Consider the following 57,210-nt stretch of genomic DNA (forward strand, 5'->3'; position numbering starts at 1 on the left):
ATAGCGGCCGGGAACCACCTGATCCCATCCCGAACTCAGAAGTGAAACCTGCCTGCGCCGATGGTACTTTGTCTTAAGGCACGGGAGAGTAGGGCACCGCCGGGCCTTCAAAACACAGCATAATCCTTATTCCCTGTTCAAGACAAACATCAACGCCGCTCCCTCAAAGAGTGGCGTTCGTCTTTGGTAAACACCAGATACCCAAGACAGACCTTCCTTGACGCGGGGTGGAGCAGCCCGGTAGCTCGTCAGGCTCATAACCTGAAGGCCGCAGGTTCAAATCCTGCCCCCGCAACCAACATTAAAAAAGCTCGCCATTCGGCGGGCTTTTTGCTTTTTTGAGGTCGGGGGATTGTGGGTTGGGGGAAATTGTATATCTATGCATCGGTAAATAAGCATAATAAGCTGATTGCAGAAGTCCCCCGAAATTGCAAAACAAAGATCGTGTAATGAGTAGTCTTACAGATATAGATAAACGTTACTTGGAAAAAATTCTCGGGATGAGTGGAGGGTACGTTCTGGATTTTAGCGATGCTACTTACGGTGAGTTCTTTTCGCGCTACAATGTTGAGATTCACAGTTCTCGCTACCAGAAGTATGGGACGTCCAAAGCGAAAAAAATGCGAGCATTTTGGGAGTTGGAGGCCGATCAGATTGTTGCTCCTGTTCTTGCGGAGCTTCTGGCTTCTTATGAGGCAGATTGCGAGCTAAATAATCGGGAAGTTGAGAAGCCGATCCTAGATAAATCGAAGGAAATCGTAAATCGAATTGGAGGAAAAATTCGCGATGCTTCTGGGAACGAAACAGAGGATACTTTTTTAGGTCGTGAATTCAAGATACCAAACCTACATAAATTACCAATCGAACCTCAAGTAATTGTCATTGTAGAGCAAAGGCTTGATGAGGCGCGTGTAGCCTTAAAAGCCGGGGCTAGCCTTTGCGTGATTTTCATGTGCGGGAGCGTACTTGAGGCTGTTTTGTTAGGAACAGCGCAGACTAAGCCCGAGAAGTTTAATCGAGCGATAGCGAGTCCCAAAAATACGGATGGTAGGGTAAAGCCCTTGCACGAGTGGACTCTGGCGCAATTTATCGATGTTGCTTTTGAAGTTGGCCTATTGAAGCTGGATGTCAAAAAGTTTAGTCACGGATTAAGAGACTTCCGGAATTATATACACCCATATCAGCAAATGGTTTCGGGATTTTCCCCTGATGAGCATACAGCCAAGGTTTGTTTCCAAGTTCTTAAGGCTGCACTGGCAAGTCTTGCGGGAGAAAGGTAAGCAAATACATATTGAGTCTTTTTTTCCTGAAATTTAATCAAGTACTCCCTCTAAATCACCGACTGCACCCGATGTCCCGGTGCGAAAACAAGGCGGGCATAGGTGATGCCGTGGTCGTTTTCCCAAGTCGTGCGTTCGATCAGGAAAAGCGGTGCATGGGGAGCCGCACCCAGCATTTCGGCCTCGCTGTTTGAGGCGGCAATGGCCGAAAAGGCCATTTCGCCATGCGTGTAGGGCGCATGCAAAACCAGCCATTCATTGGCACTGATGATCGAAAGGTCAGCATCGGCAATCGAGGGGGCCGCAGCAATTGCCACCCAGCGATTTTCAAACATATAGGGTTTGCCATCGGCCAGATGCAGCGATGTGACATGCAGCATATCGGCATCGGGCAGCACACCAAGGCGACCGCAAATATCATGGGGCGGGGCGGCGCGTTCGGCGGAGATCAGGCTGTAGCCATAACGCTGGCCGCGGCCTTCGATTTCAAGGCGGATGACCGGGATATCGAGTTTGGCCTTGCGCACCGGATGCAGGGTGACGCGGGTTCCGGCCTTGCGGCGGCGGTCCAGAAAGCCTGCTGTTGCCAGTTCGCGCAGGGCGCGATTGACGGTGGCACGCGCACAGCCCAGTTCGCTGGCAAGTTCGACTTCCTTGGGAATCTGCTGCCCCGGTTTCCATTCACGGGTATGAATCCGGCGCAAAACCTCGTCATGCACGCTTTGCCAGTTGGTCAGTTCCGTCGTACTCACACCATATCCCTTAATTGTGCCATCACCTGCCGATACCGGTTCGTGATGCTGTCATGGGCGATATGGCGGCCCTCGCGAACCATATGGCGGCCCGCAGACCAGACATCGCGCACCATGCGGTCATCCCCGGCAAAGACAAAAGCATCAAGGATCGTATCGCCTGTCCGCCCGATCAGGTCAACCGATGTCGCATCAAGCGCCATCAGATCGGCCAGTGCCCCGACCTCGATCCGTCCGGCATTGCGTCCGGCGGCCTGTGCGCCGCCAAGGGCGACGTCGTCATAAAGACGGCGGGCGGTTGATTTTTGCGCGGTCGCAAGGGCGGCGCGGGAGCGATCGCGCAGGCGCTGGCTGTATTCCAGCGTGCGCAGTTCCTCGGACAGCGAAATGCGGATATTGGAATCCGACCCGATGCCGATCCGCCCATGATGGGCAAGATATCGCACACCGTCAAAAATACCATCGCCCAGACTGGATTCGGTGATCGGGCACAGCCCGGCAACCGCCCCGGTTCGGGCAAGGGCGATTGTTTCGTGTTCCTGCATCTGGGTGCAATGGATCAGACACCAGTTTGGTGCCACATCGGCATGATGGAGCAACCATTCGACCGGGCGTTGGCCCCAGGATGCCAGGACTTCCTCGACCTCGGCCACCTGTTCGGCAAGGTGCATATGCACCGGCCCGCCTTTGGCAAGTGATGTGGTGGTCATCAGATCGTCGCGGCCAACGGCGCGCAGGGAATGGGGGGCGACGCCAAGTCGGGCATCGGCGGGCAGGGTGGTTAGCGATTGGGCGGCATTTTCATACAGACGGGCAAAGCGGTCCGGATCATTGCCAAAGCGGATTTGCCCCGGTCCCAGTGGGCGTTTGTCACAACCACCATATTGATAATGCACCGGCAGCAGGGTCAGACCAATGCCGGTTTGCGCGGCGGCGGCAATGATACGGTCGGTCATTTCACCCAGCCGGTCATAGGGCACGCCGCCCGGTTGATGATGCAGATAATGAAATTCGGTGTTGGTGGCGTATCCGGCTTCCAGCATTTCCATCTGCACAAAGGCGGTAATCACCTCGATGTGATCGGGGGTCAGTTGATCGAGAAAGCGGAACATCAATTGCCGCCATGTCCAGAAACTGTCGTGTGGATCGGGGCCGCGCCGTTCCGTCAGACCGGCCATTGATCGCTGAAAGGCGTGGCTGTGCAGATTGGCAACGGCAGGCAGAAGAATGCCTGTGCGGGTTCCCGACTCCGGCTGATTGGCGGAAATGCTGGTGATAATGCCGGTCTGGTCAATCTCCACCCGGACATTGTCTTGCCATCCGGAAGGGGTAAGTGCCTGATTTGCCCATAGAACTGTCATCGGCTGCATCCATCTTGACAGGGTTATTATGTGCGTACATATTATACTTAATAACAGACTTATCAAGGGGGCGTTGGTGCACCATGTTGCTGCGAAATGCCAAAATTGTCACCATTGATCCGACCGGTGTCTATGGCCTGATCGGGCGCGGTGCGCTTGTCCTGTCTGGCGACAGCATCGCCTGGGTTGGGGACGATGATGCAATTCCCTTGCAATTTCAGGAATTTGAAACCCGCGATCTGGCCGGGCGTCTGATCACCCCGGCGCTGATCGATTGCCATACCCATGTGGTGCATGGCGGCAACCGGGCGGCGGAATTTGAAATGCGGTTGCTGGGGGCGAGCTACGAAGACATTGCGCGTCAGGGGGGTGGCATTGTTTCAACCGTGACCGCAACACGGGCAGCGGGGGTTGAGGATTTGCTGAAAGCCAGCCTGTCGCGCATTGATGCCCTGCTGGCCGAGGGTGTGGCGGTGATCGAGGTCAAATCCGGCTATGGCCTGGACCGCGAAACGGAACTGAACATGCTGCGCGCGGCACGGTTGATTGAGCAGCACCGACCGGTCCGGATCAAAACCAGTTTTTTGGGGGCGCATGCGGTGCCTGCCGAATATGCCGGGCGGGCGGATGATTATATTGACGAAATTTGCATTCCAACCCTGAAAGTCGCCCATGCCGAGGGGCTGGTCGATGCGGTTGACGGATTTTGCGAAGGCATCGCCTTTGACACCGCACAAATCGGCCGGGTGTTTGCCGCCGCACAGGCGCTGGGCATTCCGGTCAAACTGCATGCCGAACAATTATCCAATATCGGTGGTACGCAATTGGCCGCTCGTTATGGTGCGTTATCGGTGGATCATGTGGAATATGCCAGCCTGGATGATGCAAGCGCCCTTGCGGCGTCCGGCACGGTGGCGGTGTTGTTGCCCGGTGCATTTTATGCCCTGCATGAAACGCAACATCCGCCTGTTGCGGCCTTTCGCCAATATGGTGTGCCAATGGCGGTTGCCACCGATTGCAATCCCGGCACCTCGCCAATGACATCCTTGTTGCTGGCGATGAATATGGCCTGCACCCTGTTTCGCCTGACCCCCGAAGAAGCATTGGCCGGGGTGACGATCCATGCGGCGCGTGCACTTGGCCTTAAGGATGCCGGGCGGATTGCCGCGGGCATGCGGGCCGATCTGGCGATCTGGGATGTCGATCATCCGGCGGAACTTTCCTATCGCATCGGGTTTAACCCGCTGTTTGAACGTGTTTTTGCGGGTAAATTCTTGCCGCGTTAAGGTTTTTGGGTGTGTCGGGCAAAGGATAGAGAATGACCAGAATGGTAACACCGGCAGCGGCGACACTGGCCGATCTTGAACAAATCTGGCGCAAGGGACTTTCGGTGACGCTGGACCGGTCGGCGCGGGCCGGGGTCGAGGCGGCACATGCCATGGTGCGCAAGGCGGCCGATGGTGAGGCGGCGGTGTATGGGGTCAATACCGGCTTTGGCAAGCTGGCCTCGGTCAAGATTGCCGCGAGGGATACCGAAACCCTGCAACGCAACCTGATCCTCAGCCATTGTTGCGGTGTGGGCGAGGCATTGGATATTCCGACGACGCGCCTGATGATGGTGTTGAAATTATTGTCACTGGGGCGCGGTGCGTCCGGTGTGCGCTGGAACATTATCGAACAGATTGAAAAGATGTTGGCCCACGGTGTGACGCCGGTGGTGCCGTCGCAAGGGTCTGTCGGGGCATCGGGCGATCTGGCGCCGCTTGCGCATATGGCCGCCGTGATGATTGGCGCGGGCGAGGCGGTGTGGAACGGACAGGTGATGCAAGGTGGTGAAGCCCTTGCCAGGGCCGGTTTGTCGTCGGTGGTGCTGGGCCCGAAAGAAGGGCTGGCACTGATTAACGGTACGCAATTTTCAACTGCCTGTGCGTTGACCGCGTTGTTCGGCGCATGGCGCAATGCGGCCAATTCCGTGATCAGTGCAGCACTTTCGACCGATGCGATTATGGGGTCAACCGCGCCGTTGGTTGATGAAATTCATACTTTGCGCGGTCATCCCGGCCAGATCAATGTGGCACGCGCCATGCGTGATTTGATGGCGGGATCGGAAATCCGCGAAAGCCACCGCGAGGGGGACAGCCGCGTTCAGGATCCCTATTGCATCCGATGTCAGCCGCAAGTCACCGGGGCGGCAATGGATTTGCTGCGCTTTGCCGGGCAGACATTGGAGATCGAGGCCAATGCGGTGACGGATAATCCGCTGGTGCTGAAAGAAGACGGACGGATTGTGTCGGGCGGGAATTTCCATGCCGAACCCGTGGCCTTTGCCGCCGATCAGATTGCGCTGGCGATTGCCGAAATCGGCGCGATTGCACAGCGCCGGGTGGCCTTGATGGTGGATCCCACCCTGTCGCATGATCTGCCGCCGTTTCTGACCCCGGAGCCGGGCCTGAATTCCGGCCTGATGATTGCCGAGGTGACGACGGCAGCCCTGATGAGCGAGAACAAACATCTTGCCAATCCGTGTTCGACAGACAGCACCCCGACCAGCGCCAATCAGGAAGACCATGTGTCGATGGCGGCCCACGGTGCACGGCGTCTGGCAAAAATGAATGCCAATCTGGCCTGTATTCTGGGTGTTGAAATGATTTGCGCCGCCCAGGGTATTGAATTTCGCGCCCCGCTTAAAACCAGCCCACGCCTGTGCGAGGTGATGCGTGCGTTGCGCCACGATATTCCTGCCATCAAGCAGGACCGCTATATGGCACCCGATCTGGTGCGGGCGGCGGAACGGGTGGTGGATGGTACCTTTGTTGCGGCAGCCCGGCTTGCCGGGTTTGTGACGGGGGATGGGGCGCAAGGCCAATAATCTGAAGGCATAATAAGAAAAGACCGGCGGGTCAGACCGCCGCAGAAGGGTGGAAGCAGATGTGCCTTTGCGCATGTCCAAAAAATAAAAGTGCCGACCGAATTCTAAACAGGAAATCATGGGGCTTATCATGTCAATGAAACGTATTAAACTGGCCGGTGTTGCGGCAATTCTGGCTTTGGGCGCATCAACCAGTGGTGCCAGCGCATCCTATTGCGGTGACGGCAATGTTGTTAAATTTGCGGGGATCAGCTGGGAAAGCGGTGCCTTCATTACCGAAGTGATGATGAAAATCCTTGAAAAAGGATATGACTGTCAGGTGGATGCCATTCCGGGCAATTCGATTACGCTGGAACAGGCGACCGCCAATAATGATATCCAGATTTTTGCCGAAGAATGGATTGGCCGCAGCGATATCTGGAACAAGGCGGTTGAACTGGATCAGGTTGTTGCCGTCGGTCAGACCTTTGTCGGTGCCAGTGAAGGCTGGTTTGTTCCAGATTATGTGATCAATGGCGATCCGGCGCGACAGATTGCGCCGATGGCACCGGACCTGAAGAGCGTTTCGCAACTGTCCGATCCGGAAATCGTCAAGTTGTTTACCGATCCGGAAGAGCCGTCAAAGGGCCGTTTTCTGAATTGCCCGTCAGGCTGGACCTGCGAAGGGATCAGCACGGCAAAGCTAGAAGCTTACAAGCTGGATGAGAATTATGTGAATTTCCGCCCCGGTACCGGGACGGCGTTGGATTCCGCCATTACCTCGGCCTATTTGCAGGGGGAGCCGATCCTGTTTTATTACTGGTCGCCGACTGCGATCATGGGAAAATTCAAACTCGCCCAGCTTGAAGAGCCGGCCTATTCCGATGCCTGCTGGAGCGAGTTGAGCAAATCCGATGGCAAGCGTGAGGAAGGTTGTGCTTTTCCGGGTGTTGATGTTGCCTATGGTGTGAACAGTACCTTTGCCAAGGATGCGCCGGAAATTATCGCCATTCTGGAAAAGGCAACCTTCCCGCTGGAAGACGTCAATGGCAGCCTCGCTTTCATGGTGGATAACAGCGTGGATGCGCCGGTGGCGGCCGAAGAATTTCTGAAAACCAAGGCGGATGTCTGGGGCCAGTGGGTTTCGGATGAAGCGCGGGCGAAGATCGAAGAAAGCCTGAAATAGGATGATGTTATCGCCGGTTCTCCTGTTGTTTTCGGATGGGAGAACCGCGGTGGCGCATGCAGCCAGAATGTCCTGCAGACCTTTATTTTAAGGAAAACCTTCGATGTTCCCTGACAGTTTTCATCTTTCGATCCGGGGGCCGGTGAATGAGGTCATTCAGGATCTGGTTATCAATTATGGATGGATATTCAAGGCGATATCCCATTCCATCCTGCAATCTGTTTTGTTTATCGAATGGGTGTTGCGCGGATTGCCATGGTGGGTCGTGATTGTGATCTTCATGGCGATTGCCTGGCACAGTTCGCGGCGGATTTTATTGACCGCTGCCGTTGGTATTCTGTTGTTTGCTGTCGGGGTTCTGGGGCTTTGGGACCTGACAATGCAGACTTTGGCCCTGATGCTGATGGCGACGATTGTGTCGGTTCTGATCGGGGTGCCGGTTGGTATTCTTGCGGCCAAAAACCGGTTTGTCCGGGGAGGCGTTCTGCCGGTTCTTGATATCATGCAGACCATGCCCAGTTTCGTCTATCTGATCCCGGCATTGATGTTGTTTGGCCTTGGCAAGGTTCCGGCGATTTTGGCGACGATCATTTACGCGGTGCCGCCCCTGATTCGCCTGACCGATCTTGGCATCCGGCAGGTCGACAAGGAAGTGGTCGAAGCCGCCACGGCATTTGGTGGCAGCCCGGCACAGATATTGTTTGGTGTTGAATTGCCGTTGGCGACCCCGACCATTATGGCCGGTTTGAACCAGACGATCATGATGGCACTGTCGATGGTGGTGGTGGCCTCAATGATTGGCGCGCGCGGCCTTGGCGAACAGGTTTTGAACGGTATCCAGACACTGGATGTCGGCAAGGGACTGGAAGCGGGGATCGGCATTGTCATCCTGGCTGTTCTGCTTGATCGTATTACGCAAGGTTACGGCAAACCCAAAACAGGGGGAGCCGGTCATGGGTAAAATTGAAATTCGCAATGTTTACAAAATCTTTGGGCATCAGGAACAAGTGGCGCTGGAGATGGCGCGCAACGGTCTGGACAAGGATGAAATCCTCAAACAGTCGGGATGCAGTGTTGGTCTGAACAATGTCAGCCTGACGATTGGGGCGGGCAAGATTTTTGTGATTATGGGGCTTTCGGGATCAGGCAAGTCAACGCTTGTCCGCCACCTTAATCGCCTGATTGAACCTAGCAGTGGCGAAGTTCTGTTTGACGGCGACAATATTCTGGGGCTTTCGCCCAAAGCGTTACGGTCCTTCCGGACCCACCGTGTCAGTATGGTGTTTCAAAGTTTTGCCCTGATGCCACACCGAACCGTGATGCAGAATGTTGTTTATGGGCAACGGGTGCGTGGCACCGAAAAACAGGGAGCAAAACGTCTGGGGCAGCACTGGATCGAGGCGGTCAATCTGTCGGGATATGAAAACAAATATCCCCACGAATTGTCAGGCGGGATGCGCCAGCGTGTCGGTCTGGCCCGGGCGCTGGCGGCGGATACAGATGTGATCCTGATGGATGAGGCATTCAGTGCGCTGGACCCGCTGATCCGTGCTGAAATGCAGGATCAGTTGCTGCAACTTCAAAAGGAACTGTCCAAGACCATCGTCTTTATCACCCACGATCTTGAAGAAGCCCTTCGGATCGGGTCGGAAATTGCCATCCTGAAAGACGGACAGCTTGTTCAGGTGGGGGCACCCGCCGATATTCTGAACAATCCGGCAAATGATTATGTCGCCCGTTTTGTCCAGCGGCGTCAGATCGGAGTTCAGGCAGAATGACGCAGCCTGTTCTTTTGTCATCTCCCCTGACTTGGGAGCAAGTTGCGGCCATTGCAGATGGTGCGCGGCTTGAACTGGCACCAATGGCACGTGAACGGATCATCAAGGGACGGGTCATTGTCGATGCGTTGGTGATGCGTGGCATTAAGGGATACGGCATCAATACCGGTGTCGGTGCATTATGCGATGTGATTATTGATCGGGACCAGCAACAGGCCCTGTCGCATAATATCCTGATGAGCCATGCCTGCGGAGTTGGCGACCCGTTGGGGCGGATCGAAACCCGCGCCATTATGACGGCCCAGATCAATAATTTTGCACTGGGTGCATCGGGTGTGCGGATTGATGTGGTTGATGCCATGATTGCCCTTTTGAATGCGGATTGCATTCCGGTGGTGCCGTCACGTGGTTCGGTCGGTTATCTGACCCATGCTGCGTCAATCGGTCTGGTTCTGATCGGACATGGTCATGCGATGCATGATGGTGTGCGGATCACAGGTGTCGAGGCTTGCAAGAAAGTCGGGATTGAGCCGTTGCGGCTGGAAGCCAAGGAGGGGCTCAGTCTTGTGAACGGGACGCCCTGTGCAACCGGGCTTGCCTGTGTTGCCCTGACGCGGATGCAGGTGCTTTCGGGGTGGGCTGATACGGTCGCGGCACTCAGTGCGGAAAATCTGGGGTGTCAGATCACAGCGTTTTCGGAAACCGCACTGGGGTTGCGAAAATCCGATGGATTGCAGCGGGTTGGCAAAAGCCTCCGGTTTTATTTGAGTAATAGCCCGATGTTAGCGGCATCTTTTGGAAAACGGACACAAGACCCGCTGAGCATAAGGGCCGTGCCGCATGTGCATGGTGCGGTACGCGACATGTTTGACAATGTTGTCCAGACGGTTGATCGCGAATTGGCGAGTGTGACGGATAATCCGGTTGTTTTGGGCGATGCGGATGCACCGGAAGTCCATTCCGAGGCCCATGCGGTCGGAGCGGCGTTGGCCTTGGCGCTGGATGGTCTTGCTGTGGCGGCTGCTGAACTGGCGGCGATTTCTGAACGCCGGATTGACCGGCTGGTCAATCCGATGGTCAGTGGGCTTCCGGCATTTCTCGTGCGCGAAAGCGGGGTGTGCTCCGGTTACATGATTGCGCAATATACAGCCGTTGCGCTGGTTGCTGAAAACCGCCGTCTTGCCGCACCGGCAAGTCTGGATGGTGGAATTACGTCTGCCTTGCAGGAAGACATTCTGACCCATGCCACATCCTCTGCATGGAAATTTCTGGCTGTTCTCGACAATCTGGAACTTGTTCTGGCGATTGAACTTCTGGCGGCGACACAGGCTTATGACCTTCGGGCTGAGGGACTGGTGTCCGGGTTTCATACCGGCAAGGTTTATGAAGCTGTCCGGGCGGTGGTTCCATCCTATTGCGATGACCGTCCGATGCATGAAGATTTCGACGCGATCCGAACCTTTATGAAGGCCACCCCCATCAATCAGGAGATCGATTGATATGAATCCTGTGGAAATTCACCGCGGCGATGGCCCCATCGTTCTGGGATTACCCCATACGGGGATTCATGTTCCCGACGACATTGCCGCAAAACTGAATGATCGCGGGCGGGAATTGTCCGATACTGACTGGCATATTCATACCCTTTATGACGGGTTGCTTGACGGTGTTACGACCGTGCGTGCGACATTCCATCGTTATGTGATTGATGCGAATCGCGATCCGGCGGGAGAAAGCCTTTATCCCGGTCAGAATACCACGACACTGGTGCCGCTGACCGATTTTGACGGGCATAATATCTGGAATGAGGTCCCCGATGCGGCAGAAATCGAACGGCGCAAAGCGGCATTTCACACCCCTTATCACGCCGCCTTGACGGCGGAACTGGAACGGGTGCGCGCCCGGCACGGGGTGGCGATCCTGTATGATTGCCATTCAATCCGGTCCTATATTCCGTTCCTGTTTGACGGCATCCTGCCCGATTTCAATATTGGCACCAATCAGGGCGCGACGTGCCACCCGGCGATTGAAGAGGCGACGCACAGGATATGTGCGCAAGCCAATGGTTATACCAGCATCGTCAATGGCCGGTTCAAGGGCGGATGGACTACCCGCCATTATGGTCGCCCCGGAATCCATCAGCACGCCATCCAGATGGAACTGGCGCAATCGACCTATCTGACCGCCGAGCAGGCCCCGTGGCAGTATGATTCTGCGAGGGCGGAAAAACTGCGCGGTCATTTGAAAAATATCCTGACAACACTGGCCGATCTGGCCCCGACGTTAAGAGGCACATCATGAGCACCAATCCGCGACATAACCAGCGCGACATTTATCCGGCAACCGGCACCGAAATCACGGCCAAAAGCTGGCTGACCGAAGCGCCGATGCGCATGCTGATGAATAATTTGCATCCCGATGTTGCCGAAAACCCGCATGAACTGGTGGTTTATGGCGGCATTGGCCGGGCGGCACGCACATGGCAGGATTTCGACCTGATTGTCGAGAGCCTGAAAAAACTGGAAGCGGATGAAACCCTTCTGGTGCAGTCGGGCAAGCCGGTCGGGGTATTTCGGACCCACAAGGATGCGCCGCGTGTTTTGATTGCCAATTCCAATCTGGTGCCGCACTGGGCCAATTGGGACCATTTCAACGAACTCGATAAAAAAGGTCTGGCGATGTATGGCCAGATGACGGCAGGGTCGTGGATCTATATCGGGTCGCAGGGCATTGTGCAGGGCACCTATGAAACCTTTGTCGAGGCCGGGCGTCAGCATTATGACGGCAACCTGACCGGGCGATGGATTCTGACCGCCGGTCTTGGCGGCATGGGTGGGGCGCAACCCTTGGCTGCCGTGATGGCCGGGGCGTGTTGTCTGGCGGTGGAATGCGATGAAACGCGGGCCGATTTCCGCCTGCGCACCCGTTATGTTGATGCCAAGACCCATTCGCTGGACGAGGCATTGGCGATGATTGAGGGTTGGACAAAGGCCGGGGAAGCCAAATCGGTGGCGCTGATTGGCAATGCCGCCGATATTTATCCCGAACTGGTCAAACGCGGCGTGCGCCCCGATATCGTCACCGATCAGACATCGGCCCATGATCCGCTGCATGGCTATTTGCCGCAGGGCTGGAACATGGCGCAGTGGAAGGAAAAACAGGAAAGCGACCCCAAGGCGGTTGAAAAAGCGGCGCGTGCCAGTATGAAAATCCATGTCGCGGCGATGGTCGATTTCTGGAATGCCGGGGTGCCGACCCTTGATTATGGCAACAATATCCGGCAGGTCGCCAAGGATGAAGGCCTTAAGGATGCCTTTGCCTTTCCGGGTTTTGTACCGGCCTATATCCGGCCCCTGTTTTGCCGGGGTGTCGGGCCGTTTCGCTGGGCGGCATTGTCGGGCGACCCCGAAGATATTTACAAGACCGATCAAAAGGTCAAGGAACTGATCCCCGATGACAAACATCTGCATAACTGGCTGGATATGGCACGGGATCGCATTGCGTTTCAGGGCCTGCCTGCCCGGATTTGCTGGGTCGGTCTGGGGCAGCGTCACCGGCTGGGCCTTGCCTTTAATGAAATGGTCCGCACCGGCGAATTGAAAGCCCCGGTGGTGATTGGCCGCGACCATCTTGACAGCGGATCGGTCGCCAGCCCCAACCGCGAAACCGAAGCCATGAAAGACGGGTCGGATGCGGTCAGCGACTGGCCGCTTTTGAATGCGTTGCTGAATTGTGCGTCGGGCGCAACATGGGTTTCATTGCATCATGGCGGCGGTGTTGGTATGGGATTCTCTCAACATTCCGGAATGGTAATATGTTGTGACGGCACAGAAGATGCCGCACGCAGGGTCGAACGTGTCCTTTGGAACGATCCGGCAACCGGTGTGATGCGTCACGCCGATGCCGGGTATGACATCGCTTTGGATTGTGCACGGGAATACGGGCTGAACCTGCCCGGCATTCTTGACAGGTAAATCAGGTTCACCATCAGGAGGGTTAAACATGAAGAGACGTGAATTTCTGACAGCGGGTGTGGCAGGTGCCGGTGCGGTTGCCGCCGCCACCTTTGCCACCCCGGCCATTGCCCAGGACAAACGGCAGTGGAACATGGTCACCGCATGGCCGAAAAACCTGCCCGGACCGGGGGTGGCAGCCCAGATGCTGGCCGACCGGATCACCACCCTGTCGGGGGGGCGGATTGAAGTCAAACTGCATGCCGCAGGCGAACTGGTGCCGGGCAATGGCGTATTTGATGCGGTATCCGAAGGCACGGTAGAACTTTACCATGCCGTTCCGGCCTATTGGGGATCGAAATCCAAGGGGATTTTGCTGTTTGGGTCGCAGCCCTTTGGCCTGCGGGCGGATGAACAGTTTGGCTGGCTGGCGCATGGCGGCGGTCAGGAACTGTATGACGAAATTTATGGTCAGTTTGGTTTGAAGCCCTTCCTGTGTGGCAATTCCGGCCCGCAATGGCAGGGATGGTTCCGCAATGAAATCCATTCGGTGGATGACCTCAAGGGGCTTAAATTCCGCACCACCGGTCTGGCATCGGAAATGTGTTCCAAACTGGGCATGGCGGTTCAGGCGATGGGGGGCCGGGATATGTTCCAGGCGCTTCAGACCGGGGCGCTTGATGCCGGTGAATTTATCGGCCCGTGGAGCGACAGCGCACTGGGTTTCCAGCAGGTTGCCAAAAACTATTACTGGCCGGGTGTTGGCGAACCGTCCTCGGCCGAGGAATGCGTGGTCAATGCCAAGGCATTTAACGACCTGCCCGCAGACCTTCAGGCGGTTGTCAGATATGCCTGTGACAGCCTTTATAACCCGGTGCTGACCGAATATAACACCAAGCATGCGCTGGCCCTGAAAGAACTGGTTGCCGATCATGGTGTACAGGTGCGTATGTTGCCCGAAGACATCATCGTTGCCATGGGCAAGGCGGCCGAAGAAGTGGTGGGCGAATTGCGCGAAGATGGCGATCCTTTGGTGCGCAAGATCACCGAAAGTTTCGTTGAATATCGTGACAGCATCGGTGCCTATATGACCTATGCCGATAACGGGCAGATGAATGCCCGCGCCAAGGTGCACGGTTACTGATAACAGACAACAACCGGCGTATCAGAAGGTGCGCCGGTTGTTTTCGTTTTGGGGGATGTCATGCAACGCCTTGCCGATCTGCTGGATCTGGTCAATCACTGGACCGGAATGACCGTGCGCTGGTTCGCGCTTTTGATGGTTCTGATCCAATTTTCCATTGTGCTGCTGCGCTATGTTTTCGGCATGAGTTCCATCGCCCTGAATGAAAGCGTGCTGTATCTGCATTCCGGGCTTTTCATGCTGGGTGCGGGCTATACGCTTTTGGTCGACAAGCATGTGCGCGTTGATATTTTCCATGCAAAGGCAACGACGCAAAACAAGGCGCGCATCGATATTTTCGGGCATGTGTTTTTGTTACTGCCGTCGATGTTTGTCTTGCTGTACTGGTCGTGGCCGTCGGTGATCAATGCGATCATGTTGCGGGAAGGGGCGATTTCGGTGGGCGGTATTCCCGCCGTCTGGCTGTTGAAATCGCTGATTCCGGCCTTTTGTATTCTATTGATGATTCAGTCGTTGTCTTGCCTGTTACGCCAGATCCTTGTTCTGAGAGGTCGCGCAATCTGATGGAATATCTCGACCTTTTGATGTTTGTGGTGCTGATTGCCTGTATTTTGCTGGGCTTTCCGGTGTCGTTTTCGATTTCCGGGGTGGCTGTGGGTTTTGCCACGCTGGGCTGGATCAGTGGCGAAATGAATATCGCCCTTTTGGGGGCTTTCGGCCAACGGGTGTTTGGCCTTCTGACCAATGATGTGCTGATTGCCATTCCGCTGTTTGTCCTGATGGGGGTGGTTCTGGAACGATCCCGTATTGCCGAGGATTTACTCCATACCATGGGGCGGCTGTTTGGGCAGTTGCGCGGCGGATTGGGAATCTCGGTGGTGCTGGTTGGCGCGTTGCTGGCAGCATCGACCGGGATTGTCGGGGCAACGGTGATTGCCATGGGTATGATCGCCCTGCCGACCATGTTGCGCACCGGATATGATCCGAAACTGGCATCAGGGGTGGTGTGTACCGCCGGGACGCTGGGCCAGATCATTCCGCCATCAACCCTTTTGATCATTTTGTCCGATGTGATGTCATCGGCCTATCAGCAGGCGCAATATGAACAGGGCAAATTCAGCATCAGCACCATTTCCGTCGGCCAGATTTTTGCCGGTGCCCTGGTGCCGGGCCTGACGCTGGTCGGGATTTATATTGTTTATATTTTGCTGCGCGGGTTTTTGCGGCCCGGTGACATGCCGCCTGCCAAAAATGACGATGGCCGACCGGATGCAGGTGAAGTAATCCGGGCAGTGGTGCCGCCGGTCTTGCTGATTGTTGCGGTTCTCGGGGCCATTCTGGGCGGTGTTGCGACCCCGACCGAGGCAGCATCGGTCGGTGCGATTGGCGCGACTCTGATGGCGGGTATCCGGCAGGGCGGCAACCGCAAACTGATTTTGGGTGGCACTTTGATGTTGCTGGTTCTGGCGGTTCTGGCCGGTATGGCGCCGGTGCGGTTTCAGCGCAGCGACCTGACATCGGGGGATCTGATGCTGGGCGCGTTTTATGTCGGGCTGGCGATTTTGGGCGTGGCCGCCATTCTGGCAGCGCTGCGGCAGGCATGGCGGGGCGATATCCTGAAATCGGCGATGACATCGACGATGACGGTGACCGCCATGATTTTTGCCACCATTCTGACGGCCAGCATGTTCTCGCTGGTGTTTGTCGGACTGGGTGGCGAGGAACGTATGGCTTCGATCCTGGAAGCCATGCCGGGCGGTCCGACCGGGGCGCTGGTGTTTTGCATGGCGCTGATTTTTATTCTGGGTTTCTTTCTGGATTTTGTCGAAATCACCGTGATTTTGCTGCCGCTGATTGCACCGGTGCTGATCATGATGGGGCATGATCCGGTATGGCTGGCGATCCTGATTGCGATCAATCTGCAAACATCGTTCTTGACGCCGCCTTTTGGCTTTTCGCTGTTTTACCTGCGCGGGGCGGCGCCGCCGGAAATTACCACCGGGCAAATTTATGCCGGGGTAATGCCGTTTATCGCCTTGCAAATCCTGTGCATTGTCGTGATCTGGTTCTGGCCGGCCTTGGCGACATGGTTGCCCGGTGTAGTATTCTGACATTGCAAATCGCTTGTTGGGCGGGATCGGGATGGCTATGGTGCAGGGCAATATCCATCCTGTCCGGGGTCTCCCGCCATCAAGGGGTTATCAGATATGAAGCTGTCACTTGCGGATGCCGAACGCATCGTGATTGATGCGTTGTTGCGCAACAATGTCAGTGCGGAAAATGCCCGATCGGTGGCGACTGCCCTTGTCGCGGCCGAGGCCGCCGGGCAGGGTGGACATGGATTGCGCCGGGTTCTTGCCTATGCGCAGCAGGCACGGGCGGGCAAGGTTAACGGCGATGCGGTGCCGGTTGCATCCCGACCGTTTCCGGCGGCATTGCGAATTGATGCGGGCGATGGTTATGCCTATCCCGCACTTGATCTGGCGGTAGCACTTTTGCCCGATATCGCCCGGACACAAGGCATTGCCCTTGCCGCCATTCATCATTCGCACCATGCCGGGGTGATGGGCCTGACGGTGGAACGGTTTGCCGAGCAGGGACTGGTGGCCCTGATGGCGGCGAATGCCCCGGCGGCGATGGCGGCATGGGGTGGCAAACAGCCGCTTTATGGCACCAATCCGATTGCCTTTGCCGCCCCGGTGGCGGGGGATGCGCCGATTGTGATTGATCTTGCCTTGTCCAAGGTGGCCCGCGGCAAGATCATGGCCGCCCGGCAGAAGAATGTGCCGATTCCCGATGACTGGGCCTTTGATTGCGATGGCGTACCCACCACCGATGCACAGGCGGCATTAAACGGGACCATGGTCCCGGCGGGCGGGCCGAAAGGGGCGGCATTGGCCCTGATGGTGGAAATTATGGCCGCAGGCCTGACTGGTGGCAATTTGTCGACCGGGGCATCGTCGCTGTTTGATGATCAGGGGCCGCCGCCGGGGCTGGGCCATATGATCATCGCGATTAATCCGCAGGTCAGCGGGGCGGATCATATGGCTGATCGTCTGGCCGGTCTTGCGGCCCTGCTGTTATCCGAAGATGGTGTGCGCCTGCCCGGACGGCGTGGCCAAACCGCCCGATCCGATGCCGGGATTAACGGCATCGAGGTTGAGGAAGATGTCCTGGCGGCGATCCGGGCACTGGATTGAAATCCGAAGGCATCAAGCCGGTTTTCGGCACCAGAACTGATACATTCCGCGAAAAGTGTCGGGATGCTCTTTTTCGTAGTCATCCCACAGTAGCAGTTTCTGATTGCTGGGATGATGGTGGATCGAATTTCTGAAAATTTGCAAGTCGCCGGTAAACTGTATTTCAAAGTCGAGAAATTCCAGATTGAGTTTTGTAAGAGCATCACAAACAGCAGGCAGGGTGAAACGGTGTTCCTGCACATGAAATACCAGATCACGGAAGGCGCTCAGGCTGAAAAAATCATGACGTCGGATCAGTTGGTGCAATGCCGGGTTGCCGCGTGACGCAGCATTGATAATGAACTGTCGGCAGTTGCGCATGTCATCCGGAGTCGGATCGAATTTTTCTTCTGTAACGACTTCGCGGCCCGCAACAACGTCGTGTCGGGCATGTTCGCTATACAGGCCGATTTTCATCAATCCGCCGGGACGCAACAATTTTGTCAGAACCTGCCATCCTGCCACCGGGTCCTGCAAATGATGCAAAACACCAACACTTTCGATCACATCATATTGCGCATCCAGATTATCAAGTTCCAGAAGGTCGGCCTGTGCGAAATCAATATTGGACAGACCAAGTTTTGCACATTGCCGTTTCGCATAAGCGAGGCTGCTGAGGCTCAGATCAATGGCGGTTACCCTTGCATTTTCAAACCGTGTTGCCGGCTGGATCGCATGTTGTCCGGTGCCGCAGCCAGCAACAAGAATCTCCGGTGATTTGGGCGAAATATAGTCCCCCAAGGGAAAATTCAGAGGCGGTGATTGCAATATACCGGCGATCGTCTTGGGCGTCTGTGTCAAGACCGTCTGCGTCCATCGCGGATAGGGGTTTTCCTCATATTGGGAACGCACTGACCGCGATATATCATGATCAATTCCGGTCAGCTGCGGCATGGATTGCTTCAGGACATTTTCTTCATGCGGTTCGATCAGTTGACGTGTCAGAACGACTTGCAGTTCCGGGTGAAAATCAGACAACAGAAAATCGTCGGGGATGAAAAATTCAAACAGCGGATCATAACAACCGATCAGTGCTATTTCCCAATCCTGAGGGGTGACATTGCGGTCAAGTTTGTTGCGGATTTGTTGCTGCAATTCATTAACCGCATTTCTTTCCCCGTCGGTCACCGCATAGGCATATTCATTGGTGAAGCATTGCAATGCCAGGGCAGAAACAAAGCCAACATCAACGTCTTTACCCTGATCCCGACACAGGAGAAGATTGCGACGAATAGCCGTCAGCATCCGTTCGGTCAGAATATTGGCAATCGGGATGCGTTTCATCAGTTCCAGCAAAAGTGGCATTGCGGCCAGTTGGGCAATTTCGCCAAAAACTGACAGGTCAGCGGGCGTTTCCGGTGTGTTCGATTGGGCGTGCCGGGTAATCAGGTCACGGAAACTGGCGCGATGAAACAGTGCGCCAGAAACCGGCATGATCAGATCATAGGGGGGGATCGTACTTGTGGTCAGAAGATGCAATATCCTGTCTTCGACATCTCCGCCGATATTGGTGACAAGGCCCTCAATGCAGGCCCGGAATGCCTGCCAGTGGCGGTTTTCGCCGGGGGCGATGCAAATGGCGATGCTATGAAATTCCAGTGCCGCGCGATATTGCTCCTGCATCTGGAATGCAACGCCTGTATCGGTTTGCAAATCGGCGTTTCGGGCCTGTTTTGACAGGGCGTGTTCGAATAAACGTAATGCCTCCGGAGGATTTCCCATATGCAAAAGAGCATTTCCTGCCGCTTTCAGGCATTCAAAATGATCGGGGTCATGTGACAGCGCGGTTTGGAAAAAGCCCAGTGCCTTGGGGAATTGCTGCCGGGCCGCATAAATACTGCCCAGATTGCGGTGGGCTTCGACATTGTCTGGTTTGAGTCGGATGGCAGTTCGCAGATGATTCTCGGCGTCGTCAAAGCGGTTCAATTCGCAAAGAACGGCCCCCATGCTGTTGTGTAAAGACGGATTGTCCGGGGAAATTTCCAGCGATTTTGCGATGAATACGACGGCTTCGGCAAGGGATCCTTCCTGTCGGGAACACAGACCCAGATAATGCAGGGCTTCGGCATGGTTTGGCTGCCGTTGCAAGATCGCATGATACAGTTCTTTTGCCTGCGCAAGTTGACCCGTGTTTTGAAAATTCACAGCAGCGGTGAAAAGTTGCCCGTTACTTTGACCATTGTAACCGGATTCGGTTTTTGTACCGTTGTGCTTACTCATGAATTTTATCCTGTGGCGATTCCTGATCTGGCGCAGGTTTGACGGTAACGGTCATATGTTAATATTCCCGTCCCGGCCGGGCTTTATAGACCGGGAATTGCAGTTTGAATAACAATGCCGCTGCCCGCAGGGCAAAGGCGCACAGAAAGGCGGCCAAGGCGACCGGGGCCTTTGGCAAATCAAGGATGGCGGTACCGACCGTATAGATCGTTGCCCCGACCAGGGCAGCGGTAATATAGATTTCCGGGCGCAGGATCAGCGGTAACTGGTTACAGACCACATCGCGGACCATGCCGCCAAAGGTGGCCGTAATCGTACCCAGAATGATGGCGACCAGCGGCGATACGCCAAGATTGAGGCCAATCGCCGCCCCGGTGACGCCAAACATGGCAAGCCCGATGGCATCCAGCCAGATCAGGGCAACATAGCGCCGTTCCAGCAAATGGGCGGTGAAATAGGTGATAACCGCACTGACCGCACAGGTAATCACCCAGGACGGGTCCCTGATCCAGAACACCGGTGTGGCCCCGGTAATCACATCGCGCACGGTCCCACCGCCAATGCCGGTAAAGGTGGCGATCAGGACAAAGCCGACAATATCCATCTGACGGCGCGATGCCTCCAGCGCCCCGGTTACGGCAAACACCGCAACGCCCGTCAGTTCAAGCCAGTAGATCATGCTGGTCATGGTCAGTGTCATGGCGGTTCCCGTTTCCCCGATGGTTTTGTGGTGTTTTATGGCATATTCCTGCGAGCAGCATACGATTTTCAGGGCAACTCGCCAGTGCCAATTTTTATCAGGCATTGTCATATGCCAAGGGTTGTCGCGCTTGACTTCGCACTGATCTGCCTGCATAGGCAGATCATGACAATTTCATCAGAAGCCGAACTGGAATTATTGCGCCGCATTGGCCGGATTTGTGCGCGGGCCCGCGATGTTATGGGAGCGGCATTGGTGCCGGGCATGACGACGGCGGAGCTGGACGATATCGGTCGTAAGATTCTGGAAGATGCCGGGGCGGTATCCGCACCGCAAAGCCAGTATAATTTCCCCGGTGCGACCTGTATCAGCGTCAATAATGCCATTGCGCACGGTGTTCCCGGCGATCAGATTTTGCGTGAAGGAGATCTGGTCAATATTGATGTGTCGGCCGAACTGGATGGTTATTTTTCCGATACCGGGGCCAGTTTTACCGTCGGTCCGGCAAGGCCGGATATCGAAACCCTGTGCCGGGATGGCAAAAAGGCAATGTGGCAGGGGATCCGGGCGGTACGCGACCGGGCACCGTTGCGCGGGATCGGCCGCAATATTGAACTGTTTGCGCGCAAGGGCGGATACAGCCTGATCCGCAATCTGGCCAGTCATGGTGTTGGCAAATCATTGCATGAAGAACCCCACACCATTCCGACATGGGATGAACCGCGCGAACAGCGGTTATTGCGCAAGGGTCAGGTCATCACCATCGAACCGTTTTTGTCACGCGGTTCGCAATGGGCGCTGGAAGGTGAGGATGGCTGGACGCTGTATGCCGACACCGGTGCGCCAACAGTGCAATATGAACATACTCTGGTGGTGACGGCCAAGGGTGTCGAAATCCTGACGCTGCCGGGTTAAAAAACGAAGGCCACCCGGGTCAGATGGCCTTCGTTTGGTGTGTTTCACGCCCCGTATTTTGCCTTGGCTTCGCGGCGCCGCGCATGCAGGACCGGTTCGGTATAGCCATTGGGCTGTGCCCGGCCCATAAAGACCAGATCGCAGGCGGCCTGAAAGGCGATGCTGCCTTCAAAATTCGGGGCCATATTGCGATAGGACGGGTCCCCGGCATTTTGACCATCGACGATGGCGGCCATCCGTTTGAGGGTTTCCATCACCTGTGCCTCGTCGCACAGGCCATGATGCAGCCAGTTGGCGATGTGCTGGCTGGAAATCCGCAAGGTGGCGCGGTCTTCCATCAGGCCGACATTGTTGATGTCGGGCACCTTGGAACATCCCACCCCCTGATCGATCCAGCGTACGACATAACCCAAAATACCCTGGGCGTTGTTATCAAGTTCCTGCTGGATTTCGCTGGGCATCGGTTTCTGGGTGCCCAGACGCGGGATTGACAGAATGTCATCCAGGCTGGCGCGTTCGCGTTTGCCGACTTCATCCTGAACAGCGCGGACATCGATCATGTGGTAATGCATGGCATGCAGGGTGGCGGCGGTGGGGGATGGCACCCAGGCGCAATTGGCCCCGGCCTTGGGATGGCCGATTTTCGCGGTCATCATCTCGGCCATGCGGTCCGGCTTGGCCCACATGCCCTTGCCGATCTGGGCAAGGCCTTTCATGCCGCATTCAAGACCGACATCGACATTCCAGTTTTCATAGGCGGCGATCCAGTATTGGTCCTTCATCGCGTCCTTGCGGACCATCGGACCGGCTTCCATGCTGGTATGAATTTCATCGCCGGTCCGGTCCAGAAAGCCGGTATTGATGAAGACAACCCGGTCCTGTGCCGCACGGATACATTCCTTTAGATTGATCGTGGTGCGGCGTTCCTCGTCCATGATGCCAACCTTGAGCGTGTTGGCCGGAAGGTTGATCGCCTGTTCGACAAAGCCAAACAGATCATTGGTCAGGGCGACTTCTTCGGGGCCGTGCATCTTGGGTTTGACGATATAGACGCTGCCGCTGCGGGAATTGGATACCCGGCTGTTGCCATCCAGATCATGTTTGGCGATCAGGCTGGTCATCATCGCATCGAGAAAACCTTCGGGCACTTCATCGCCATTGGCATCAAGGATGGCATCGGTGGTCATCAGATGGCCGACATTGCGCACCAACATCAGGCTGCGGCCCGGCAGGGTGACTTCCTGCCCGTCATAGCCCTTGTAGGTGCGGTCGTCATTCAGACGACGGGTGATGGTCTTGCCACCTTTTTCCAGTTGTTCTTCCAGTGTCCCCTTCATCAGGCCCAGCCAGTTGCGATACACCGCCACCTTGTCTTCGGCATCGACGGCGGCAACCGAATCCTCACAATCCTGGATGGTGGTCAGGGCCGATTCCATAATGACGTCACAGACACCGGCGGCATGATATTTGCCAATCGGGTGGCTGCGGTCGATTTTGATTTCCAGATGAAGCCCATGATTGCGTAGCAAAATTGCCGCCAGTTCATCGCCGGTTTCATTAAAACCGATAAATTGCGACGGATGTGCCAATGCGGTTTCGGTGCCGTCCTGAAGGGTGGCATTGAGCATCCACCAGCCCGCCCCGTTATCGCGGACTTCGTACCGCGCAACATCGGCATGCAAACCATTGGCAAGCGGGGCGGCCTGATCGAGAAAATCCGCAGCATAGGCAACAACCGCCGCCCCGCGTTTCGGATTAAAGGCCCCGCCTTTTTCCAGACGGTCTTCTTCGCCGATAACATCGGTGCCATAAAGCGCGTCATACAGACTGCCCCAACGGGCATTGGCGGCATTGAGCGCATAACGCGCATTCATCACCGGCACGACAAGCTGCGGTCCGGCAACACGGGCGATTTCCGGGTCAACATTGGTGGTGGCGATATAGAAATCCTCGCCTTCCGGCAGCAAATACCCGATTTCGGTCAGGAATTCCTTATAGGCGGCCGGATCGCGGGCCTGATCCTTGCGTGCTAGATGCCATGCGTCAATTTGGGCCTGCAATTCGTCGCGTTTCGCCAGAAGGGCGCGGTTGCGCGGGCCCAGTTCAGTGACGAGTTTCTCAAACGATGACCAGAAATCATCGGCATCAATCCCGGTGCCGGGCAGAATGTCCCGGACCACCAGATCGTGCAGAATGGTTGCGATCTTGAGGCCGCCTTTGCTGATACGTTGGGTCATGTTTCCTCTCGGTGGTCATCAGGGTTGGCGGATGCAAATGTACAAACGCCATTATGCGTGGCCCACAGCATATGGGGTTGCCGGGGCAATGGTCCACCATGCCTTTCACAAACGCGGGATGTTTTCCGCATAGTGGAAAGCCGGGCGATGAAGACGACGCAGGCACGATCAGGCGGCGTTGGCTGTACCGCCGGGATTTTGGGTTGGCGGTGGTGGTGACGGGGCACTGTCATCGGGCGGTGTCGGCGTCCCATCATTGGGCGCATCCGTGGTCGGGGCCATTTCATAGGCCATCGGCGTTGTGCGCGGCACGGCAACAAATTGTCCCTGTTCCTCGATGCTGATGCGACGGCCAAAACCGGCGCGATACATGGCGAAAGTCCCGGTGGCAAGGGCGACAATCGCAAACATGCCCGGCAGACCCCATGCGCCAAAATGACCCAGTGCCAGCGAACCGACAACCGGCCCCACCGCCGCACCGGCCCCATAGACAATCAACAGGGCGGCACTGGCGGGGACGAAATCCTCGGCAGACAGATAATCATTCACATAGGCGACCGACAGGGCATAGACCGGCATCACAAAAATGCCGACCAAAGCGCCCCAGGCGATCACATTGTCATGCACGATCTGTGGCATCACCATCGGGATCAGGCAGGTTACGGCAAGCCCACCCAGAACGGCAATCATCACATATTGCCGGGGTACCCTGTCGGACAGGCGGCCAATCGGCCACTGGCACAACATGCCGCCGAAAATAATGAAAAACATGAATGTTGCGATATCGGCGGTTGGCAAATCCAGCATGGCGGCAAAAACCGGCCCCAGCGCATAGACCGAGCCGGTCAGAATGCCGCTGCAAACAGCGCCAACAAAGCCCAGCGGTGAAATTTTATAAAGACGCCGGAATTTCATGCGTACCGTCTTGACCGCAGCAGGAGGCGGCTGACGGCTGAGCGCGATGGGCACCAGCGACAGCGACAGCAGGACGGATGCAAGGGTAAACAGTTCAAACCCGGTGACCGGCGACAGATTGAGCAATAATTGCCCGATGGCAAGGCCGCCGAGAGACGCCGTCATATAGACCGCCATCATGCCGCCGCGTGAATTGTTATCGACCTGTTCGTTCAGCCAGCTTTCGACCACCAGATAAAGCCCTGACAGGCAAAGCCCGGTGAAGGCGCGGAAAATGGCCCATGTCAGGGGATCGATAAAAACAGCATGCAGCAGGGAAATCGCCGATCCGATAGAGGCCAAGGCAGCAAAGGTGCGAATATGGCCAACCCGGTTGACCAGATTACCGCCCCAGACAATACCGCCAATAAACCCGATATAATAGGAGGCCATGATCAGCCCGGTATGGAACGGGGCAAAGTCTTCGGCAGAAGCGCGCAATGCCAGCAGGGAAGATTGCAGGGACGCCCCTGAATTCAGCGTGAAGGTAGCAAACAATGTTGCCGAAAGCGCAATCAGAATTGCGACTGGCGAGCGCGGCATAAACAACCTCTGGACTTGAAACGGGTCTGTGAAATCAACCAGGTATCTACCCTGCGGTGCGCAGCCCGTGCTGTCAACGATTCAGGGCATCCACAGGGACTGTCGCACCTGTCGGCGCGGCAGTCCCGATATACGGCAGTCCGGTTTTGCAGAAGGGTTGTTTAGGCCCGTCCGCTACGCGGTCCGGCAAAGAACCAGATGATCAGACCGACCACCGGCAGAACCAGAATCAGGACTGTCCAGATAACCTTTGACCCGGTGCTGGCACCGCTGCCCATTACATTGACGATGGCCCAGATATCGGCGATCAGGATCAGCAGGCCAATAATTCCACCATATTCAAGCATAACCCAACCTCTGTTTTATGTTTATGTTGTTGTGACGCGCGATAGTAGCAGGAATTGCGGCGCCTGAATGCACAACGTTGAAAACAGGGATAAGTTCCCGCCGGGATACGATGGGCCGATCAGGCGACCTGCCCGGCACACCAGCCCGATGACCACGCCCATTGAAAATTGAACCCACCCAGATGGCCGGTGACATCCACGACCTCGCCAATGAAATACAGGCCGGGCACCTTTCGGCTTTCCATGGTTTGCGATGACAGCTCCCGCGTATCCACCCCGCCCAGTGTAACCTCGGCGGTGCGGTATCCTTCAGACCCTTGCGGGGTGACCTGCCATTGATTGACGTCTTGTGCCAGAAGGCGCAGGGCCTTGTCGGCGGTATCGCCAACCGGGCGGTCCAGACCATGCCCTGTGGTGATTTGTACGGCCAGCCGGTTGGGCAGAATGCGTGACAGGACCGTATGCACCGCCTGTTTGGGGGTTTCGGTTTTGGCGGATTTCAACAGATCAAACGCATCCTGTTCAGGATTGAGATTGACCGTGATGGCATCGCCTTCGCGCCAATAGGATGAAATTTGCAGGATCGACGGGCCGCTCAGGCCACGGTGGGTAAACAGCAGGCCTTCGCGAAACTGTTTCTTGTTGCATTGCACAATCGCATCGACCGAGATGCCGGAAAGCTGGCCCAGATCCTCCCGCGTGGCCGGATCGAATGTCAGCGGGACCAAAGCCGCACGGGTCGGCACGATATCAAGGGCGAACTGCCGGGCGATTTGATAGCCAAATCCGGTGGCACCGATTTTGGGGATCGACAACCCGCCACAGGCCACGACCAGCGACTGGCACGCCATTTGTCCGCCATTGCGCGCGGCAATTTGAAAGCCGCCGGTATCAAGGGCGGTGATATCGGTGATGCTGGTGCCCAGGCGGATTTGCACATTGGCGGCCTGACATTCATCCAGCAGCATATCAATGATCTGAAATGAGGATTCATCGCAGAACAACTGACCCAACGTCTTTTCGTGCCAGCCGATATTGTGGCGATTGACCATGTCGAGAAAGTCATACTGCGTATAGCGTTTCAGGGCGGATACACAAAACCGGCGGTTTTCCGACAGGAAATTTTCCGGGCTGGCATGCAGATTGGTGAAATTGCACCGCCCGCCGCCGGAAATGCGGATTTTTTCGGCCGGTTTTTCGGCATGATCAATCACGATGACCGAACGGCCCCGTTTGCCCGCCTCAATGGCGCACATCAAACCGGCGGCACCGGCCCCGATGATGATAACGTCAAAATGTTTCACGCGGGCCCGACCCTGTTTTCACTGCCAAAAGATGCCGCGCTTATAGGATTAATCCGGCGTGGTGTCAGCCCCTGTCATGCAAAGTATAGACTGTGCCGGTCAGTGGCAGGAAATGCGCATCCAGCCATTTGCCGGGTCATCAATGTCATTTTGCGAGACCACGCGGTTTCGCCCGGTGGCCTTGGCGTGATACAGCGCCTGATCGGTGCGAGCAATCAGACGGCCCAGCGGTTCGCCATATTTGAAATTGCCGACCCCGATGGATACGGTGATCTGGCCCAGATCCTGATGGCTGATTTTACTGACGATTTTCTTGGAACTGATGGCATGGCGGATTTGTTCGGCCAGTTGCCGGGCGCAACCAATGCCGGTTTGCGGCAGGATGACGGCGAATTCCTCGCCACCATAACGGGCGGCAGTATCGCGGCCCTTGACGCTTTGTTTCAGGGTTTGCGCCAGAAGACGAATCACCTGATCGCCGGTCTGATGGCCGTGGGCATCGTTGAACTTTTTGAAATCGTCGATATCAATCAGCAATAACGACATCGGGCTGCCGGTTTCCATCGCCTCCATCGCGCAGGCGCGCAATTTCTGATCAAACATTTTGCGATTGGCTATGCCGGTCAGGGCATCGGTCATTGCCTCGCGCCGCATCGCTTCCAGATCTTCGCGCAGACGCGAAATTTCGCTGGATGATGTATCAAGGCGGTTTTCCAGAACCTTGTTGTGATTTTCCATTTCATGGGTGGCGTTCAACACGGTTTCCAGTGCGGTACGCATGCTTGCCAGATCGTCATTGCTCAGCCCGCTGGAAAAATCACCCAGCATCGATCCATAGGCGCGGGTATCGTCCCCGGCCTTCTGGATATGCCCCAGCAGAACCGTCAATTGGCGGCGCAGGTTTTCGGAAATGGTGTTAATGGTCTGCGTTTCGCGGGCATGGCCAAAAAACCGTTCATGCAGGCGCTGACATTGCAGTTCGCCAAATTCCTGATGATTGCTGCGCAGGATATCAACAGTCTGGCTTAAATCCGGGTTTTTGCCCGACAGGTAATGATAGAAAATGGTGTAATTTTCGGGATGCGCGATCACGCCAAGCTCCGCCATCAGCGCCAGCGTATTATGCGCCAGCGCATCGGCCTGCCGAACTGTTTCGCCATATTCCGTCATGAATGCCGGTTTCCTGCCTTTGCGACGGGCGGGTTGAAAAGAATAATGAAGTGTGTCCCGGGGCATGTCGGTTGTCGCCACACGTATTAAGGTCCGAATGTTATATCGCCGGTTTGGTGGCCGGTTCCTTGATATGGATCACCCCTGTGGCGCGATATTTCCGGCCCCGGAATTGCCGGTTGATATGCATTGGCGGGGCGGGCGTGATGTTAATTATTGACGATACGTATCGTCTCGTTTATGGTTTGCGGCAGTGAGAGCAGCGGGAAAAGCCATGAAACGTTCTTCGATCAAACATCGCGCAATTTTGGATGCGGCTATCGAGGTTGCGGATCGGGATGGTTATGCCAGTACGACGATCGAGGCGATTGCCGCCGTTGCCGGGGTTGGCAAACAAACGATTTATCGCTGGTGGCCGTCAAAATCAGCGCTGTTTATCGAGGTTTATGAAGATCTGGTGGATCGGCGCCTTCTGACGGCGAGGACGGGGAATCTGTCATCTGAACTGACAGAATTGTTGCAAAACCTGTTTCGGATCTACCGGCAGACACCGGCTGGACGGGTTCTTGTCGGGCTGGTGGCCGAGGCAAGTGCAAATGCCGATATCCGCAATGTCCTGAGCGCGGGGATCGTCGCCGGGCGGGCGGAAATTGTCACCGATCTGGTTCGGAAACATGCCCCGCCGATTGTGGGAGAATTGCCAGGCATTGATCCTGAAATCGTCAATGAAGTTCTGGTTGCGCTGGTCTGGAAGCGTCTGGCGATTGCGCCGGATCGTCTGGATGATGAAGCCGCCGCAGAAATCGCGGGGATTGCGCTTGCCGCTGCAAGACGGGAGGGTGTGTTGTGAACACCGATATCATTCTGGGCGGTTATTATCCCGGCGCCCTTGCCGGTGTCATTACCCTGCATATGGATTATTACGCCCCGAAATGGGGATTGGGTGTGGCATTTGAAACGGGTCTGGCCAGTGGGATGGGGGCCTTTATGGAGCGGTATGATGCCGGGCGGGATTTGTTTGTCATGGCGACGGACCGATCCGGAACCGCCGTTGGGTCGATTACGGTTGACGGGGTACAGGCCGGAGATGAAGGGGCAAGATTGCGCTGGTTTATTGTGGCCGATGCGATGCGCGGACAGGGACTTGGCACCATCCTGATGCAAAAAGCGGTCATGTTTCTGGACGATCGAAAATATCGTCGCTGTTATCTGACAACCTTTGCCGGGCTGGATGCGGCGCGTGCCTTATATGAAAAATCCGGTTTTGTCCTGAAAAAGCAACTGGCCGACGATCCGTGGTCAGGACATGTCGGCCAGCAATATTTTGAACGTCAGGTCTGAGGTCCAGACTTTACGCCGCCAGTTCATTCCACAGCGGATGAATCGGCGTTGCGTCTTCTTCGATTTTGGAAAAACGGGCGTCGCAATCAAAAAAGAAATTGTCTGCCAGATCGTCATTGACCTGCGAGACTTCGCCGACAATCACCGGGCCCTTGCCGGTTTCGCCATAAAAACGATGCACAAGGGTCCGTGGCAGGGTGACACTTTGCCCCGGTTGCAACACGACCTTGCCCCCGGCAGGCAGGATATTGAGCTTGCCATCGGTGCGGACATGGACATCGGTTTTGGTGTCAAGGCTGCCATCGGCGGCAAGGTTGTAAAGTTCGATCACCAGATTGCCGCCGCCGCGTACAATGATGTCTTCCATTTTGACCTTGTGATAATGCAGCGGGCATTCCTGATCCTCGCCGACAATCATGATTTTTTCGGCATAGGGGACTTCGCCCGGCTGACGCAAAATGCCATTGCGCAGGCAAAACAGGATCAGGCCCCGGCGCGCAAAATCACCCTCGCCATAATCGGTCACGTCCCAGCCCATCTGGTGGCTGCGGCACCATTTCGCCAGATCGGGGTTGGCTTCCCAGTCGGCAGGGGAAAAATGACCCCAGTCGGGCAGACGGAACGAGATCGAATTGAAAAGTTCCTTGGCCTGGGTAATGCAGGCATTGATTTCGGAACGGCGCATGGACGAACTCCGGACTTGGATGGTTTAGAGGATGACGCGCTTGAACATCTTGCGGCGCTTTTACCATGGTGTGGGGATGTTTGCGATCAAAATTGAATGCATTCAATCGTGATTTTGATGTCATCGCAATTTCACCATTTTTCAGGGTCAGTTAAGGGATGTTCGATGCTATCATCGCAAACCGTCATTCCCTTGATCAGGAAACAGTTATGAGTACCAAAATCAGTTTTGCTGCCGCCGTCGTTGTTGCCATCGGGTTGGCCGGATCAGGTTGGCTGATCGGCAAGGGTATTACCGATATGCGGTCGCTGGACCGGTTTGTGACCGTCAAGGGGTTGGCCGAACAGAATGTGCAGGCGGATCGCGCCGTCTGGCCGATCACCTATGTTGCCACGGATGATGTGTTGCAAACAGCGCAGGCCAAGATCAATGGCGATACGGAAAAGCTGCGCGCCTTTCTGGAAGGGCATGGCATCACGGCAGATATGACCGCCTTGCAGGATATTCAGGTGATGGATCAATTGGCACAGGCTTATCGGTCCGGCCCGGTTGAAAGCCGTTATATCATCAGCCAGACCCTTTTGGTCCGTACCGACAATATCGGGGCGGTGGTGGCGGCATCGCAGGATATTGGCCAGTTGTTGCAGCAGGATGTTGTGCTGGGCGGGCAGGGATATAATCCCGGCCCCAGTTATCTGTTTACCAAATTGAACGACATCAAGCCGGATATGATTGCGGCGGCCACCGCCAATGCCCGCGAAAGTGCGGCGCAATTTGCCAAGGATTCGGGAGGCACGATTGGCGGTATCCGTCGTGCCAATCAGGGACTGTTTCAAATCATGCCCGGCGATGGCGCACAAAATATGAGCGAATCCAGTCAGATCGACAAAACCGTGCGGGTTGTCTCCACGCTGGAATATCTGCTGGTGGACTGAACGGTTAGCAGAACAATTGACTTGGCGGGCAAAGCTGGTTTTATGCGCCGATGATGGCGCGTTTGATTTTATTCAATAAACCCTTTGGGGTGCTGACCCAGTTTACCGACCGTGAAAACGGTCGGGCGACCTTGGCCGACTATGTCGATTTGCCCGGTGTCTATGCCGCCGGGCGACTGGACCGCGACAGTGAAGGGTTGCTGTTGCTGACCGATCATGGGCCGCTGAACGCGCAAATCGCCCATCCCAAATACAAAAAACCGAAAACCTATTGGGTGCAGGTCGAAGGCGAGCCGGATGAAGCCGCCTTGCAGGCCTTGCGGAACGGGGTGGAACTGAAAGACGGCATGACCCGCCCGGCGCGGGTGCGGCGTATTGATGAGCCCGAAAATTTGTGGGAACGCGACCCGCCGGTGCGGTTTCGCAAATCGGTGCCGACAAGCTGGATCGAACTTGCCATTACCGAGGGCCGCAACCGGCAGGTGCGACGCATGACGGCGGCGGTTGGATTTCCAACCTTGCGCCTGATCCGCCATGCGATTGGCGACTGGACGCTGGACGGGTTGGCCCCCGGTCAGTGGCGCGAAATTATGGTCGATGCCCCGCCTGCCGCAGCAAAAGCTCCGACATTTGTGCGCCCGGCAAAAACAGGCAGGCGGCGATGAGGACAAGGGGGAATATCGGGGAATGTTAAGTTATCTGCACGGATTTCATGCCGGGAATTTTGCCGATGTCCATAAACACATCACCCTGACACTGGTGCTGGAACATTTGCGGCGCAAGGACAAACCCTTTTGCGTGATCGATACCCATGCCGGATCGGGGTGGTATGATTTACATGGCGATCAGGCGCGCAAAACCGGCGAATGGCAAGGCGGAATTGCGGCGGTTCAGAATAATAATGCTGCGCCGGAAATGGTGCAGCATTATCTGGATATTGTCGCCGGGTTCGAGCCGGAACGGCGTTGCCCGGATATGTGCGATGGTAAATCTGACAGCCTGTTTTATCCGGGATCGCCTTTTTTGATTCGGGAAATGCTGCGCGCTGATGATCAACTGACCCTGATGGAATTGCATCCGCGGGAATATGATCTGCTGGCGCATCGGGTGCGCCGCGATGGCCGGATTCATCTGCATAAACGCGATGGGTATGAAGGGTTGGTGGCCCTGATGCCACCCGCAATCCGGCGCGGGCTGGTGTTGATGGACCCCAGTTATGACGTCAAACAGGATTACAAAACCGCCGCGCATTCGATCCGGCGGGCCTGGGAAAAATGGCCAACCGGGATTTTCATGTTGTGGTATCCGGTGCTGGAATCCGGGTTTGATGTGGAATTGCGCAGCCATTTCGCCCAAATCCCGGCGGCGGGCGGGGTTTTGTGCGCCGAATTATCGACCGATCAGGGAGGGGCAAAGGGCCGGATGCGTGGCACCGGGCTTTTGATTATCAATCCGCCTTATCAACTGGATACACAATTGGCGCAGATTGGCGACTGGTTGGCAGGGGTGGTCAAACTACCCGCACCGGGACGGCACCGGGTGGATTGGCTTGTGCCATCTGCATGACAAAAAAACGCCGGTCTTTGGGACAAGACCGGCGTTAAGGTGCGTCCACAAGGACCGTTGGAAGACGCTTCAGGGAGAGGCAGAGACAGTTTCGGGGCTACATCCGGATAAAAGGTTGCAGCAGTTTTGGCAGAATACCGCTGAATTTAAGTGGCGCGTCGGTGGCAATCAGGCAGATGCAATCCTCGGCGGTATCGGCAATCGGCTGATGATCGTTATGGTCATCCAGATCGGCAACATCCCCGGCGCGGAACCGCCCGATATCGTCGATATAGGACCCCTTGAGCAACAGGGTCATTTCATGACCGCCATGCCCGTGATCGGGAATGCTGACACCCGGTGCGATTTTGAGCAGGCTGATACTGCCCTTGCTTTGCACATTTTTCAGCGGGAATTGTTTGACGCCCGGTGCCAGAATCCGCCACGGAATATCTTCCAGCGACAGGATATTGTCGGGCAACATATTGGCCAGCGGGCGCGGAATTGACGGGATGGCATCACCGGTGATGCTGGGGCCGACAGCGACACGGCGCATCGGGGTCAGTTCTTCAAACCGGGCGTTTTCATTGGCACTTTCACGTTCGATCATCGCCATGACGTGATCAAGCGAATGGTCATTCATCGCCATATGATCGACTGATTCAAGAATGGCACCGCCGCAGGCCTCGAACGACGCGGCCTTTTCACGGCAATGCGGGCAAAGGGTCATATGGGTTGCAACAATCAGTTCCATGGCTTGCGACAGGGTGCCGCTGGCATAGGCCATCAGGGTCTGATCGGTGGGATGATGTTTGATATTCATAGCACAGCTTCCAGTCCGCCACGCAGTTTCGTCAGGGCCAGCCGCAATCGCGACTTGACCGTGCCCAGTGGGATATCAAGCCTTTCGGCAATTTCACTGTGCGAACATTCTTCAAAGAAAGACAATTCAACGACCAGTTTTTGATCGGGGGGAAGGTCTTGCAACGCTGCATGGATCAAAACCGCATGTTCATCGCGATTCACAATGTCGTCGGCAAGCGGGCTTTCATCGACAATCAGCGTCGGATCGGCGTCATCTACCTCGATATGTTTGCGTTGCCGGAACCGGTCGATGCGCAGATTCCGGGCGATGGTAAATATCCATGTACTGGCTGCGGCCTTTTGCGGATCAAACAAATGTGCCTTGCGCCACACCTGCATCATGGCTTCTTGCGCCAGTTCCTCGGCATTTTCAGCCGTACCGCCAAACCGGAACATATAGGCTTTCACCCGGGGGCCGAAATGGGCAAAAAGCCGTGAAAAGGCTTCGCGGTCGCGGGTGGCCGCGACGGCAACGATCCAGTCGGCATATTGACGCGCATCGTCCGCATTAACGGGTTTGCGCCGGTTTGTCGCCATACCGGTCATCGTGTTTATGGATCCCCTGTGGGGCCGAACCATTACATTTTGCATCATGCAATTGTTACGGCGGGCCGATGAGATTGGATCAATCCGGATGTTGTAAATATTCCGTTTGTTTCCAGATCATTCCTATCTTTTATGGGATGCCGCTGTAAGTGATCTACATCATGGCACCCTGCGTAACATATGTATTCGATCCAGTGTTCATGCAAGCAGGCGCACCTTAAATGACATCTTCTGTCGGGCAGAAACTTAAAATTGCGGTTGTCGGGTCCGGTATTTCCGGGCTGTCGGCGGCGTGGCTGTTAAGCCAGAAACATGATGTCACCCTGTATGAAAAAGACGACAGGCCTGGCGGTCATTCCAACACGGTAGATGCCGGCACAACGCCGGTCGATACCGGGTTTATTGTTTATAATGTCGCAAGTTATCCCAATTTATGTGCGCTGTTTGATCATCTGGGCGTGCCGACGGCGGCCACCGAAATGTCGTTTGCGGCGTCGCTGGATAAAGGACGGGTCGAATATGGCGGCAGCAATCTTGCCAGCCTGATTGCCCAGAAGCGCAATTTGATGCGGCCTGATTTCTGGCGCATGGTGCGCGATATTTTGCGGTTCTATAAAGAAGCCCCGCTGGTTTTGAAAGATGAAGGCGCCGGGCAGCAAAGCCTTGGCGATTATCTGGCCGAACACCGTTACAGCATGGCGTTTCAGCGCGATCATTTGTTGCCGATGGGGGCGGCGATCTGGTCCACCCCGGTTGAGACCATGCTGGATTACCCGATTGCTGCCTTTGTGCGGTTTTGTGAAAATCATGGTTTGCTGCAATTGTCTGACCGACCGCAATGGCGCACGGTTTTGGGCGGGTCGCGTGAATATGTCAGCCGCATGGTGGATTGCATCAGTGGCGGGATGGTTCTTGATTGTGCCATTTCCCATGTCGGGCGCTGCGATGGCGGGGCCTTTATCGAAGACCGTTATGGCAAACGCCATCTGTTCGACCATGTGGTTCTGGCCTGCCATGCCGATCAGGCATTGGCCCTGCAACAGAATCCCGATCCGGCAGTAGCGCGGTTATTGGGCGCGTTTAAATATGAACGCAATCTGGCGATCCTGCATCACGATGAAACCTTGATGCCGAAAAACCGCAAGGTTTGGTCAAGCTGGAACTATCTGGCCGAGGGAATGGGCGAGGATCAGAAAGTCTGTGTGACATACTGGATGAACCGGTTGCAGCATCTTGACCCGAAGTCACCCCTGTTTGTCACCCTGAATCCGCCGCGCCCGCCGCGTGACGGCACGGTGATCCGGTCGTTTTTATATGACCATCCGTTGTTTGACAGCGCGGCGATGTGTGCGCAGCGCCTGTTGTGGAACATTCAGGGCAAGGACAATATCTGGTATTGCGGCAGTTATTTTGGCTATGGCTTTCACGAAGACGGTATTCAGTCTGGCCTTGCTGTTGCTGAGGCCTTGGGCGGGGTACGCCGCCCGTGGCAGGTGGAAAATGAAAGTGGCCGCATCCATGTTGCGCCGATTTTGGCCCTGCCCCGCAAGGAAAAAGCCGCATGAAGGCGCAAACCGCATCGTCTTTGTTTGAAGGGACGGTGATGCATCACCGCCTGCGTCCGCGCGATCACAAGATGCGCTATAAGGTGGTATCGTTTCTGTTCGATCTGGACGAGATCGACGGGCTGGCCGCACGTTTGAAACTGTTCAGCCGCAACGGGTTTAACCTGTTTTCCTTTTATGATCGTGACCATGCCGATGGGGATGGTGAAAATATCCGCACCCGCATTGCCCGGATTTTGCAGCAACATGGTCTGGGTGACTGTGCCGCACGGATCGAATTGTTGTGTTATCCGCGCATTCTGGGTTTTGTCTTCAATCCGCTGAGTGTTTATTTCTGTTATCAGGGGGATGGCCGTCTGGGTGCGATTCTGCATGAGGTGTCCAACACCTTTGGCGACCGGCACAGTTACCTGATCCCGGTGACAGCAGAGACCACCGGGCGCAATGGCGTTGTGCACCAACATTGTGCCAAGGGGCTTTATGTCTCGCCCTTTATCGGCATGACGGCCGATTATCATTTTCGCATTTCTCCGCCGGGCAAAAATGTTGCGGTGGCAATCCGCGAAACCGATGGTGAGGGTGCATTTTTCAATGCGGCCTTTGTCGGTGATCGTGTGGCGTTAAATGACCGTACCTTGTTCGGGGCGTTTGTCCGCTATCCGTTGATGACGCTTAAGGTGATTGCGGGCATTCACTGGGAAGCCCTGAAACTGTGGCGCAAGGGTTTTGCGTTTCACAAACGCCCGGAACCGCCCCGCCATCCGGTGACATTTGTCCGGACTGCGACCGAAACGCCAAAGAGGTAAAGACAATGCCCGATCAAAACCGAACCCCTTCTGCTTCGCGTCAATGGCTGGCGCGGCTGGCCCCTGTTTTCGCCCCGGTTCTGGGCGGCGTGATACGCCATCCTTCGATGCTGGAACGGATGTTGACCGGGGTGTTGTCGCATTTGAAACATGGCCGTTTGACGCTGGTTCTGCCCGACGGGCGCAGTTTGAATTTTGATGGTGTCGATCATCTGGATCTGCATGCGGTTTTGCATGTGCGCGACTGGCGGGCAATCCGCAAAATGATCACCGGCGGCGATGTCGGTTTTGCCGAATCCTATATTGACGGCGAATGGAAAAGCCCCGATCTGACCGCCTTGATGCGGGTGGCGGCATTGAACGAGGCGATTGTGCGGGCGCGATTTGCCGGGGGGGTGTTATCGCGCCTGATCGGGCGGATCAAACATCTGCGCAATGCCAATTCTCTGGACGGTTCCAAACGCAATATTGCCTATCATTATGACCTTGGAAACAGCTTTTACGACAAATGGCTGGACCCCGGCATGACCTATTCATCGGCCCTGTATTCGGGTGCCGGGCAAAGTCTTGAGGCTGCGCAGGACACCAAATACAGCCGGATTTGCGAATTGGCGGATTTAAGACCGGGCGACCGAATTCTGGAAGTCGGTTGTGGCTGGGGTGGCTTTGCCGAACGGGCCGCCGGACAATATGGCGGCATTGTGGAATGCCTGACCCTGTCGCGTGAACAGCATGCCTATGCGCAAAACAGGATGCTGACCAAAGGTCTGGCTGATCGCACCCATATTGCACTGCGCGATTACCGCGAACAGGATGGCCAGTTTGACAAGCTGGTTTCGATTGAAATGTTCGAGGCGGTCGGCGAGGAACACTGGCCGACCTATTTCGCCATGATCCGGGATCGCCTGAAACCCGGTGGCAAGGCGGTGTTGCAGATTATCACCATCGATAATGACCGGTTTGAAAGTTATCGTAGCGGGGCCGATTTTATTCAGCGTTATATCTTTCCGGGCGGTATGTTGCCGTCGCCTGATGCCTTGGCGCGGGCCATTGCCAAGGCCGGGCTGGAACTGACCCACAGCGAATATTTCGGTCCGTCCTATGCCACCACCCTGCAAGAATGGCAGCGCCGGTTTCAGCATGGCTGGGATGATATCGCCCGGCAGGGGTTTGACCTGCGTTTCAAACGGATGTGGGAATATTATCTGTCCTATTGCGAAACCGGCTTTATCGAAGGATCGATCAATGTCGGATTTTTTGTGATCGAACATCCCGAAAACAGTTAGGGCGCGGACCCATGCGGCCTGACTCCCTTTCTGTATTGTTTTATGCCCTGCCTGCGGTGGCGGCGGCCATTCCGACCATTCCGGCCTATGTTTTGTTGCCCGGTTTTTATGGCGATACGCTGGGTGTTGGTTTGGCGGTGACCGGGGCGGTGTTGCTGGCCGTACGTCTGATTGATGTGGTGACCGATCCCCTGATTGGCTGGATATCGGACCGGTCCGGGCGGCGCAAGATCTGGGTGGTTTTGGGGGCGATTATCGCCGGGGTCGGGCTTTGGCATTTGTTTTCCCCGCCCGATGATCCGGACGGGCTTTATCTGTTTGTCTGGGCCAGTGTTTTGTTTTTGGGTTGGACCCTGTTTCAAATTCCCTATCTGGCATGGGGGGCGGAATTATCCGGGGATTACCGGCAACGATCCGCCATTACCGCCTGGCGCGAAGGATGCGGCCTGATCGGCATTTTGATGGCCGGGGCCATTCCGGTGATGATGATGATCGATGATCGCGGTGCTGAAATCCGCATGATCGGACTGGTGACCGTGATTGCCGGGGCGATCACCATTGGTCTTTTGGCGTGGAAGGTGCCCGATCCGCATCATTTAAAGCATTTGTCGGGGATATCCCCCGCCCGGTTGCCCGATTTTCGCAGTCTGATGCGCAACCGTCTGTTTGTGCGCCTGTTATCGGCGTGGTGGGTCAATGGGCTTGCCAACGGGTTGCCTGCGGTGTGTTTTCCGCTGTTTGTGCGGTATTACCTGCAACTTGATTCTGCGGCTGAAAACATTCTGATCCTGCTGTATTTCGCGGTTGCCATTCTGGCGATTCCGGTCTGGGTGGTGATGGCGGGCCGGTTTGGCAAACACCGGGTCTGGTGTGGGGCGATGATCATGGCGATTGCGGCCTTTGTCTTTGTGCCGTTGTTGGGGCCGGGCGATATGGCGGCCTTTGCGGTGATTTGTGTTGTGACCGGTGCAGCGCTTGGCGCTGATCTGGCCCTGCCACCGGCCATTCAGGCCGATGTCGATGACTGGGACCGGTATCGGTTTGGCGGGGATCGCACCGCCCTTTTATTTGCATTGTGGAACATGGCGAACAAGCTGGCGATGGGGCTTGCGGTGGGTATTGCCTTTCCGGTTTTGGGGGCATTGGGCCTGACCACGGATATCACCCCGACATCGACCGCCCTGATTGTACTGATTTTGATCTATGCGGTGATTCCCGTCGTACTGAAGACAATGGTGATTGTGATGATGTGGCGGTTTCCGATTGACGCCAGTCATCAGAATGCGATCCGTCGGCGTCTGTCGCGCCGCACAGTCACCTTACAGGGAGCAAGCTGATGCTGCGGCATGGACTGGCCTTTTTTTTAATCTTCTTTGTCGCCGGATGTGGGTCAATGAAACCGCAGGACTTTGCCCAAAAACATCCGAAACTGGATGTTTTTGACTATTTCGCCGGGGAAACCCGCGCATGGGGGATTTTCGAGGATCGTTTTGGCACATTGCGGCGGCAATTCACCGTCGATATTACCGGAACGATCGAGGACGGGGTTTTGACGCTGGAAGAGGATTTTGTCTATGACGATGGCGAGGAAGAGCGCCGGGTCTGGAAAATTCGCAAAACCGGTGATCACTGGTACGAAGGCGAGGCCGGGGATGTGGTGGGCATTGCCCGCGGCGAGCAATATGGCAATGCCCTGAACTGGACCTATGACATGGATTTGAAGGTGGGCGATGGCACCTGGCGGGTGTCGTTTGATGACTGGATGTTTTTGCAGGCCGACGGGGTAATGGTCAACCGCGCCCGGGTGCGCAAATGGGGGGTCGAAATTGGCGAGGTCACGCTGTTTTTTGCAAAGACCCCAACCGTCGCGCAAGCCGCCGAATGAACCAGCCCAGAACAGGTATTCTGGCATAAAAAACCTGTGACGCATCCCAGTGATCGGTATGGGAGGCGACCTTGCTGCCATCTTCATTGAAACCGATTTCCGACATGCCGGTAAACTGCCAGTCGCCCAGAACCGGGATGCGGGCCGAAAATTGCCAGCGCAAAAAGGCCAGTTCCCGGTCAAGGGCAATATGGGTGACGATAAACCGGGGATTTTCCGCCTCGACAAACATTTTTCCCAGATAGGCGCAAAGATCATCCTGCCCGGTGATTTGGGTGAAAGGATCGGCAAAACGGATATCCGATGTTGTCACATCGCGCAAATTCGCCACCGTTTCCGGGCGCAAATGGGTGAAGCAGGCGGCGTATTTTTCGGCGGTCTGCCGGTGTGTTTCGGGATTTGTCGTCATTCGCCCATTACCTTGCGCATCAGTTTGAAATACCATTTATAGGGCAATATCCGCGCGAATTTAAGCTGCCGGACAAAGGGCGGGGGAAAGGCGATTTCAAACCGGTCATCGCGCATAAGGCCAGCGTGGATATCATCCGCCGCCTGTTGCGGGGTTTGCAGATGCGGCATGTCAAAATCATTTTTGGCGGTCAGGCGGGTTTTGACAAATCCCGGATTGATCACGCGGACCAAAACACCACTACCTGCCAGTTCACCATGCAGGGTTTCACATAAATTGATCAGGGCGGCCTTGGTCGGGCCATAGGCGGCGGCCTTTGGCAGGCCGCGATACCCCGCGACCGAGGCCACCACGGCAATTTCCCCTGAACCCCGTTCTCGCATGCGCGCCAGCAACGGTTCTAGGCAATTGACCACCCCCAGATAATTGATCTCGATATGCTGGCGGATGGTTTGGGCCGAAAATTCGGCCACGGGCATCGGGCTGTAAATTCCTGCGGCCAGAATAACCAGATCGGGCAGGCCGTGATCGGTTTCGATTTTTGCAATCGCCGTTGCAATTGCCGTTTGGTCGGTCACATCCAGCGGCAATGCGTGGATTTTGGGGCTTTCGGCGGCAAGATCGTTCAGGGCATCGGCATTGCGGGCCGAGGTAATCAGGATGGCATCGGGGTTTTGCCGCACAAATTTTTGCACCAGTGCCGCGCCAATTCCGGCCGATGCGCCGATGATCCAGATGGTGTTCCAGTGTTTGGTCATTGCGGATCCTTGGTCGGGGTGCAGGTCAGGCAGCGATAGGTGATTTCCGATCCGTCCCGCGCCACAAAGCGCAATCCGGCCCAGCGCCCGGCATCATCATACCACGCATTGGTTTCCAGTTGCCCGCGATAGGCATAATGGGCGGCGGACAGGGGGCCGTCCGGGGTGGGTAACGGGTCGGTGCCGATACGGGTGATGGTGACATCATTGGCCCGACCGGTGATGGTATTCAGAACCTGCGTGCTGTCCAGAACCCCGCAATGCCAGTGATCGGTCGGGAAAATATCGCCCGGCAGGGTTTCTGTTCCATCGGTATTTTCAACAATCAGCTTGCCCGCCTTGCGCCGCGCATTCAGGCTGGTTTGATCGCCATCATCATCGACCGTGACCGCAAGGGACGCCATGTCATCCCCCTGCCAGATGCTTTCGGACCGATAACGGAATTGATAGACATTCAGGCCCAGAAACGAAATATCGATCCGGCTTTCGGCGACCACCTGTACCCCGTCCCGGCCTTGATTGAAGGTGACAACATGTTGCCCCACCGGCAAATCGCCCCGGCGGATTTCAAATCGCAACTGATCACCATAACGCGCAATCGGGTCAAAGCCGGAACAGGATTTTTGGGCGATGTCGGGGGTGAGGGCGGCGATTTCGCGGTCTGCGGCCATGGCCGGGGGGATAAGACCGCCAATCACGGCAATGGCGGGGACCCAAAAGCCCGGCAGGCGCAGTACGGTCATGGGAAAAGTTCCTGATATGGTAAAATCCTTTATTTCCTTACGCAAATCGCGGAGCGGTGGATCAATCGCCCCAAAGATGGCCCTAAAAGTCTGGTCCGGGTCGCCGAAGACGGTTATAGCTTCGCCCTGTGGCGTGTTGCCGCACCATTTTGCATTTCATCAGGTACCGATCTGATATGAACCATCCCATTGCCGACGACCTGATTGCTGCGGTGCTGCATCGGGATTCCAACATCATCGTGTTGAACAAGCCGCCGGGGCTGGCATCGCATGGCGGACCGAAAACCTATCAGCATGTCGATGCCTATCTGCCGCAACTGACATTCGGGATTTTGTCCGTTCCGGTTCTGGCGCACCGGCTGGATCGCGATACGGCCGGGTGTTTGATGCTGTGCCGTCATGCCAAGGCATCGAAACGCATCACGCGGCTGTTTACCGAAAAGAAAATCGACAAGAAATACTGGGCGGTGGTGCGCGGTGTGATGCCCGATGATCATGGCATGATCGATGCGCCGATCCACAAACATAATGATGAAAGCGGCTGGCGCATGGAAGTCCATGACGACGGACAGCCTTCGATCACCGAATACCGGGTTTTGGGCCGTACCGATGATCTGACCTGGATCGAATTGATCCCGCATACCGGGCGCACCCATCAATTGCGGGTGCATCTGGATCATATCGGTTTTCCCATTCTGGGTGATCCGTTTTACGGCACGGGCAAACCGCCGGTATTTGGCGGGATGCCGACGCTGCATTTGCTGGCCCGGCAACTGGTGGTGCCGTTTCATGCCGACCGCGACCCGGTGGTGGTCAATGCGCCGCCGCCCGAACTGATGCGCGATGCGCTGGTGGCGTGTGGCTATGCGGATGGTATTTTTGCCGTCCCGGCCCTGTCAGTGGATGCTGAGAACAGCGGCGATGACAGCGATGCTGAAGGCGGAGAGTAAGGTTTCCAGCGTGATGATCGAGGCCATGGCATCGGGGTCGCCATTGAGCTGGCGGGCCAGAATATAGGCATTGCCTGCGCAGGGCATCCCGGCATAGAGCACCCCCATCGCCAGAACCATGCCCGATATCCCGGCAAATTGCAGGGCAACAAGGGTGATGGCGGGCAGGATTGCCAGTTTCAGGGTGGTGGACAGGGCAATCGCCCCCATCGCCTGACGGTCCATCACAAACCGCAAACCGGCCCCGACCGACAACAGGCTGAGCGGTAGGGCGGCGGTTTTAAACAGGGCGGCGGTATTTTCCACCGGTACGGGCACATGAATATTGGTGATGTTTAAAATCGCGCCGGCCCCGGCGGCGAGAATGATCGGATTTTTGGCAAGGCCGATCAAAACCCGGCGGATATTGCGTTGCCCGCCGCTGAGCGCATTGAGAACCACCACACCCAGCATATTGGTGGCAATCACCATCACCGCGATAAATACGATGGCAAGGGCGAGGCCTTCGCTGCCATAAAGGGCATCGGCCACCGCCAGCAGAACGTAGCTGTTATAGCGCACCGCCCCCTGAAAGATCGAGGTGAATAGCGGCGTATTGCGCGTGATCCACGGGCGCAGGATCAACAGAACAGCCGATAAAAACAGGGTCGCGCCCAGCGTCACCGCCACGGCCCGCCCGGCATTGCCGGTGCTGAAATCCGCCCGGTAAATTTCCACCATCAACAGGGCCGGCAACAGCAAATAATAGGTCAGCCGGTCGATCCCGGCCCAGATATCGTTGCCGGTAATCAAAAACCGTTTGAGGGCAGCCCCGACCAGAATGGCGGCAAAAATCGGAAAGATCGCAGCGATCAGTTCATAGGCAAGCGACATGGGGGCTATGTCCGTTGGTGTCACACCTTGCGCGTGGCATAATCGGCAAAGATTTTTTCCGGGGAATGGTCGCGATATTGTTCGCAGATCGCCGCGAAATCTGGGTTGCTGATCAGCAGGTCGGCGGTGCTGCGGTTGCAGGCAATCGGAACTTCGTACATGTTTGCCAGCCGGATCAGGGCGCGGACATCGACGTCGTGGGGCTGGGGCGTCATCGGGTCGGTAAAGAAAAACATCGCCTGCAACTGCCGGTGCGCGATCATGGATCCCAATTGCTGATCACCGCCAAAAGGGCCGCTTTTGAGCGCCACGATATCAAGTTTGGGAAAGCGTTCCTGCAAGACCCGGCCTGTGGTGCCGGTGGCAAAGATTTTATAAAGGGCAAACTGATCCTGATGGGTGGCCAGCCAATCGGCCATTTCGCGTTTGCGGCGGTCATGGGCGACAAGTCCGATCGAAAGCGTCATGGGGGGCTCCTGCGTCAGGAAGGTCAGTCATTAAGGGGACTGTACCATATCTGGCGATGCGATGACACAAGGTGTTGAGATAAAGGGAAAATTTGTGGATTTGCCGTAAGGGGAAAAGTTTTTTCGGATTTTGTGAAAAAAGTTCTTGATTTGTTCTTTTCCGTGGGATATAAAGAAAAAATCAACGGGGCAACTGCGCCCGGACCGAAACCCGCAAGGAGTGATCCTTGCGGGTTTTTGCGTTCGGGCCATGAGGCCGACAGGCAAAAGCAGGAAAGCGGGAGCGGCAGGATGGTGTGTTTCAAGAAAAGGCGAAGACCGGTGACGGCAGGGGTCGGGATGGGGATAACGGATAAGAATCCGGGCGGGGGAACTGCGCCTGTACGCCCGAAATGCGCCCAAAAACCGCGATGCCCGGCACCCAAGGCAAGAGGCAGCCCGAAGACCGCCCCGGCGAATTGCGGGGGACCATTGTCAAAGCCGGATCAGGCCCGGTGACATGCGCCATGATCAGGCCGGGCGGAGTCTGTCCGGTGCGGAAGTCCGCCCGGACTCCGTCCGGATCGGTTTGGCCGATGCCGGAACCGTGACCTGTGGTGGCTGGTGCGGTGTTGCGGTCGGCGTGTTGCGGGATTGTACCCGGATTGCACCGGGTTGCTGTTGGGACGGGGAATCCGTTTGCGGCAGGTCCGTCATGAGGGCCGCCCTGTCGGGGTCGCCGGTCTGTGTGATCGTTCCGGATTCCGACGGGATTATCCCTGTGATCATCGGGCAAAACAAAACGGCCGCCCGCAAGGGCGACCGTTTGTGAAAATCCGCAAGCGGGACAATCTTACATGTGGATGGCGCGTTTATCGACGTCCATTGCGGCTTCCTTGACCGATTCGCCAAGGGCCGGGTGGGCGTGACAGGTCCGCGCGATGTCTTCGGCGGATGCGCCGTATTCCATCGCCAGAACCACTTCGGCAATCAGGTCGCCTGCGGCCGGGCCGACAATATGCGCGCCGACGACACGGTGCGTTTTCTTGTCTTCCAGCAGTTTGACAAAACCTTCGGTGCTTTCCATGGCCTTGGCACGGGCATTGGCCGTGAAGGGGAATTTGCCGACAGCATAATCGACGCCTTCGTCTTTGAGCTGTTCTTCGGTTTTGCCGACTGCGGCGATTTCCGGCCAGGTGTAAACCACGCCGGGAACCTTGTTGTAATCGACATGTCCGGCTTCACCGGCCAGCATTTCGGCCAGGGCAACGCCGTCTTCTTCGGCCTTGTGCGCAAGCATCGGGCCTTTGATGGCGTCGCCAATGGCAAAGATGCCCTGCACATTGGTCTGGAAATGTTCGTCGGTTTCAACGCGACCGCGATCATCGAGCTTGACCCCGACCGTATCAAGGCCAAGACCGGCGACATAGGGACGACGCCCGATGGCAACCAGAACGACATCGGTCTTGATTTCTTCGGCAGCGCCGCCCTTGGACGGTTCGACCGTCAGGGTGACGCCGGACTTGCCCGATTTGGCCCCGGTCACCTTGTGGCCGAGTTTGAAGGTCAGGCCCTGTTTGGCGAAAATGCGCTGGGTCTGTTTGACCAGTTCGCCATCCATACCCGGCAAGATACGATCCAGATATTCGATGACGGTCACATCAGAACCCAGACGACGCCAGACGGAACCCAGTTCCAGCCCGATGACACCGGCACCGATCACGACCATTTTCTTGGGCACTTTCGGCAGGGTCAAAGCCCCGGTCGAGGAGACGATGTTTTTTTCGTCAATTTCGACACCCGGCAGCGGGGTGACTTCGGACCCGGTGGCGATCACGATGTTTTTGGCGGTCAGGGTTTCTTCCCCGCCGTCAAGCTTCGCAACCTTGACCGTGGTGGCCGAGGTGATTTCGCCAGCACCCTTGACATAGGTTACCTTGTTCTTTTTGAACAGGAATTCGATGCCCTTGACGTTGGAATCAACCACCTTGTCCTTGCGGGCCATCATCTTGTCGATATTGACCTTGGGTTTGCTGATTTCGATGCCGTGAACATCGAAATGTTCGTTGGCTTCTTCAAAAAGATGCGAGGAATGCAGCAATGCCTTGGACGGAATGCAGCCGACATTCAGGCAGGTGCCGCCAAGGGTGCCGCGTTTTTCAACGCAGGCAACCTTGAGACCAAGCTGGGCGGCGCGGATGGCACAAACGTAACCACCGGGGCCCCCACCGATCACGACAACGTCGTAGTTCTCACTCATGAGTTCAGTGATCCTTCTGTCTGATCAGATGTCGAGCAGGATGCGTTCCGGGTTTTCGATGCATTCCTTGACGCGCACCAGGAACGAAACCGCTTCGCGGCCGTCAATGATGCGGTGGTCATAGGAAAGGGCGAGATACATCATCGGGCGGATTTCAACCTTGCCGTCGATGGCGACCGGGCGCATCTGGGTCTTGTGCATGCCCAGAATGCCCGATTGCGGGGCATTGAGGATCGGGGAGGACAGCAAGGAGCCGAAAACGCCGCCATTGGAAATGGTGAACGATCCGCCAGACATTTCATCCATGCCCAGTTTGCCATCGCGGGCGCGTTTGCCGAAATCGACAATCGTGCTTTCAAGATCGGCAAAATTTTTCTTTTCAGCCGAGCGAATGACCGGAACCACCAGACCTTGCGGGGTGCCAACGGCAACGCCGATATCGCAATAGTTTTTATAGATAAAGGAATCGCCATCAATTTCGGCATTCACCGCCGGCCATTCATGCAGGGCGGTGGTGCAGGCCTTGATGAAGAACGACATGAAACCGAGTTTGACGCCGTGTTTCTTTTCAAAGCCGTCCTTGTATTTGTTGCGACATTCCAGAAGATTGGTCATGTCCACTTCGTTATAAGTGGTCAGCATGGCCGCGGTATTCTGGGCTTCTTTCAGGCGGCGCGCAATGGTCTGGCGCAGCTTGGACATTTTGACCCGTTCTTCGCCGTCGCGCAGATTGCGTTGCGGTTTCGGACCGGCCGGTGCAGCCGGTGCAGCAGCAACAGCGCGGGGGGCAGCAGAACCGCCGCCAGCCATGTAATCCATGACATCGCCCTTGGTCAGGCGACCATCGGTGCCCGATGCCGGGATTTTGGTGGCATCGAGATTATTGTCTTCGATCAGTTTGCGCACAGCCGGGGCCAGCGGGTGATCGGCATTGGCAGCCTGCGTTGCCGGAGCGGCAGCAGCAGGAGCAGGAGCCGCCGCCGGTTTGGCTTCTTCTTTTTTCGCCGGAGCCGGTTCTTCTTTTTTGGCTTCGGTTTTTTCAGCCGGGGCCGGAGCCGAGGCCGAAGCGCCTTCATTGATCAGGGCGATCAGGGCACCGACTTCAACTTCGTCACCTTCGGCGACAACCAGTTCGGCAATCGCACCGGCAACCGGCGAATTGACTTCGACGGTAACCTTGTCGGTTTCAAGTTCGACAATCGGTTCATCGGCAGCAACAGCGTCGCCAACCTTTTTGTACCATTTCGCAATCGTCGCTTCGCTAACAGATTCGCCCAGTGCGGGAACTTTTACTTCAGTCGCCATTTTTTCCTCGACCGTTTTCAAACGGGCAGTGTGGGTCTGCCCAAAACAAAAAATATCTTTGATCGGGACGGGCGGACGATGAAACGTCCGCCCGCCGTCGTCATTTCACGCCAAGCGCGGCATTTACAAGTTCTGCCTGCTCGCGCAGATGGGTCTTCAAAAGGCCCGTTGCCGGGGATGCCGCCGCCGAACGACCGACATAAACCGGACGTCCTGCCTTGTGTTTGAGATCGGTCAGGACCTTTTCAATACGGCGATCCACAAAGTTCCATGATCCCATATTTTCCGGTTCTTCCTGACACCAGATGACATCGGCACCCGGATAGCGGGCGATCTGTTCGCCGACTTCTTTGGCAGGCCACGGATAAAGCTGTTCGACACGCACAACCGCGACATCGGTGATGCCACGATTTTCGCGTTCGGCGATCAGATCATAATAGACCTTGCCCGAACACAGAACGACCCGTTTGACCTTTTTATCGGCAATCTGCTTGTCGGTTTCGGCGATCACCGGCAGGAAGGTGGTTCCTGCGGCAAATTCGGCCAGCGACGAGACGCATTGTTTGTGACGCAGCAGCGATTTCGGCGTCATCAGAATCAGCGGTTTGCGGAAGGCGCGGCGGATCTGACGGCGCAGAATGTGGTAATAGTTTGCAGGGGTGGTGCAATTGGCCACCTGCATATTGTTTTCACCACACAGCTGCAAATAGCGTTCAAGGCGGGCAGAACTGTGTTCCGGACCCTGACCTTCATAGCCATGCGGCAGCAACATCACGAGGCCCGACATGCGCAGCCATTTGGCTTCGCCTGACGCGATGAACTGGTCGATAATGACCTGCGCACCGTTGGCGAAATCGCCAAACTGGCCTTCCCACAGAACCAGCGCATGCGGTTCGGCAAGGGTGATGCCATATTCAAATCCGAGAACCCCGGCCTCGGACAGCGGCGAATTGAGAACTTCAAGTTCGGCCTGACCGGTGCGGATATGGTTCAGCGGGGTGTATTTTTCCTCGTTGGTCTGATCGACCAGTTTGGCATGACGTTGCGAGAAAGTGCCGCGCTGGCTGTCCTGACCGGACAGACGCACCGGGGTGCCTTCGCACATCAATGTGCCAAATGCCAAGGCTTCGCCGGTGGCCCAGTCAATGCCTTCGCCGGTTTCAAACATCTTGGCCTTGGTCGCCAACTGACGCAGGATTTTGCGGTTGATGTCATAATCCGACGGCGGTGTGGAAATGGCCCGACCGACTTCTTGCAGCAGGTCAATGTCAACACCGGTCTGGCCGATCCAGTCGGCATCGTCGCTGTGGCTGGACCCCATGCCCGACCATTTGCCTTCGAGCCAGTCCGCCTTGTTGGGGCGGTAGGATTCGGAGGCCTGAAATTCCTCATCCAGATGGGACTGGAATTTCCGGTCGAAAGCCTTGACCTGGTCTTCGTTAAACAGACCTTCGGCCACAAGCTGTTTGGCATAGAGGTCTTTGGTGGTCGGATGTTTACCGATCACGTCATACATTTTCGGCTGGGTAAAGGCCGGTTCGTCGCTTTCATTATGGCCAAAGCGGCGATAGCAGAACATGTCGATCACGACGTCCTGTTTGAATTCCTGACGGTATTCAGTGGCGATGCGCGCAGCATGCACCACGGCCTCGGGATCGTCGCCATTCACATGGATGATCGGGGCCTGAACCACCTTGGCAATGTCGGAACAATAGGGCGAAGAACGGCTGTCCGACGGCTTGGTGGTAAAGCCGATCTGGTTATTGACCACAAAATGAATGGTGCCGCCGGTGCGGTAGCCTTTCAGATTGGACAGATCGAAGGTTTCGGCCACAAGGCCCTGGCCCGAAAATGCCGCATCACCATGCAGCAAAATCCCCAAAACCTGTTCGCGGTTGGTGTCCTTGCGCTGGGCCTGCTTGGCGCGGACCTTGCCCAGAACAACCGTGTTGACCGCTTCGAGGTGCGACGGGTTGGCTGTCAAAGACAGATGGACGACATTGCCGTCAAATTCACGGTCGGCCGAGGTGCCAAGGTGATATTTGACGTCGCCCGACCCCATGACATCATCGGGTTTGGACGGATTGCCCATGAATTCCGAAAAAATCGCCTGAAACGGCTTTTTCATGACATTGGCAAGAACGTTCAGGCGGCCACGGTGCGGCATGCCGAACACAACTTCGCGAATGCCAAGCTGGCTGCCGCGTTTGAGGATTTGCTCAAGCGCGGGAATCAGGGCTTCGCCACCATCAATGCCGAAACGCTTGGTTCCGACATATTTGGTGTGCAGGTAATTCTCGAACCCTTCGGCCTCGACCAGACGTTCCAGAATGGCTTCCTTGCCGCGTGCGGTAAAGTCGGTCTGATTGCCGATGCTTTCGATACGCTGCTGAATCCAGGATTTCTGTTCGGGTTCCTGAATATGCATGAATTCGATGCCGATGGAGCCGCAATAGGTTTTGCGGACCAGTGACATGATCTGCCGGATGGTGGCGGTTTCCATACCCAGAACATTGGCAATGAAAATCGGCCGGTCCATATCGGCTTCGGTAAAGCCATAGGTCTTGGGGTCAAGTTCCGGATGCGGGGCGACCGGGGTCAGGCCCAGCGGATCAAGATTGGCCTCAAGATGGCCGCGCACGCGATAGCTGCGGATCAGCATCAGGGCGCGGATGGCATCATTGGCGGCAGAACGCACGGTATCGGAATGGATCGAGACCGGTTGCGGTGCTGCTATGGGGGCGTAACCGCCATTGCTGCGCGGGCGTTCGGCATGTCCCTGGGACACGTCATAACCATCCATGCCGCCAACAACGCGGGTTTCGCGAGGCTGCCAGCTTGGTCCGCGCATTTCTGCGAGGATGTCCTGGGCGTCGTCTTGCAACTGCGCAAAAAAGTCGGCCCAGCTCTGGTCAACCGATTGCGGGTTGTCCAGATACCGGGCATAAATTTCAGCGATATAGGTCGCATTCGACTCGGTGATAATTGTGTCGAAATCCTGAGGTTTCATTTGTGGTCGTGGAAGGCGCAACCCGATGATCACGCCCCCCTTTGCCTTTCCTCTAACTACCCAATATTAGCCTTTGAGAGCCTTCAGCATGGTCGAGCCGAGGCTTGCCGGAGAATCGGCGACAAAAACGCCCGCAGAGCGCATTGCTTCCATCTTGGCCTCGGCCGTACCCTTGCCACCGGAAATAATCGCACCGGCATGGCCCATGCGTTTGCCCGGAGGTGCGGTTACACCGGCGATGAAACCGGCAACCGGTTTCTTCACTTTGGAGGCCATCAGGAATTCACATGCTTCTTCTTCGGCAGAACCGCCGATTTCACCAATCATGATGATGCCTTCGGTTTCCGGATCGCGCAGGAACAGATCAAGGCAATCGATAAAGTTGGTGCCGTTGACCGGATCACCACCAATACCGATACAGGTTGACTGGCCCAGACCGGCCGCAGTGGTTTGCGCCACTGCTTCGTAGGTCAGGGTGCCGGAACGCGACACGATGCCGATTTTGCCGCGACGGTGAATGTGACCGGGCATAATGCCGATCTTGCATTCGTCCGGGGTGATCACACCCGGGCAGTTCGGACCGATCAGGCGGGTATTGGTGCCTGACAGGGCGCGTTTGACGCGGACCATGTCGGCGACCGGAATACCTTCGGTGATGCAAACGGCCAGTTCGATTTTGGCGTCGATGGCCTCAAGAATGGCGTCGGCCGCGAAGGGTGGCGGAACATAGATCACCGAGGCATTGGCACCGGTGGCATGAACGGCTTCGTCAACCGTATCAAAAACCGGCAGATCAAGATGTTTGGTGCCGCCTTTGCCCGGCGTGACACCGCCGACCATTTTGGTGCCATAGGCAATGGCCTGTTCGCTGTGGAATGTCCCCTGCGAACCGGTGAAGCCCTGGCAGATGACCTTGGTGTTTTTATTAATGAGAACAGCCATGGTTACGCGGCCTCCTTCACAGCTTTGACCACTTTTTCAGCGGCATCGGCAAGATTGTCGGCCGAGACGATCGGCAGACCGGATTCACTGAGGATCTTTTTGCCGAGATCAACATTCGTACCTTCAAGGCGCACAACCAGTGGCACATTCAGGCTGACTTCGCGGGCCGCAGCAATCACGCCTTCGGCGATGACGTCGCAGCGCATGATGCCGCCGAAAATATTGACCAGAATGCCTTCGACATTCGGGTCCGACAGGATCAGCTTGAACGCGGTGGTCACACGTTCCTTGGTGGCGCCGCCGCCAACGTCAAGGAAGTTGGCCGGTTCGCCGCCATACAGCTTGATGATGTCCATGGTGGCCATCGCAAGACCGGCACCATTGACCATGCAGCCGATTTTGCCATCCAGCTTGATATAGTTCAGGCTGTGTTTTGCGGCTTCGAGTTCGGCCGGGTTTTCTTCGTCTTCGTCGCGCAATTCTTCGATTTCGGGATGACGGAACAGGGCGTTGTCATCGAAATTCATTTTGCAATCGAGCGCGATGATGTCGCCTTCGCCGGTGACGACCAGCGGGTTGATTTCAACCATGGCGGCATCGGTTTCGAGGAAGCATTTATACATGGCGGTCATGAATTGGACGGCCTTGGAGACCTGCTTGCCTTCGAGGCCCAGCGCAAAGGCGAGTTTGCGACCGTGGAAGCCCGAAAAGCCCGATGCCGGATCGATATCAACGGTGATGATCTTTTCCGGGGTGTGGGCGGCAACTTCTTCGATGTCCATGCCGCCTTCGGTCGAGGCCATGAAGATGATGCGCGAACAGGCGCGGTCAACAAGGATCGACAGATACAGCTCACGCGCAATGTCGCAGCCTTCTTCGATGTAGACGCGCTTGACTTCCTTGCCGTCGGGACCGGTCTGATGGGTGACCAGGGTCGCGCCCAGCATCTGTCCTGCGTTGGTGCCAACATCGTCGATGCCCTTGACGACGCGAACGCCGCCCTTGTCACCGGCGGATGCCTGCATAAAGGTGCCTTTGCCGCGTCCGCCAGCATGGATCTGGGACTTGACCACATAAACCGGGCCAGCCAGTGCCTGTGCTGCTTCGATGGCTTCCTGTGCCGTGTAGGCAACCTTGCCGTTAGGCACGGTCACACCGTATTTGCGAAGAATTTCTTTCGCCTGGTACTCATGAATATTCATGTTCGGTCGCTTTCTTGCCTTCCATACGTTTCCCGGTGGGTCAGGAACCGTGGTTTCAATGTCCCTGTCTAAAGAGGGGACGCTGTTGCGAGCCGCGCGATCATAACCTGCCCTCATGGCGGGTCATGATTGAAAAACGGGCCGGTTGAAAACCAGCCCGCATCGCGTTCCTACATCATGCCTTTGGCCGCATCGACCAGACCGCGCACTGCTGCGACGGAATTGTCGAACATCGACTGTTCGGCTTCGTCAAGATTGATTTCGACAATGCGTTCAACACCGCCAGCACCCAGAACAACCGGGACACCGACATAAAGGCCCTTGACGCCATATTCACCGTCCAGATGGGCGGCAACCGGCAGGACGCGCTTTTGGTCTTTCAGGTAGCTTTCGGCCATCAGGACAGCGGATGCCGCCGGGGCATAGAAAGCGGAACCTGTTTTGAGCAGGCCAACGATTTCTGCACCGCCATCACGGGTACGCTGAACGATCTGGTCGATTTTTTCCTGGGTGGTCCAGCCCATCTTGATCAGATCGGGAACCGGAACACCGGCAACGGTCGAATAACGGATCGACGGCACCATGGTGTCGCCGTGGCCGCCCAGAACAAAGGCGGTAACGTCCTTGACCGAAACCTTGAATTCTTCGGCAAGGAAATAACGGAAACGGGCAGAATCGAGAACGCCTGCCATGCCGACGACCTTTTTCGGGTCAAAGCCGGTGGCCTGCTGCATCACCCAGACCATCGCATCAAGCGGGTTGGTGATGACAATGACAAAGGCATCGGGGGCGTGGGCCTTGATCCCGGCGCCAACCTGGGACATCACCTTGGTATTGATGCCAATCAGGTCGTCGCGGCTCATGCCCGGTTTGCGGGCGACACCGGCGGTGACGATCACAACATCCGAGCCGGCAATGTCCTTGTAGTCGCTGGTGCCCTTGAAATCGGCATCAAACATATCAACCGGCGAGGATTCAGCAATATCAAGGGATTTGCCCTGCGGTACGCCATCGAGGATGTCAAAAAGCACGACATCGCCAAGTTCTTTCAGTCCGACGAGATGGGCCAGAGTGCCGCCGATATTGCCGGCGCCGACGAGAGCGATCTTGTTGCGGGCCATTCCGTTACCTTCTTCCCTAATTGCGCTTCCTGTGGGTCGAAAACTTACATTGGGAGCGCGATTGAAAATTTCAAACTGCGAGCGCGAAACAATCGTTCGCAAACCACAGGTGTCGTAAACCGATTCGCCCCGTTTTACAAGGGGAAACGCCTTGGTTTTCACGAGGAAAACCGCCGGATCGGGCTTTGTTGCAACTATTGTATAAACGCTTAAAAACCGGTCATGCTGCGCCTGCGAACAAGGCGGGGCAACGGGCAAAGTCGCGATCTGCAAAGCCTTGCGGCTGCCTGATTGGCAGGCAGTTTGCAAATTTGCTGCGAATTCAGGCGCAAGATCGTGTGCAAATGGATGCAGCCCTGCAGGAAGCGGCCATCAGCCATGCAGGTCCTGCGACGTTCTGTGCGACAAACCGGCGGCATCGGGCAGGTGGAGTCGTCTTTGGCACCGGGTGGTGACGGGGGTCAGGTCAGATGCGTCAGATCAAGATATTCCTGACTGCGCATTTCGGTCAGGCGCGACACTGTGCGTTGAAATTCAAAGGCATAATCGCCATCGGTGTAAAGATCGCCCGGCGGGGTTTCCATGGCGCAGACCAGCTTGGTTTTATGTTCATACATCGCATCGATCAGGGTGCCGAACCGTTTGGCCCAGTCGCGGCGCGAATCCGGCATTTTGGGAATCAGGTCGATGACGATGGTGTGAAAATGGGTGGCCAGCGCAATATAATCGCCCGGACCCAGCGGGCGGGTGCATAATTCTTCAAACGTGAAACGTGCCACCCCGGCCCCGGCGGCCGAAATAGCAATTTTGCGGCCCTTGACCGTCAGGGAATCGGCGCTGACACGCGCCCCTTCGGTCAGGGTGGCAAACAACCGGTCGATTTTGGCGGGGGTATTGGCATCGGCAGGCCAGACAAAAACATCGGATGCCGTCAGATTGCGCATGCGGTAATCGGTCGGGCTGGCCAGTTCCAGCACATCGAGTTTTTGTTTGATCATGTCGATAAAGGGCAGGAAATTCTGGCGTTGCAGGCCGTTTTTATACAGATCATCGGGCATGCGGTTTGAGGTGGTGACGATCACCACCCCCTTGTCGAACAGATGTTCAAACAGGCGGCCCAGAATCATCGCATCGGTAATATCGGTGACCTGCATTTCATCGAAACACAAAAGCCATGCCGCGGCGGCAAGGTCGTGGGCAATAGGCGGGATCGGGTCTGAGTCATCATCGGTTTTCGAGGTGCGGAACCGGTGCAGCCTGTCATGGACATCCTGCATGAAATCATGGAAATGCACGCGGCGTTTTTCCGCAACCGGCACGGTGTCAAAAAACAGATCCATCAGCATCGATTTGCCGCGCCCGACCTCGCCATAAATATACAGACCCTGGGGCGGCTGGGGTTCTTCGCGGCGGCGCGTCAGGCCAAACCGTGCGCGCCATCCGGTTGCCCCGGTATGGGGCCGGTAATCGCGCAGGGCGTTAAACAGGCTTTGCAGTTTTTCGGCGCATAATTCCTGCATCGGATCATGGGCCAGTTCGCCGCTGGCAATTTTTGTCCGGTAACGTTCAAGCGGGCCGTCGGTCATGCAGGATGTCTTTCATGCAGGCGGTCAGGGGTCAGGAGGCGGGTCATCCAACCGACATAAAAGGTTCGCCGCCGCAATGCAATATGGTGTGGTGTTTCAGATCAGGCGCAGTTTTTTAAACAGCCAGACCTCGGCAATCACCACCACGGCCATGATGGCGGCGACCACCGGAAACCCCAATGGATTTTCCGCCGCCGGAATACCGCCGACATTGATGCCCAAAAGCCCGGTCAGGAAACTGATTGGCAGAAACAGCCCGGCAATCACGGTCAGCCAATACATGGTGCGGTTCATGCGTTCGGTTTCGACGGCCATCAGACTGTCATTGACGATCTGGGTACGGTCGCGCAGGGAATCCAGTTCTTCGACCAGCCGGGTGACGCGATCGGTCAGGGTGCGGGCCCGGCGTTTGTCGCGTTTGTCCGGCCATGCCGGTTTCTGATCAACATAAGTCCCCAGAGCATCGCGTTGCGGGGCCATATGGCGGCGCAATCGTGACAGGCGGCGGCGAATGTCGCCGCTGGTCATACGCAATTTCAGGGTTTTGGCATCGGGGCTTTCATCAAGAACATCTTCCAGCCCGTCCACGGTTTCCTCGATCTGGCGGACCACATCATCCAGACGGAAGATCAGACGTTCCGCCAGTGTTAAAACAAATTCATCGGCATTATGGGGGGCATGGCCATCGGTGATGGCGGCACGGATATCGGCAAAGGCCCTGATCGACTGATTGCGCAGGGTGATGACCAGGGTGTCACTGACCCAGATGCGCACGGAAATCATGTCTTCGGGGTCGGATTCGGCATTGAGATTGACCCCGCGCAGATTGAGCAAATATCCCTGATCATAAAAGGATACGGATGGCCGGGTGCCGCGGGTCGCCAGATTTTCGACGATGGTGGGATCAAGGCCGATCTTGTCGGTCAGCCATTGTGCAACCCCGGCCCCCATCCAGTTCAGATGCACCCATAAATAGGTGTCATCCGGGGTGGGCGGGACGCCGTTGGCAATATCGTCCCATGACAGGGCGATACCCCGCCCGGTTTTGTCGATATGAAAGGCATTGAGCAGTGCGGCGGATGACATGCGATCATTTCCCGTATCCTGACAATAACGGACATAATCAGAACATCAATATCGTTAATGAGTCGTTTGGCGAAGCAGTGTACCCTGTCGCGCATCGGAAAATGAATGCCATCGTCGTGCGATGGTGATGGGAAAATGGATTGCGAAATATGAGCGGTTTGCGGCGTCTTGCGGTTCTGGCGATATGGATTGTGATGATGATGGCGGGATATGCCGCGCCATCCCATGCCCAGAATATTGATGCTGGCGGTGAAAAATTGCTGCTGGAAAAACCGCAGGAAGTGATCGAACGCTGGGGCCAGTCTTTCGAGTCCTTGCAGGACGATCTTTCGGCCGACGACATTACAGGTCGGATTTTGCTGGATGGGCGGACGAATCTGGAACGAACCGTTTCGGAAATCCGGGAATTTGAAGCCCTTGCCCGCACCCGGCTGGAACGCCTGAACGCGGCGATGGAAAAGCTGGGCCCGAAACCCGAAGAAGGGGCGGTTGACGAAGCCCCGGAACTGGCGGCAGAACGCAAACGCCTGAGCGATGAAATCACCCGGATCAGCGGTTTGCAAAAACAGGCGGAACTGGCCGGGTTTCGCGGCAACGAATTGATGGATCAGGTCGCCCGTGTTTCGCGCGAACGGTTCACCCGGAGGATATTTGGCCGGGTCGATGTGCCGTTGGACCCCCTGATCTGGCAACAATCATGGTCCGAGGCCACCCAGTTTCCCGATCTGGTGCGCGCCCGCTATTCCGACGATCAGATCACCGGGCAGTTGATTGATCATCTTTCCGATGTCGCGCCGGGGCTGATCTTGTTGTTGTGTCTGGTGGTGGCCGGGTTGATCGGCAGCGAGGTTCTGGTGCTGCGTTGGTTGCCGGCGCGCTGGAAGAATGTGCCGCCGGAAGACCACATCGCCCTGATTTCCGGTACGCGATTTTTGCTGACCGTTCTGGTGCCGGGTACGGCTTTGCTGATCATGTATCAGGTTTTTGAAAAACAGGGCAACCTGATGGCGGGCAGCACCGAGGATTTCATCCATCAGTGTTTTTCTGCGTTGATTTTCATGATTTTTGTCGGGGCGTCGGTGCGCAGCATTTTTTCGCCCTTTGCCCCGGAAATGCGCCGGGTCGGTACT

52 protein-coding genes, 1 tRNA gene and 1 rRNA gene (1 of these 54 only partly in view) are annotated in these 57,210 nt (G+C 56.2%); 29 read left to right on the forward strand and 25 right to left on the reverse strand.

Annotation, left to right across the window (positions count from 1 at the left end; genetic code table 11):
- The 3 genes from rrf to Q8O73_RS15050 all read left to right on the forward strand — a co-directional run.
- A 5S ribosomal RNA gene (gene rrf / locus Q8O73_RS15040) occupies positions 1–105 on the forward strand; the annotation flags it as partial.
- A 116-nt stretch (positions 106–221) separates the two neighbouring features.
- Positions 222–298, forward strand: a tRNA-Met gene (locus Q8O73_RS15045).
- Positions 299–449: 151 nt separating this feature from the next.
- Positions 450–1,280, forward strand: coding sequence for a hypothetical protein (locus tag Q8O73_RS15050; RefSeq protein WP_305559006.1), 831 nt, complete (start codon positions 450–452; stop codon positions 1,278–1,280).
- A gap of 50 nt (positions 1,281–1,330) precedes the next feature.
- On the opposite strand, the gene Q8O73_RS15055 is transcribed toward Q8O73_RS15050, so the two are convergent.
- Complete coding sequence (locus Q8O73_RS15055; RefSeq protein ID WP_305559007.1) at positions 1,331–2,032, reverse strand: GntR family transcriptional regulator; 702 nt, start codon at positions 2,030–2,032, stop codon at positions 1,331–1,333.
- Positions 2,029–3,393 carry a formimidoylglutamate deiminase gene (locus Q8O73_RS15060; protein ID WP_305559008.1) on the reverse strand — a complete coding sequence of 455 codons (1,365 nt, stop codon included), beginning with the start codon at positions 3,391–3,393 and terminating at the stop codon, positions 2,029–2,031. The genes Q8O73_RS15055 and Q8O73_RS15060 overlap by 4 nt, the downstream gene beginning before the upstream one ends.
- Positions 3,394–3,476: 83 nt before the next feature.
- On the opposite strand from Q8O73_RS15060, the gene hutI reads away from it, so the two are divergent.
- The 12 genes from hutI to Q8O73_RS15120 all read left to right on the forward strand — a co-directional run bounded on the left by hutI (position 3,477) and on the right by Q8O73_RS15120 (position 17,502).
- The gene (hutI, locus tag Q8O73_RS15065) at positions 3,477–4,679 is read left to right on the forward strand and encodes an imidazolonepropionase (RefSeq protein ID WP_305559009.1); all 1,203 of its coding nucleotides are present in this window, start codon (positions 3,477–3,479) and stop codon (positions 4,677–4,679) included.
- Between the two features lie 32 nt (positions 4,680–4,711).
- Positions 4,712–6,262, forward strand: a complete 1,551-nt coding sequence (gene hutH / locus Q8O73_RS15070) for a histidine ammonia-lyase (RefSeq protein ID WP_305559010.1) — start codon at positions 4,712–4,714, stop codon at positions 6,260–6,262.
- Positions 6,263–6,398: 136 nt separating this feature from the next.
- On the forward strand, positions 6,399–7,427 hold the full coding sequence (locus Q8O73_RS15075; protein WP_305559011.1) for an ABC transporter substrate-binding protein: 1,029 nt from the start codon (positions 6,399–6,401) through the stop codon (positions 7,425–7,427).
- A 103-nt stretch (positions 7,428–7,530) separates the two neighbouring features.
- On the forward strand, positions 7,531–8,388 hold the full coding sequence (locus tag Q8O73_RS15080) for a proline/glycine betaine ABC transporter permease (protein WP_305559012.1): 858 nt from the start codon (positions 7,531–7,533) through the stop codon (positions 8,386–8,388).
- Positions 8,381–9,205, forward strand: coding sequence for a glycine betaine/L-proline ABC transporter ATP-binding protein (locus Q8O73_RS15085; RefSeq protein WP_305559013.1), 825 nt, complete (start codon positions 8,381–8,383; stop codon positions 9,203–9,205). Before Q8O73_RS15080 ends, Q8O73_RS15085 begins: the two co-directional genes overlap by 8 nt.
- Positions 9,202–10,704, forward strand: a complete 1,503-nt coding sequence (hutH, locus tag Q8O73_RS15090) for a histidine ammonia-lyase (protein WP_305559014.1) — start codon at positions 9,202–9,204, stop codon at positions 10,702–10,704. Before Q8O73_RS15085 ends, hutH (Q8O73_RS15090) begins: the two co-directional genes overlap by 4 nt.
- Position 10,705: 1 nt before the next feature.
- Positions 10,706–11,506: an N-formylglutamate deformylase gene (hutG, locus tag Q8O73_RS15095; protein ID WP_305559015.1), complete on the forward strand. Its 801-nt coding sequence runs from the start codon at positions 10,706–10,708 to the stop codon at positions 11,504–11,506.
- Complete coding sequence (hutU, locus tag Q8O73_RS15100; RefSeq protein WP_305559016.1) at positions 11,503–13,179, forward strand: urocanate hydratase; 1,677 nt, start codon at positions 11,503–11,505, stop codon at positions 13,177–13,179. The genes hutG and hutU overlap by 4 nt, the downstream gene beginning before the upstream one ends.
- Before the next feature lie 28 nt (positions 13,180–13,207).
- A complete protein-coding gene (locus tag Q8O73_RS15105) occupies positions 13,208–14,302 on the forward strand; it encodes a TRAP transporter substrate-binding protein (protein ID WP_305559017.1) in 1,095 nt (364 codons plus the stop codon).
- 60 nt (positions 14,303–14,362) lie between these two features.
- Positions 14,363–14,866: a TRAP transporter small permease subunit gene (locus tag Q8O73_RS15110; protein WP_305559018.1), complete on the forward strand. Its 504-nt coding sequence runs from the start codon at positions 14,363–14,365 to the stop codon at positions 14,864–14,866.
- Positions 14,866–16,413, forward strand: coding sequence for a TRAP transporter large permease subunit (locus Q8O73_RS15115; RefSeq protein WP_305559019.1), 1,548 nt, complete (start codon positions 14,866–14,868; stop codon positions 16,411–16,413). Before Q8O73_RS15110 ends, Q8O73_RS15115 begins: the two co-directional genes overlap by 1 nt.
- A 96-nt stretch (positions 16,414–16,509) precedes the next feature.
- Complete coding sequence (locus tag Q8O73_RS15120) at positions 16,510–17,502, forward strand: Ldh family oxidoreductase (protein WP_305559020.1); 993 nt, start codon at positions 16,510–16,512, stop codon at positions 17,500–17,502.
- Between the two features lie 12 nt (positions 17,503–17,514).
- Here the strand turns inward: Q8O73_RS15120 and Q8O73_RS15125 are convergent, their stop codons facing one another.
- Positions 17,515–19,761: a tetratricopeptide repeat protein gene (locus tag Q8O73_RS15125; RefSeq protein WP_305559021.1), complete on the reverse strand. Its 2,247-nt coding sequence runs from the start codon at positions 19,759–19,761 to the stop codon at positions 17,515–17,517.
- A 58-nt stretch (positions 19,762–19,819) separates the two neighbouring features.
- Complete coding sequence (locus Q8O73_RS15130; protein WP_305559022.1) at positions 19,820–20,461, reverse strand: trimeric intracellular cation channel family protein; 642 nt, start codon at positions 20,459–20,461, stop codon at positions 19,820–19,822.
- 165 nt (positions 20,462–20,626) lie between these two features.
- Here Q8O73_RS15130 and map point away from each other — a divergent pair, with 165 nt between their 5' ends.
- Complete coding sequence (gene map, locus Q8O73_RS15135) at positions 20,627–21,376, forward strand: type I methionyl aminopeptidase (RefSeq protein ID WP_305559023.1); 750 nt, start codon at positions 20,627–20,629, stop codon at positions 21,374–21,376.
- 44 nt (positions 21,377–21,420) lie between these two features.
- On the opposite strand, the gene Q8O73_RS15140 is transcribed toward map, so the two are convergent.
- The 5 genes from Q8O73_RS15140 to Q8O73_RS15160 form a co-directional block, all read right to left on the reverse strand.
- Positions 21,421–23,613, reverse strand: coding sequence for a malate synthase G (locus tag Q8O73_RS15140; protein WP_305559024.1), 2,193 nt, complete (start codon positions 23,611–23,613; stop codon positions 21,421–21,423).
- A 168-nt stretch (positions 23,614–23,781) separates the two neighbouring features.
- Entirely contained in the window at positions 23,782–25,110 is a 1,329-nt protein-coding gene (locus tag Q8O73_RS15145; protein ID WP_305559025.1) for an MFS transporter, read from the reverse strand.
- Positions 25,111–25,271: 161 nt separating this feature from the next.
- On the reverse strand, positions 25,272–25,457 hold the full coding sequence (locus Q8O73_RS15150) for a PLD nuclease N-terminal domain-containing protein (protein ID WP_305559026.1): 186 nt from the start codon (positions 25,455–25,457) through the stop codon (positions 25,272–25,274).
- 119 nt (positions 25,458–25,576) lie between these two features.
- A complete protein-coding gene (locus Q8O73_RS15155; RefSeq protein WP_305559027.1) occupies positions 25,577–26,761 on the reverse strand; it encodes an NAD(P)/FAD-dependent oxidoreductase in 1,185 nt (394 codons plus the stop codon).
- Between the two features lie 99 nt (positions 26,762–26,860).
- Positions 26,861–27,931 (reverse strand): GGDEF domain-containing protein, encoded by a 1,071-nt coding sequence (locus Q8O73_RS15160; RefSeq protein ID WP_305559028.1) that lies wholly within the window; start codon positions 27,929–27,931, stop codon positions 26,861–26,863.
- A 274-nt stretch (positions 27,932–28,205) separates the two neighbouring features.
- Here Q8O73_RS15160 and Q8O73_RS15165 point away from each other — a divergent pair, with 274 nt between their 5' ends.
- Positions 28,206–28,781: a TetR/AcrR family transcriptional regulator gene (locus Q8O73_RS15165; protein WP_305559029.1), complete on the forward strand. Its 576-nt coding sequence runs from the start codon at positions 28,206–28,208 to the stop codon at positions 28,779–28,781.
- Positions 28,778–29,272, forward strand: a complete 495-nt coding sequence (locus Q8O73_RS15170; protein WP_305559030.1) for a GNAT family N-acetyltransferase — start codon at positions 28,778–28,780, stop codon at positions 29,270–29,272. Before Q8O73_RS15165 ends, Q8O73_RS15170 begins: the two co-directional genes overlap by 4 nt.
- A gap of 10 nt (positions 29,273–29,282) precedes the next feature.
- On the opposite strand, the gene Q8O73_RS15175 is transcribed toward Q8O73_RS15170, so the two are convergent.
- Entirely contained in the window at positions 29,283–29,957 is a 675-nt protein-coding gene (locus Q8O73_RS15175; protein WP_305559031.1) for a D-lyxose/D-mannose family sugar isomerase, read from the reverse strand.
- A gap of 209 nt (positions 29,958–30,166) precedes the next feature.
- Here Q8O73_RS15175 and Q8O73_RS15180 point away from each other — a divergent pair, with 209 nt between their 5' ends.
- The 3 genes from Q8O73_RS15180 to Q8O73_RS15190 are packed head-to-tail and all read left to right on the forward strand — an operon-like array spanning position 30,167 to position 32,458.
- Positions 30,167–30,892 carry an SIMPL domain-containing protein gene (locus Q8O73_RS15180; RefSeq protein ID WP_305559032.1) on the forward strand — a complete coding sequence of 242 codons (726 nt, stop codon included), beginning with the start codon at positions 30,167–30,169 and terminating at the stop codon, positions 30,890–30,892.
- A gap of 53 nt (positions 30,893–30,945) precedes the next feature.
- Complete coding sequence (locus tag Q8O73_RS15185; RefSeq protein ID WP_305559033.1) at positions 30,946–31,557, forward strand: rRNA large subunit pseudouridine synthase E; 612 nt, start codon at positions 30,946–30,948, stop codon at positions 31,555–31,557.
- Positions 31,558–31,579: 22 nt separating this feature from the next.
- On the forward strand, positions 31,580–32,458 hold the full coding sequence (locus tag Q8O73_RS15190; RefSeq protein ID WP_305559034.1) for a 23S rRNA (adenine(2030)-N(6))-methyltransferase RlmJ: 879 nt from the start codon (positions 31,580–31,582) through the stop codon (positions 32,456–32,458).
- A 97-nt stretch (positions 32,459–32,555) separates the two neighbouring features.
- On the opposite strand, the gene Q8O73_RS15195 is transcribed toward Q8O73_RS15190, so the two are convergent.
- Complete coding sequence (locus tag Q8O73_RS15195) at positions 32,556–33,260, reverse strand: ChrR family anti-sigma-E factor (protein ID WP_305559035.1); 705 nt, start codon at positions 33,258–33,260, stop codon at positions 32,556–32,558.
- Positions 33,257–33,847, reverse strand: coding sequence for a sigma-70 family RNA polymerase sigma factor (locus tag Q8O73_RS15200; RefSeq protein WP_305559036.1), 591 nt, complete (start codon positions 33,845–33,847; stop codon positions 33,257–33,259). Before Q8O73_RS15200 ends, Q8O73_RS15195 begins: the two co-directional genes overlap by 4 nt.
- Positions 33,848–34,068: 221 nt before the next feature.
- Between Q8O73_RS15200 and Q8O73_RS15205 the strand changes: the two genes are divergently transcribed.
- From Q8O73_RS15205 to Q8O73_RS15225, 5 genes are read left to right on the forward strand one after another with little or no spacing between them, the layout of a single operon-like run.
- A complete protein-coding gene (locus Q8O73_RS15205) occupies positions 34,069–35,412 on the forward strand; it encodes an NAD(P)/FAD-dependent oxidoreductase (RefSeq protein ID WP_305559037.1) in 1,344 nt (447 codons plus the stop codon).
- Entirely contained in the window at positions 35,409–36,218 is an 810-nt protein-coding gene (locus Q8O73_RS15210; RefSeq protein ID WP_305559038.1) for a DUF1365 domain-containing protein, read from the forward strand. The genes Q8O73_RS15205 and Q8O73_RS15210 overlap by 4 nt, the downstream gene beginning before the upstream one ends.
- A 5-nt stretch (positions 36,219–36,223) precedes the next feature.
- Entirely contained in the window at positions 36,224–37,504 is a 1,281-nt protein-coding gene (locus tag Q8O73_RS15215) for a cyclopropane-fatty-acyl-phospholipid synthase family protein (RefSeq protein WP_305559039.1), read from the forward strand.
- A gap of 11 nt (positions 37,505–37,515) precedes the next feature.
- On the forward strand, positions 37,516–38,841 hold the full coding sequence (locus Q8O73_RS15220) for an MFS transporter (RefSeq protein WP_305559040.1): 1,326 nt from the start codon (positions 37,516–37,518) through the stop codon (positions 38,839–38,841).
- Positions 38,842–38,897: 56 nt separating this feature from the next.
- Positions 38,898–39,389, forward strand: coding sequence for a DUF3833 domain-containing protein (locus Q8O73_RS15225; protein ID WP_305559041.1), 492 nt, complete (start codon positions 38,898–38,900; stop codon positions 39,387–39,389).
- Here Q8O73_RS15225 and Q8O73_RS15230 read toward each other — a convergent pair.
- From Q8O73_RS15230 to Q8O73_RS15240, 3 genes are read right to left on the reverse strand one after another with little or no spacing between them, the layout of a single operon-like run.
- The gene (locus Q8O73_RS15230; protein WP_305559042.1) at positions 39,340–39,798 is read right to left on the reverse strand and encodes a nuclear transport factor 2 family protein; all 459 of its coding nucleotides are present in this window, start codon (positions 39,796–39,798) and stop codon (positions 39,340–39,342) included. The two genes, Q8O73_RS15225 and Q8O73_RS15230, sit on opposite strands and share 50 nt — an antisense overlap.
- The gene (locus Q8O73_RS15235; protein ID WP_305559043.1) at positions 39,795–40,556 is read right to left on the reverse strand and encodes an SDR family oxidoreductase; all 762 of its coding nucleotides are present in this window, start codon (positions 40,554–40,556) and stop codon (positions 39,795–39,797) included. The genes Q8O73_RS15230 and Q8O73_RS15235 overlap by 4 nt, the downstream gene beginning before the upstream one ends.
- On the reverse strand, positions 40,553–41,299 hold the full coding sequence (locus tag Q8O73_RS15240) for a DUF6134 family protein (protein ID WP_305559044.1): 747 nt from the start codon (positions 41,297–41,299) through the stop codon (positions 40,553–40,555). Before Q8O73_RS15240 ends, Q8O73_RS15235 begins: the two co-directional genes overlap by 4 nt.
- A gap of 176 nt (positions 41,300–41,475) precedes the next feature.
- On the opposite strand from Q8O73_RS15240, the gene Q8O73_RS15245 reads away from it, so the two are divergent.
- Complete coding sequence (locus Q8O73_RS15245) at positions 41,476–42,249, forward strand: RluA family pseudouridine synthase (protein ID WP_305559045.1); 774 nt, start codon at positions 41,476–41,478, stop codon at positions 42,247–42,249.
- Here Q8O73_RS15245 and Q8O73_RS15250 read toward each other — a convergent pair.
- Together Q8O73_RS15250 and Q8O73_RS15255 are read right to left on the reverse strand one after the other, a co-directional pair.
- Entirely contained in the window at positions 42,196–43,122 is a 927-nt protein-coding gene (locus tag Q8O73_RS15250) for an AEC family transporter (RefSeq protein ID WP_305559046.1), read from the reverse strand. The two genes, Q8O73_RS15245 and Q8O73_RS15250, sit on opposite strands and share 54 nt — an antisense overlap.
- Before the next feature lie 20 nt (positions 43,123–43,142).
- On the reverse strand, positions 43,143–43,589 hold the full coding sequence (locus tag Q8O73_RS15255) for a methylglyoxal synthase (RefSeq protein ID WP_305559047.1): 447 nt from the start codon (positions 43,587–43,589) through the stop codon (positions 43,143–43,145).
- A 499-nt stretch (positions 43,590–44,088) separates the two neighbouring features.
- Here Q8O73_RS15255 and Q8O73_RS15260 point away from each other — a divergent pair, with 499 nt between their 5' ends.
- Entirely contained in the window at positions 44,089–44,400 is a 312-nt protein-coding gene (locus Q8O73_RS15260) for a hypothetical protein (RefSeq protein WP_305559048.1), read from the forward strand.
- Between the two features lie 21 nt (positions 44,401–44,421).
- Here the strand turns inward: Q8O73_RS15260 and lpdA are convergent, their stop codons facing one another.
- The 8 genes from lpdA to Q8O73_RS15300 form a co-directional block, all read right to left on the reverse strand.
- Positions 44,422–45,828: a dihydrolipoyl dehydrogenase gene (gene lpdA, locus Q8O73_RS15265; protein ID WP_305559049.1), complete on the reverse strand. Its 1,407-nt coding sequence runs from the start codon at positions 45,826–45,828 to the stop codon at positions 44,422–44,424.
- Positions 45,829–45,852: 24 nt separating this feature from the next.
- Entirely contained in the window at positions 45,853–47,133 is a 1,281-nt protein-coding gene (odhB, locus tag Q8O73_RS15270; protein WP_305559050.1) for a 2-oxoglutarate dehydrogenase complex dihydrolipoyllysine-residue succinyltransferase, read from the reverse strand.
- 100 nt (positions 47,134–47,233) lie between these two features.
- Positions 47,234–50,143: a 2-oxoglutarate dehydrogenase E1 component gene (locus tag Q8O73_RS15275; protein WP_305559051.1), complete on the reverse strand. Its 2,910-nt coding sequence runs from the start codon at positions 50,141–50,143 to the stop codon at positions 47,234–47,236.
- Positions 50,144–50,209: 66 nt separating this feature from the next.
- Positions 50,210–51,085: a succinate--CoA ligase subunit alpha gene (gene sucD, locus Q8O73_RS15280; RefSeq protein ID WP_305559052.1), complete on the reverse strand. Its 876-nt coding sequence runs from the start codon at positions 51,083–51,085 to the stop codon at positions 50,210–50,212.
- 2 nt (positions 51,086–51,087) lie between these two features.
- Positions 51,088–52,287 (reverse strand): ADP-forming succinate--CoA ligase subunit beta, encoded by a 1,200-nt coding sequence (sucC, locus tag Q8O73_RS15285; RefSeq protein WP_371135096.1) that lies wholly within the window; start codon positions 52,285–52,287, stop codon positions 51,088–51,090.
- A 170-nt stretch (positions 52,288–52,457) separates the two neighbouring features.
- Positions 52,458–53,408 (reverse strand): malate dehydrogenase, encoded by a 951-nt coding sequence (gene mdh, locus Q8O73_RS15290; RefSeq protein WP_305559053.1) that lies wholly within the window; start codon positions 53,406–53,408, stop codon positions 52,458–52,460.
- Positions 53,409–53,869: 461 nt separating this feature from the next.
- Complete coding sequence (gene zapE / locus Q8O73_RS15295) at positions 53,870–54,994, reverse strand: cell division protein ZapE (RefSeq protein WP_305559054.1); 1,125 nt, start codon at positions 54,992–54,994, stop codon at positions 53,870–53,872.
- Positions 54,995–55,090: 96 nt separating this feature from the next.
- Positions 55,091–56,080, reverse strand: coding sequence for a CorA family divalent cation transporter (locus Q8O73_RS15300; RefSeq protein ID WP_305559055.1), 990 nt, complete (start codon positions 56,078–56,080; stop codon positions 55,091–55,093).
- Positions 56,081–56,229: 149 nt separating this feature from the next.
- On the opposite strand from Q8O73_RS15300, the gene Q8O73_RS15305 reads away from it, so the two are divergent.
- Positions 56,230–57,210, forward strand: the 5' end (the start) of a protein-coding gene (locus tag Q8O73_RS15305; RefSeq protein ID WP_305559056.1) for a DUF3772 domain-containing protein. The gene runs 1,587 nt beyond the window's last position; 981 of the gene's 2,568 nt are visible here — the first part of the coding sequence; its start codon is at positions 56,230–56,232; its stop codon lies beyond the right edge, outside the window.

It is taken from the genome of Thalassospira sp. (assembly GCF_030690045.1).
Taxonomy (GTDB): domain Bacteria; phylum Pseudomonadota; class Alphaproteobacteria; order Rhodospirillales; family Thalassospiraceae; genus Thalassospira.

What these genes read in the sequence shown, in the direction of transcription:
- Q8O73_RS15050 (WP_305559006.1), top strand. Translation starts at nt 450, where the DNA reads ATGAGTAGTCTTACAGATATAGATAAACGTTACTTGGAAAAAATTCTC.
- Q8O73_RS15060 (WP_305559008.1), bottom strand. Translation starts at nt 3,393, where the DNA reads ATGACAGTTCTATGGGCAAATCAGGCACTTACCCCTTCCGGATGGCAA.
- hutI (WP_305559009.1), top strand. Translation starts at nt 3,477, where the DNA reads ATGTTGCTGCGAAATGCCAAAATTGTCACCATTGATCCGACCGGTGTC.
- hutH (WP_305559010.1), top strand. Translation starts at nt 4,712, where the DNA reads ATGACCAGAATGGTAACACCGGCAGCGGCGACACTGGCCGATCTTGAA.
- Q8O73_RS15075 (WP_305559011.1), top strand. Translation starts at nt 6,399, where the DNA reads ATGAAACGTATTAAACTGGCCGGTGTTGCGGCAATTCTGGCTTTGGGC.
- Q8O73_RS15080 (WP_305559012.1), top strand. Translation starts at nt 7,531, where the DNA reads ATGTTCCCTGACAGTTTTCATCTTTCGATCCGGGGGCCGGTGAATGAG.
- Q8O73_RS15085 (WP_305559013.1), top strand. Translation starts at nt 8,381, where the DNA reads ATGGGTAAAATTGAAATTCGCAATGTTTACAAAATCTTTGGGCATCAG.
- hutH (WP_305559014.1), top strand. Translation starts at nt 9,202, where the DNA reads ATGACGCAGCCTGTTCTTTTGTCATCTCCCCTGACTTGGGAGCAAGTT.
- hutG (WP_305559015.1), top strand. Translation starts at nt 10,706, where the DNA reads ATGAATCCTGTGGAAATTCACCGCGGCGATGGCCCCATCGTTCTGGGA.
- hutU (WP_305559016.1), top strand. Translation starts at nt 11,503, where the DNA reads ATGAGCACCAATCCGCGACATAACCAGCGCGACATTTATCCGGCAACC.
- Q8O73_RS15105 (WP_305559017.1), top strand. Translation starts at nt 13,208, where the DNA reads ATGAAGAGACGTGAATTTCTGACAGCGGGTGTGGCAGGTGCCGGTGCG.
- Q8O73_RS15110 (WP_305559018.1), top strand. Translation starts at nt 14,363, where the DNA reads ATGCAACGCCTTGCCGATCTGCTGGATCTGGTCAATCACTGGACCGGA.
- Q8O73_RS15115 (WP_305559019.1), top strand. Translation starts at nt 14,866, where the DNA reads ATGGAATATCTCGACCTTTTGATGTTTGTGGTGCTGATTGCCTGTATT.
- Q8O73_RS15120 (WP_305559020.1), top strand. Translation starts at nt 16,510, where the DNA reads ATGAAGCTGTCACTTGCGGATGCCGAACGCATCGTGATTGATGCGTTG.
- Q8O73_RS15125 (WP_305559021.1), bottom strand. Translation starts at nt 19,761, where the DNA reads ATGAGTAAGCACAACGGTACAAAAACCGAATCCGGTTACAATGGTCAA.
- Q8O73_RS15130 (WP_305559022.1), bottom strand. Translation starts at nt 20,461, where the DNA reads ATGACACTGACCATGACCAGCATGATCTACTGGCTTGAACTGACGGGC.
- map (WP_305559023.1), top strand. Translation starts at nt 20,627, where the DNA reads ATGACAATTTCATCAGAAGCCGAACTGGAATTATTGCGCCGCATTGGC.
- Q8O73_RS15140 (WP_305559024.1), bottom strand. Translation starts at nt 23,613, where the DNA reads ATGACCCAACGTATCAGCAAAGGCGGCCTCAAGATCGCAACCATTCTG.
- Q8O73_RS15145 (WP_305559025.1), bottom strand. Translation starts at nt 25,110, where the DNA reads ATGCCGCGCTCGCCAGTCGCAATTCTGATTGCGCTTTCGGCAACATTG.
- Q8O73_RS15150 (WP_305559026.1), bottom strand. Translation starts at nt 25,457, where the DNA reads ATGCTTGAATATGGTGGAATTATTGGCCTGCTGATCCTGATCGCCGAT.
- Q8O73_RS15160 (WP_305559028.1), bottom strand. Translation starts at nt 27,931, where the DNA reads ATGACGGAATATGGCGAAACAGTTCGGCAGGCCGATGCGCTGGCGCAT.
- Q8O73_RS15165 (WP_305559029.1), top strand. Translation starts at nt 28,206, where the DNA reads ATGAAACGTTCTTCGATCAAACATCGCGCAATTTTGGATGCGGCTATC.
- Q8O73_RS15175 (WP_305559031.1), bottom strand. Translation starts at nt 29,957, where the DNA reads ATGCGCCGTTCCGAAATCAATGCCTGCATTACCCAGGCCAAGGAACTT.
- Q8O73_RS15180 (WP_305559032.1), top strand. Translation starts at nt 30,167, where the DNA reads ATGAGTACCAAAATCAGTTTTGCTGCCGCCGTCGTTGTTGCCATCGGG.
- Q8O73_RS15185 (WP_305559033.1), top strand. Translation starts at nt 30,946, where the DNA reads ATGGCGCGTTTGATTTTATTCAATAAACCCTTTGGGGTGCTGACCCAG.
- Q8O73_RS15190 (WP_305559034.1), top strand. Translation starts at nt 31,580, where the DNA reads ATGTTAAGTTATCTGCACGGATTTCATGCCGGGAATTTTGCCGATGTC.
- Q8O73_RS15195 (WP_305559035.1), bottom strand. Translation starts at nt 33,260, where the DNA reads ATGAATATCAAACATCATCCCACCGATCAGACCCTGATGGCCTATGCC.
- Q8O73_RS15200 (WP_305559036.1), bottom strand. Translation starts at nt 33,847, where the DNA reads ATGACCGGTATGGCGACAAACCGGCGCAAACCCGTTAATGCGGACGAT.
- Q8O73_RS15205 (WP_305559037.1), top strand. Translation starts at nt 34,069, where the DNA reads ATGACATCTTCTGTCGGGCAGAAACTTAAAATTGCGGTTGTCGGGTCC.
- Q8O73_RS15210 (WP_305559038.1), top strand. Translation starts at nt 35,409, where the DNA reads ATGAAGGCGCAAACCGCATCGTCTTTGTTTGAAGGGACGGTGATGCAT.
- Q8O73_RS15215 (WP_305559039.1), top strand. Translation starts at nt 36,224, where the DNA reads ATGCCCGATCAAAACCGAACCCCTTCTGCTTCGCGTCAATGGCTGGCG.
- Q8O73_RS15220 (WP_305559040.1), top strand. Translation starts at nt 37,516, where the DNA reads ATGCGGCCTGACTCCCTTTCTGTATTGTTTTATGCCCTGCCTGCGGTG.
- Q8O73_RS15225 (WP_305559041.1), top strand. Translation starts at nt 38,898, where the DNA reads ATGAAACCGCAGGACTTTGCCCAAAAACATCCGAAACTGGATGTTTTT.
- Q8O73_RS15230 (WP_305559042.1), bottom strand. Translation starts at nt 39,798, where the DNA reads ATGACGACAAATCCCGAAACACACCGGCAGACCGCCGAAAAATACGCC.
- Q8O73_RS15235 (WP_305559043.1), bottom strand. Translation starts at nt 40,556, where the DNA reads ATGACCAAACACTGGAACACCATCTGGATCATCGGCGCATCGGCCGGA.
- Q8O73_RS15240 (WP_305559044.1), bottom strand. Translation starts at nt 41,299, where the DNA reads ATGACCGTACTGCGCCTGCCGGGCTTTTGGGTCCCCGCCATTGCCGTG.
- Q8O73_RS15245 (WP_305559045.1), top strand. Translation starts at nt 41,476, where the DNA reads ATGAACCATCCCATTGCCGACGACCTGATTGCTGCGGTGCTGCATCGG.
- Q8O73_RS15250 (WP_305559046.1), bottom strand. Translation starts at nt 43,122, where the DNA reads ATGTCGCTTGCCTATGAACTGATCGCTGCGATCTTTCCGATTTTTGCC.
- Q8O73_RS15255 (WP_305559047.1), bottom strand. Translation starts at nt 43,589, where the DNA reads ATGACGCTTTCGATCGGACTTGTCGCCCATGACCGCCGCAAACGCGAA.
- Q8O73_RS15260 (WP_305559048.1), top strand. Translation starts at nt 44,089, where the DNA reads ATGCGCCATGATCAGGCCGGGCGGAGTCTGTCCGGTGCGGAAGTCCGC.
- lpdA (WP_305559049.1), bottom strand. Translation starts at nt 45,828, where the DNA reads ATGAGTGAGAACTACGACGTTGTCGTGATCGGTGGGGGCCCCGGTGGT.
- odhB (WP_305559050.1), bottom strand. Translation starts at nt 47,133, where the DNA reads ATGGCGACTGAAGTAAAAGTTCCCGCACTGGGCGAATCTGTTAGCGAA.
- Q8O73_RS15275 (WP_305559051.1), bottom strand. Translation starts at nt 50,143, where the DNA reads ATGAAACCTCAGGATTTCGACACAATTATCACCGAGTCGAATGCGACC.
- sucD (WP_305559052.1), bottom strand. Translation starts at nt 51,085, where the DNA reads ATGGCTGTTCTCATTAATAAAAACACCAAGGTCATCTGCCAGGGCTTC.
- sucC (WP_371135096.1), bottom strand. Translation starts at nt 52,287, where the DNA reads ATGAATATTCATGAGTACCAGGCGAAAGAAATTCTTCGCAAATACGGT.
- mdh (WP_305559053.1), bottom strand. Translation starts at nt 53,408, where the DNA reads ATGGCCCGCAACAAGATCGCTCTCGTCGGCGCCGGCAATATCGGCGGC.
- zapE (WP_305559054.1), bottom strand. Translation starts at nt 54,994, where the DNA reads ATGACCGACGGCCCGCTTGAACGTTACCGGACAAAAATTGCCAGCGGC.
- Q8O73_RS15300 (WP_305559055.1), bottom strand. Translation starts at nt 56,080, where the DNA reads ATGTCATCCGCCGCACTGCTCAATGCCTTTCATATCGACAAAACCGGG.